The organism is Plebeiibacterium sediminum (assembly GCF_026013605.1).
GTDB classification, from domain to species: domain Bacteria; phylum Bacteroidota; class Bacteroidia; order Bacteroidales; family Marinilabiliaceae; genus Saccharicrinis; species Saccharicrinis sediminus.
Genome location: NZ_JAPDPJ010000034.1, coordinates 1 through 57,671 on the forward strand (window position 1 = coordinate 1; position 57,671 = coordinate 57,671).

Annotated in this window: 38 protein-coding genes (1 of these 38 running past the window's edge); 25 read left to right on the forward strand and 13 right to left on the reverse strand. The window is 32.7% G+C overall.

Features of this window, described 5'->3' with window-relative positions; genetic code table 11:
• Positions 1-869: 869 nt before the first annotated feature.
• From OM075_RS14325 to OM075_RS14365, 9 genes are all read right to left on the reverse strand, one after another.
• Positions 870-2,453, reverse strand: a complete 1,584-nt coding sequence (locus tag OM075_RS14325; protein WP_301191214.1) for a DUF262 domain-containing protein — start codon at positions 2,451-2,453, stop codon at positions 870-872.
• Between the two features lies 1 nt (position 2,454).
• A complete protein-coding gene (locus OM075_RS14330; protein ID WP_301191215.1) occupies positions 2,455-3,435 on the reverse strand; it encodes a hypothetical protein in 981 nt (326 codons plus the stop codon).
• A gap of 2 nt (positions 3,436-3,437) precedes the next feature.
• Positions 3,438-4,613 (reverse strand): AAA family ATPase, encoded by a 1,176-nt coding sequence (locus OM075_RS14335; protein WP_301191216.1) that lies wholly within the window; start codon positions 4,611-4,613, stop codon positions 3,438-3,440.
• A gap of 313 nt (positions 4,614-4,926) precedes the next feature.
• Entirely contained in the window at positions 4,927-5,280 is a 354-nt protein-coding gene (locus OM075_RS14340; RefSeq protein ID WP_301191217.1) for a hypothetical protein, read from the reverse strand.
• Positions 5,281-5,606: 326 nt separating this feature from the next.
• On the reverse strand, positions 5,607-6,833 hold the full coding sequence (locus OM075_RS14345) for a 5'-methylthioadenosine/S-adenosylhomocysteine nucleosidase family protein (protein ID WP_301191218.1): 1,227 nt from the start codon (positions 6,831-6,833) through the stop codon (positions 5,607-5,609).
• Positions 6,834-6,835: 2 nt separating this feature from the next.
• On the reverse strand, positions 6,836-7,264 hold the full coding sequence (locus OM075_RS14350; protein ID WP_301191219.1) for a hypothetical protein: 429 nt from the start codon (positions 7,262-7,264) through the stop codon (positions 6,836-6,838).
• Positions 7,261-10,404 (reverse strand): hypothetical protein, encoded by a 3,144-nt coding sequence (locus tag OM075_RS14355; RefSeq protein WP_301191220.1) that lies wholly within the window; start codon positions 10,402-10,404, stop codon positions 7,261-7,263. The genes OM075_RS14350 and OM075_RS14355 overlap by 4 nt, the downstream gene beginning before the upstream one ends.
• A gap of 662 nt (positions 10,405-11,066) precedes the next feature.
• Entirely contained in the window at positions 11,067-11,999 is a 933-nt protein-coding gene (locus OM075_RS14360) for a hypothetical protein (protein ID WP_301191221.1), read from the reverse strand.
• Between the two features lie 409 nt (positions 12,000-12,408).
• The gene (locus tag OM075_RS14365) at positions 12,409-12,990 is read right to left on the reverse strand and encodes a recombinase family protein (RefSeq protein ID WP_301191222.1); all 582 of its coding nucleotides are present in this window, start codon (positions 12,988-12,990) and stop codon (positions 12,409-12,411) included.
• Positions 12,991-13,260: 270 nt separating this feature from the next.
• Between OM075_RS14365 and OM075_RS14370 the strand changes: the two genes are divergently transcribed.
• From OM075_RS14370 to OM075_RS14440, 15 genes are all read left to right on the forward strand, one after another.
• The gene (locus OM075_RS14370) at positions 13,261-15,996 is read left to right on the forward strand and encodes a ligand-binding sensor domain-containing protein (RefSeq protein WP_301191223.1); all 2,736 of its coding nucleotides are present in this window, start codon (positions 13,261-13,263) and stop codon (positions 15,994-15,996) included.
• A 703-nt stretch (positions 15,997-16,699) separates the two neighbouring features.
• Positions 16,700-19,924, forward strand: coding sequence for a SusC/RagA family TonB-linked outer membrane protein (locus OM075_RS14375; RefSeq protein ID WP_301191224.1), 3,225 nt, complete (start codon positions 16,700-16,702; stop codon positions 19,922-19,924).
• Between the two features lie 21 nt (positions 19,925-19,945).
• Positions 19,946-21,715, forward strand: coding sequence for a RagB/SusD family nutrient uptake outer membrane protein (locus OM075_RS14380; RefSeq protein ID WP_301191225.1), 1,770 nt, complete (start codon positions 19,946-19,948; stop codon positions 21,713-21,715).
• A 19-nt stretch (positions 21,716-21,734) separates the two neighbouring features.
• The gene (locus tag OM075_RS14385) at positions 21,735-23,330 is read left to right on the forward strand and encodes an IPT/TIG domain-containing protein (protein ID WP_301191226.1); all 1,596 of its coding nucleotides are present in this window, start codon (positions 21,735-21,737) and stop codon (positions 23,328-23,330) included.
• Positions 23,331-23,454: 124 nt separating this feature from the next.
• Positions 23,455-24,753 carry an alginate lyase family protein gene (locus OM075_RS14390; RefSeq protein WP_301191227.1) on the forward strand — a complete coding sequence of 433 codons (1,299 nt, stop codon included), beginning with the start codon at positions 23,455-23,457 and terminating at the stop codon, positions 24,751-24,753.
• A 235-nt stretch (positions 24,754-24,988) separates the two neighbouring features.
• Entirely contained in the window at positions 24,989-26,212 is a 1,224-nt protein-coding gene (locus OM075_RS14395; RefSeq protein WP_301191228.1) for a glycoside hydrolase family 88 protein, read from the forward strand.
• Positions 26,213-26,264: 52 nt separating this feature from the next.
• The gene (locus OM075_RS14400) at positions 26,265-27,692 is read left to right on the forward strand and encodes a glycoside hydrolase family protein (protein ID WP_301191229.1); all 1,428 of its coding nucleotides are present in this window, start codon (positions 26,265-26,267) and stop codon (positions 27,690-27,692) included.
• 138 nt (positions 27,693-27,830) lie between these two features.
• Positions 27,831-28,565 carry a DUF6383 domain-containing protein gene (locus OM075_RS14405; RefSeq protein WP_301191230.1) on the forward strand — a complete coding sequence of 245 codons (735 nt, stop codon included), beginning with the start codon at positions 27,831-27,833 and terminating at the stop codon, positions 28,563-28,565.
• Positions 28,566-28,634: 69 nt separating this feature from the next.
• Positions 28,635-29,831 (forward strand): BT3233 family polysaccharide utilization protein, encoded by a 1,197-nt coding sequence (locus tag OM075_RS14410; protein ID WP_301191231.1) that lies wholly within the window; start codon positions 28,635-28,637, stop codon positions 29,829-29,831.
• A gap of 11 nt (positions 29,832-29,842) precedes the next feature.
• On the forward strand, positions 29,843-31,513 hold the full coding sequence (locus OM075_RS14415) for a glycoside hydrolase family 43 protein (protein ID WP_301191232.1): 1,671 nt from the start codon (positions 29,843-29,845) through the stop codon (positions 31,511-31,513).
• 291 nt (positions 31,514-31,804) lie between these two features.
• The gene (locus tag OM075_RS14420) at positions 31,805-33,484 is read left to right on the forward strand and encodes a hypothetical protein (protein ID WP_301191233.1); all 1,680 of its coding nucleotides are present in this window, start codon (positions 31,805-31,807) and stop codon (positions 33,482-33,484) included.
• A gap of 23 nt (positions 33,485-33,507) precedes the next feature.
• Entirely contained in the window at positions 33,508-35,793 is a 2,286-nt protein-coding gene (locus tag OM075_RS14425; RefSeq protein WP_301191234.1) for a heparinase II/III family protein, read from the forward strand.
• A 3-nt stretch (positions 35,794-35,796) separates the two neighbouring features.
• Positions 35,797-37,746: a glycoside hydrolase family 97 protein gene (locus OM075_RS14430; protein WP_301191235.1), complete on the forward strand. Its 1,950-nt coding sequence runs from the start codon at positions 35,797-35,799 to the stop codon at positions 37,744-37,746.
• 145 nt (positions 37,747-37,891) lie between these two features.
• Positions 37,892-39,067 carry an MFS transporter gene (locus OM075_RS14435; protein WP_301191236.1) on the forward strand — a complete coding sequence of 392 codons (1,176 nt, stop codon included), beginning with the start codon at positions 37,892-37,894 and terminating at the stop codon, positions 39,065-39,067.
• Between the two features lie 28 nt (positions 39,068-39,095).
• Positions 39,096-40,073: a type I phosphomannose isomerase catalytic subunit gene (locus tag OM075_RS14440; RefSeq protein WP_301191237.1), complete on the forward strand. Its 978-nt coding sequence runs from the start codon at positions 39,096-39,098 to the stop codon at positions 40,071-40,073.
• A gap of 783 nt (positions 40,074-40,856) precedes the next feature.
• On the opposite strand, the gene OM075_RS14445 is transcribed toward OM075_RS14440, so the two are convergent.
• Positions 40,857-41,327 (reverse strand): RES family NAD+ phosphorylase, encoded by a 471-nt coding sequence (locus OM075_RS14445; protein WP_301191238.1) that lies wholly within the window; start codon positions 41,325-41,327, stop codon positions 40,857-40,859.
• Positions 41,327-41,836 (reverse strand): Xre family toxin-antitoxin system antitoxin, encoded by a 510-nt coding sequence (locus OM075_RS14450; RefSeq protein WP_301191239.1) that lies wholly within the window; start codon positions 41,834-41,836, stop codon positions 41,327-41,329. The genes OM075_RS14445 and OM075_RS14450 overlap by 1 nt, the downstream gene beginning before the upstream one ends.
• A gap of 434 nt (positions 41,837-42,270) precedes the next feature.
• Here OM075_RS14450 and OM075_RS14455 point away from each other — a divergent pair, with 434 nt between their 5' ends.
• Positions 42,271-43,164 carry a hypothetical protein gene (locus OM075_RS14455; protein ID WP_301191240.1) on the forward strand — a complete coding sequence of 298 codons (894 nt, stop codon included), beginning with the start codon at positions 42,271-42,273 and terminating at the stop codon, positions 43,162-43,164.
• A gap of 64 nt (positions 43,165-43,228) precedes the next feature.
• A complete protein-coding gene (locus tag OM075_RS26100) occupies positions 43,229-43,411 on the forward strand; it encodes an integrase core domain-containing protein (RefSeq protein WP_363321620.1) in 183 nt (60 codons plus the stop codon).
• A gap of 726 nt (positions 43,412-44,137) precedes the next feature.
• On the opposite strand, the gene OM075_RS14460 is transcribed toward OM075_RS26100, so the two are convergent.
• Positions 44,138-45,133 (reverse strand): YhdH/YhfP family quinone oxidoreductase, encoded by a 996-nt coding sequence (locus OM075_RS14460; RefSeq protein ID WP_301191241.1) that lies wholly within the window; start codon positions 45,131-45,133, stop codon positions 44,138-44,140.
• A 132-nt stretch (positions 45,134-45,265) separates the two neighbouring features.
• Between OM075_RS14460 and OM075_RS14465 the strand changes: the two genes are divergently transcribed.
• Complete coding sequence (locus tag OM075_RS14465; protein ID WP_301191242.1) at positions 45,266-45,592, forward strand: winged helix-turn-helix transcriptional regulator; 327 nt, start codon at positions 45,266-45,268, stop codon at positions 45,590-45,592.
• A gap of 104 nt (positions 45,593-45,696) precedes the next feature.
• Here the strand turns inward: OM075_RS14465 and OM075_RS14470 are convergent, their stop codons facing one another.
• Complete coding sequence (locus OM075_RS14470; protein WP_301191243.1) at positions 45,697-46,026, reverse strand: hypothetical protein; 330 nt, start codon at positions 46,024-46,026, stop codon at positions 45,697-45,699.
• Between OM075_RS14470 and OM075_RS14475 the strand changes: the two genes are divergently transcribed.
• The 7 genes from OM075_RS14475 to OM075_RS14505 form a co-directional block, all read left to right on the forward strand.
• Positions 46,021-46,650: a glycosyl hydrolase 108 family protein gene (locus OM075_RS14475; protein ID WP_301191244.1), complete on the forward strand. Its 630-nt coding sequence runs from the start codon at positions 46,021-46,023 to the stop codon at positions 46,648-46,650. The genes OM075_RS14470 and OM075_RS14475 overlap by 6 nt on opposite strands.
• Before the next feature lie 814 nt (positions 46,651-47,464).
• Entirely contained in the window at positions 47,465-50,500 is a 3,036-nt protein-coding gene (locus OM075_RS14480) for a SusC/RagA family TonB-linked outer membrane protein (RefSeq protein ID WP_301191245.1), read from the forward strand.
• A gap of 11 nt (positions 50,501-50,511) precedes the next feature.
• A complete protein-coding gene (locus OM075_RS14485) occupies positions 50,512-52,167 on the forward strand; it encodes a RagB/SusD family nutrient uptake outer membrane protein (protein ID WP_301191246.1) in 1,656 nt (551 codons plus the stop codon).
• Between the two features lie 21 nt (positions 52,168-52,188).
• Positions 52,189-53,649: a DUF4960 domain-containing protein gene (locus OM075_RS14490; protein WP_301191247.1), complete on the forward strand. Its 1,461-nt coding sequence runs from the start codon at positions 52,189-52,191 to the stop codon at positions 53,647-53,649.
• A 109-nt stretch (positions 53,650-53,758) separates the two neighbouring features.
• The gene (locus OM075_RS14495; protein ID WP_301191248.1) at positions 53,759-54,943 is read left to right on the forward strand and encodes a glycosyl hydrolase family 28-related protein; all 1,185 of its coding nucleotides are present in this window, start codon (positions 53,759-53,761) and stop codon (positions 54,941-54,943) included.
• Positions 54,944-54,954: 11 nt separating this feature from the next.
• Positions 54,955-56,529, forward strand: a complete 1,575-nt coding sequence (locus OM075_RS14500; protein ID WP_301191249.1) for a glycoside hydrolase family 32 protein — start codon at positions 54,955-54,957, stop codon at positions 56,527-56,529.
• Positions 56,530-56,597: 68 nt separating this feature from the next.
• Positions 56,598-57,671 carry the 5' portion of a sugar porter family MFS transporter gene (locus tag OM075_RS14505; RefSeq protein ID WP_301191250.1) on the forward strand. It continues 273 nt past the right edge of the window, so only the first 1,074 of its 1,347 coding nucleotides appear in the window; the start codon lies at positions 56,598-56,600; its stop codon lies beyond the right edge, outside the window.

Consider the following 57,671-nt stretch of genomic DNA (forward strand, 5'->3'; position numbering starts at 1 on the left):
CTGATCAAGCGGAGAATTTGAAAAGTACTATTTCTTTTTTCAAAATTGATTAATAGTTATAACAGGGTAAATGCCAGTTTGTGTTTAATATCTATGTACCTATTCGGCCTGATACATACAATCTATTTTTAATATGGTACAATAATGGATCTATTAGATTTGATATTTCATAAAAAATTATACTTTTGCATCAGGGTTAGGTTTGGTTAAAGATTAAAAGCCATTGTATTATTATTATTATACAGTGGCTTTTCTATTTTCATTATTTTTCATTTGGTTCTACTTTATTACAAACCTGCGTTTCGTGAGACTAAATTTAAGCAAATATTTTTCAGTAACTTTGTCTAAGTAGAATACTTACAGGTATTGAGTGTTTTTTAAACAAACATTTATTTTTTCTATTCAAAATTTGATAATATTCAAAGCCTAAAATCAATAAATATTAAAATCTTTATTACATTTTTGTTTATTACTTTATTAATGAGCTGTGAAAAAGAAGATGATAGAATTAATATTCAAATAGAAGATATTATAAGCTTTACATTTAATGGAATATTTTAAAGCTTAATTCTGATACTATGATTATTGACTTATATACAATTAATGTAAGACAAATAGTTGGTCATCGTGGATTCATTGTTACTGAGGGGTCAATATGCTCCGTTTTTTCTTTCTTCGAAGCAGACTTTTCCTCAATCATTACTTAAAGGGGTCAGCATCCGCCGGAATGTCATGCGCAAAACATCGCATGAACCGGCTTCGGGAAAGGGGGTCAACATGATCAAGAATATCCATTCATTGTAGCCGATGAACAATTATAATAATTGAAGCAAAAGACAATAATATATATATGTAAAATTTTATTACTGTTATAAACTTATTTTTTGGTAAGATATTCCTAACCCATCAACAAACACTTTTTCTTTTTCTACAATATATTTTAGCCTTTCAATAAGATAATAATCAATATCTTCTTTTCTGTTTAAACCACCTGATTTAAAGTTAATTTTACTTGCAACATTTATTTCGTTTTTAAAAGATATGTCAACACTAGGATATTTATTACTGCCATAAGTGTTTTTAAAATGAATAAAAGGTAAATAACTGGAATGACTTCTTCTTCCTTTAAATAGATACTCTATTTTATATCCTGCAACATCGTTAGAATCCAACTTTTTAAAATCATTACTTGTATTAAGTAAAAATAATTGAAAAGCCTTAGATCTTACACTTCCAGAAGAAACAGATTTTGGTAGATCAGCTGTTGTAAATTTTTGTTTTTTATTGTGATAATACACAGGAGAAACAGTTTCATCATCAATGAATTTATTAAACTGCAAATAAGCTTCCCTGATTTTACTTAACGAATAAATTGTAAAGTAATTAGCATATGTGGTAATCCAAAACCATTGTTTTAATTTTTCTTTTTGTACATCTGATGGTTTTTCAACATGATTAAAAAAATGAACTAAAAATATTAATTGACTACCATATGGCAGTAATTTTTTATCAATCACCAGGAGTTCCTCAAACAAAAATTTTATTGCATGCTTAACACTTTCTACTGTTTTGAGTGTTACTTTTTGAAAATCATGCCTTTTTACAAGCAATTCGAGCGTTTGATCGAAATATACCTTTCCAAATGAATTTTGAATACACTGAACCAATATTTCACGTTTTAATCCATCAAAATTATACTCTTTTAAATCTTCCAACAGGTTGCTGAATATTTCACCAAGATTAAAGCCAGTTTCTTCGTTAGATGAAAGAGCAGATAGCATCCAATCTGGTGATATTTCAATTCCTTTTGAGTTAACACGTGAAAATATTTCAACAGCTTCAGATATTTTTCCTCCTATAATTTCTATGGATGGTATCTGATAATCAATGATGGTTGAGGATAACTTTTTAGCCCTTGTAATATATGTATCAATATTTTCATCATTTTTTAAATCAATCCGTAATTGATCAATAAAATCAAGAAACTCATAGGTGTCTACTAATTTATAAACAGGTATACATGTAACTTCCAACTGGTTTGATCTTTTAATTAAAAAAGCTTCGTCTACCAAATCATAAACCATATTAAACTTCCTTATTCTAAGAAATTCATTACATTCGAGATGTGTCTTACTAGGATTAGTCAGACAACCAAAAAGAGTAGATAATCTCTGATATCCATCTAGTATATAGTAAAATTCAGCACTATCGTAACTTTCAATTGTATAGGGTCCTATTTGATAATTATTTGAATAAACCTCTTTGGGGCGCCACAATAAAACAGATCCAATGGGATACTCATGGCTAATACTATCAAATAAATCTATTTTTTGTTTATCTTCCCAAACAAAATCCCGCTGGAATGTCGGGATTTTAAATTTTCCGTCTTCAATGAGCTGCAATAGGTTAATTAGTCGGTTTACCTGTGGTTTAACTTGAATCTGATTCTTCATATTATAGCAGTTCAGTAATATTTTTAATTATATTTTCAAGTTCATTTGGATCAGATTGGTGGGCTGTTCTTTTTAGTAATTGTTCTCTTGTGACTATTTCAAATTTTTTAGGGAACTCGCTTTTAAATATCCCTTTGTTGTCAACACCATTTTTAAGATGTTTATAATCCTCCTCACTCACATTTTCCATCAAACGGGCAACTTTTGGATGTAATTTATTTTGTTGCTCTCCTTTAAAACCTTTTTGTAAATCAAAAAAGTCTTTTTGTATTTCACTCAATTTCAGGTAGGCATCATAATAATTTCTGTTATTATCCATCTCAGCAATCACTTCATCTGGCATATAATTCTCTATTTCTCTTTTCTCTAATATATGCCATGATACATTGTTTTTTGTTAAATAAGTTTCTAATCGCTTTCTAGTATCAGAGCTATCCTCTGAAAATCTTTTATCGCTATCAACAAGTACATAACATCTTAAATAGTATTCTTGTCTTTTAGGTAAATTCTTAAATGATTTTTTTTGTCGCTCAATAAAGTTGATAATATTAGTACAACCACCTGCATTTCCATAACTAATCCACCCATTATCATAATGTCTTCTAAATTTTTTACCTTGCTTTCGAAACGCTTCACTTATTGCATCCAGAAAATATCCATCATTTTCACTATTCTCTAAAACTATCGTAAAAGGTTGATTAAAAAATCTTTTTGCTTCAAGTACATTAAAGCATTCTGGTGTTGAATCATTAGCAACACAATAATCAACCTTAGTACATCCTGTAATAAATCTATTGAAATATTCTTCAATCAATTGTTTGTCAATATCTAAAAGACTTTTAAAAACATTACTATCAATCACTTCCGTAAGATCACAGAAATATTCATATCTTCTTCTATCTGAAAACAACGCTAGCAATTGATTTACTTCCTGTAATTTTTCACTTTTTTCAAAAAGATCAGGTTTAATTTCAATTAGCATAGTTACTTGTTTTTTAGTTGTGCATTACGTATGGCCAAAGTTTCATCTAATGTTTCACTAAAAACTTTTTCTGGCCAATAAGCCACACTACCATCTGCATTAATATCAATTTTTATTAGGTTGCTAGTATTGGTATTACTGTTATATTCAACAGAATACAATGCTATATCATCTTTGCAGAATCGCTTTTCTGCAACCATTCTTCTTAAGCGCAATACAAAGTTTTGCGAGTGTGTTTCTATTAAAAATTTATTTCCTTTTTTTGTTGAGTTAGCAAATAATTCAGCCAAATTACCATGAGCTCCAGGATGTAAATGTAATTCTGGTTGTTCTAGTATCGTAAGCATTTCGTTATTGTTTTCGTTAAATGCACTTACAACAGAAGGTAAAACTTGACTCATTCCCTCGCCAACATCTCTTATATTTATGCTGAAATCAGGATCTTTTCTTGTTAATTCAATTTTATAATCTGGTTTTGATTGGGCATTAATTGCAACCCCCCAACCGTCAAAGTTATTTTGATACCATTTACTTACTTTTTTTAGTAATGTACCATCATTATGTAAATGATCACTAATTAAAATTTGATAGGTATGCTCTCCTTTTATACCAATTTTATTAGATTTTAAGCTTCCTCTAAATGTGTGATTACGATCAGGAATTTCTCTGAAAGGCCCAATATAATTTGTTTTCAAGTTGAATAATTGCCCCTTAAACTCATGCTCAATACCTGTTGTTATATTGAATCCATTAAAATCAACATCAACAATTTTATTGTTTTTTAAATCAATATAGTTTTGACTAGCATATTTATATGAAAGTTCAACCTTGTCATTAAAAGACCATTTTCTAATTTTTGGTACATCAGCTTCTTTTAATCCGGCAACCACCTCTAAATGTAATTGTTTATTTCCTTCTTTAAGTGATAATTCAAGACTTCCTATTTCTCTCCCATAAATTAGATCTCTAAACTCAGCACCTAACTCTATTTCATCATTTATTATAGAAACAGGTTCTGTAATTTTACCACTTAAAGAACCTTCAATCATGGTAGGTAATTTTGCTACAGCACTTTTACCAGAACTGTTTTTCCCAATTAGTACTGTAATTGGTTTTAAAACGAGCGTTTGTTGCTCTTTAAATGATTTATAGTTTTTAAAAATGATTTTTTCTATCATTATATCAAGCTTTAACTGGATCAAATCAAAGTATCAATCCCCTTTTGTTAGATGTCCAAAAATAACACTTTAAATCTACTTGGTAAAAGATTATTTTATATAGTTCAATTGCAAGGAAATAGTAAGTCTACAACTATTTATATATTGCTTTTATGAATCAAATTTAGTCAATTCATTTATATGTTTACTCATCATTTCGATTAACTGATTTGTCAAAGACATTTCTCCATTATTTGTATCTAAAATTAAGATTTTTCCTATTTCAAGGAACTCTACATTAAAATTTATGTATATAGATTGTTGTACTTAACAATTATTCCCTCGTTGGTTTACAAAAGCAATTCAATAATTCTTCTCTATTTTTATGCCGTATAAAGAATATAAATGTTGAATCAATTATTTTAATTGCCTGATTACCTTTATCAAATTCGAAAAGAGGAGGTGAAATATCTTTCCTTATTTGATAGTCTACCATATGATTGAAGAACCTATTAAAGTCAGTCTGCCTGATTAAAGAATCACCTTTTTTCAATGATACGATTTTGTCCTCAATAATTCTTTTACTGATGCCAATTTCTAAATCTTCAATTTGGAAACTTAAAATTGCATGAATAAAATAATATGGTAAATTCAATTTAGAATCATCTCCCGAAATATAATCTTCCATACATTTGATATGCCTACTAGAATAATCTCCTCATTTTTTGAGATTATTAATAATTCAAGCAAGTATACTCAATTGTCATTTCTTTACTTTAGAGTTTAGTATATCTAAAAAGAATGGAGCATTTATAAACAAGCCGGGCTTTTATTCATTATCAGTTAATTATTTGTTTTTTAAATCATCAAACCGCTCAATCGAAGCACATCTGTTCCCGTAAAATTAGTTTTTAGGGTAGAAAAGTGGTGGCAGATAGACAAGCTCTTTTGTAATTTTGGTTGTGGGACGGCTTGTGCGAATTGCCAATGTCCTTGGTTGTGAAGGCTGGCAAATCATAGTTCATTCATTATGAAATCATACATAAATTGTGCACTTGTAAATGCGGCATACTTTTGAAAATTATCTGCTTTCTCTTTATCACCAAAATCACAAACCGATTTAATTGCCATTGCCTTAGGTTTCGGATTAAATCCATTATTTGCGCTATAGAACAATCCAAAAATTTCCATTTCCAAACCAATTAGTTTCCTTTGATGGTCTTTAAGATTTATTAATTCCTCTTCATTCTGTATTACGTAAGGGACAGAAACAACAGGTCCTACTTTAACTTTTAGATCAGTTGAAGGCTTATTTCCTTGCCACTTATCTTTAAGTTCGAATAAATATCTTTTCTTGGTTTCGTAGGTTCTTACTTTCTCTTTTAAGTCAGAGTCCAAAGATAAAGGTGTCGGATTAGGGCTAAAACTTTTAGTTCCATTGTCGGTAGTTATCACCTTACCGCTAGTTCCATCATAAGTTTGGTCTGCAATTAAAATATCTCCAAAATCTACCTCTCCCTTTACGCCAGCTGCAATACCAGGCATAAATATATACCTTGGACGGAAATTATGAATTATTTTCATACATAAAGTAGATGAAGCAACCATCCCCATCTGTGGAGCAGAGGTTGCAACGACTTTGAAGTTTTTTTCACCGTTTTTAAAAACACCTTTATGATATTGAGTAGCATCATTGCCAAATTTGTATTCTTCCCAATTACCTTCTAAGGCAAGAACCTGTGTTAACTCAGGATCTTGAAGAGCTGTTATTATAGCAATATCATAATCATAGTCTAAATTATCACGTTGTAAAAACTCAGACCTCACTTTAATTAAATGAAATAATAGGTTCTTTAACTTTTCTTGCCAATCAACTTCTTCTGCTTTGTAGTCAATTAATTGCCAAACAAATGTTTCAAAGTTAACCTTAAACTTGTCCATATGCTCAGAAAATTCAGTTAAGCCAACAATATGTGTTATTGGTTTGATTTGAGGGCTTGTATGAATGTCATTTAGGAAACTTATTCCATTTTCAGGACTTGGTTCATCTTCGCTATCTAAAGGCAAAACCAAATCTAATATCATAAAGTCGTATGCTTTCTTATAAATTAGTTTTTTAGCTGATTTTATATCTTCTACATAATCTATATTTGAACTTGGAATATCAATACTTGATTCAATAAGTTTCTTTATTTTCTCTTTTTTGCTCGGATTATCTTCGACAACTATTATTTTAATCATAATTAAATATTATCTATTCTAGATTTCAATTCATTTTTCCAACCATCAGGTTCTTTAACATTGTAATATACAACACCTAAGTAGTTAGGGAAATTATCTTTCAGTTCTGAACTGAACTCTTCATCAACATAGTTTAGGTACATGGTAATAATTAGAACACTTGTTGTTATATCTCTACGATACATTTCATTCAACAAAAATTTACCTGCATATTTTTCAAAGTCACCACCAGACTCACCAGGTTCAATATCATAATTAGGCAAACTCATGTCAAGTAAAATGAGTGAATATGAGTTATTCTTAATTAATTCTCTTAAACCAGAGTTATAAGATTTCCTTATTGTTAAATTTACATCAGAATATTTTTGCATAAGAAAATCGCAGACTTGCTTTAATTTTTGTGGATTATCTTCTATAAACAAGATTTTCATGCCAATAAAGTTTTCTTATTTAAACTAATATCTATACAAAATTCGTTCTTATCATTAAGGCTTAAAGACATATCATTTTCTTTATGAATTAAATCCGATTTAACAATTCTCATAGCCTTATGAAATCCAGAACCTTTTTCTTTCATTGATTTATTTAGGTCAAGGGTAAATGAACAAATTTTTGTTCTCAATTTTTCAATATCTATAGTAGGTGCTAATGGATTTCTAAATTGCATATTGAGCATATCTCTATTTTCAGCAATTAGAACATGAAATTTTACATTGTCATCATCAAAACCTGCATGTTTTGTTGCGTTATCCATAAATATTCTAACTAAATCAACTAAAGGAGGGTAATATACACCTTTAAATAAACAATTACAGTTGATTTCCTTAATAGGAAGAATTGATTTGTTATATTCAAGACTTACATCAACAATTTTTTCTATTTGAAAATCCGAGATGTTACTTTCTGTAATAGAAAACCAGTTTGCAACCTTTATGAGCTTATTTTCGATATTTACCCGAGCTTCATTTATATTATTTGTTAGCTGTTCGGGAATTTTACCAAACACATCTATTAAGCCTTGCTCTAATGTTAAAAGCAATTCAAAAAACTTCTCCTTTATTTCACCATTAATCTTGGCTTTAATGTCAGATAAGTTTTTTTCTGTCCTCGTCCACAAATCTGTAAAAATAGCATTGGAAAATTCTTCAACACTTTCAATATCACTTTGAGCTAGATAAGATATTTGCAGTATAAAATCGTCGTAATTATAGTCCAGCCATCCAAGAGGATTCTTATCCTCAATTTTTATCTGCAAACTTCTAGAAAGTATTTCCTCATTAATTAAAGCATCTATATTTGTTGAGAAGTCAGATAATATTTCCTGAAACTTAGCCCCACCTGCTTCATTTAATTGTAGTGTAAACAAATCCCAGCTAGAATTGATTTTATAGCTATCAATACCTTTTTCTTTTTCAGTGATTAAGTTTAGGTTTTCAAATTCAGGTCTAATCTCACCTAATAAGACCCCGTGTCTTATTCTTGCACTTAAATACTGCTGTAAACCATAGTTGCTGAATAAAAACTTATCCCTTAGGAAATAGAAAATATCTTTATAAATATCAAATTGTGGGTCTTTTGAAAACTCATTTCCATCTTCTTCATCAGACATCTTATAACTAAACATTTTATCCGAATAAAGTGAAAGTATTGAGATGTCTTTTTCTGATTTTAACTCCCCAATCATTTTAAACCTTCGAAAGATTGATGTAATGTTTTTCAACTCGGTTTCAATTATACCTGTCTGATTAACATATATTTTACTTTCATCAATCTCTTGTATACCCTTTTGAATTATTAGACGTTTGGTCAATCTTTCTATCTCATCATTATATTCACTTTCTGAAATACTATCAAGTAATACAAGGTTTTTGCATACATTTATTCTCTCATTATATTTATGCTTCGAACTTGTTATAAATGGAGAATGTTTAAAAATATCTAAAGTGCATATGTCGGCTAAAAAATAGATTATTTTTTCATCAATATTGTTTTTAATTAATTCTATTAGTTCTGTCGGAGTAAAACAGTCTTGAGCTATTAAGTAACATTCATAGGCTGTATGAACATCGTAGTCTTCAGAATTAGTTAATTTATAGAATAAAGGCAGGTTGATAGTATGATTAACATTCTTATACTTTGCAGTTTTTATTTTCTTTTTTATTCTATCAACTATAATATTTGATACTAAAAGTGGATTATCAAAATAATTATCTACATACAAATCGATACATTTATCAAACTTGCTTAATTCCTCATAACATCTAAAAAGGTTTTGTAGAACTTTTTCTTTCTGAAAGTTTTTTAGAGATGCTTCATTTATCATCTCTTCCCATAATTTAATTGAATCTTCGTATTGTTCGTTTTTCTGATACAAAAACGCATTTAGTATCTTTTTCCTACTTTGTGGCAAATTAGATGCTTCAATTGTCTGTAGAGTCCCGCTTTGTTGTTGAAAAAGATAAGCTAGACTTGATGAATTAATAAACTCAAATGAGAGTTTATTATTAAGACATGACTCACTTAAGTATCTTATAAATGAAGGATTTAGAAATTTGGTATTAAGTATACCTTGTTGCTTAAAAATATCTTTACCCTCAACTTCTTCCTTATAGAAATTCATTAAGTAAAACGAAAGCGAGAAAACTGAACTGATATTAAAAGCAATCTTTCTAATCTCATTTAAACATTCTGGCATTGAATCACTTCTTAATAAAATGCCATATAAAGCCTTAAGTATTCTATTCTGAAAAGAGTTACTATCCTGTCCAATTGGAGAAAGCGGTTTTTCCTGAAGTACCAATGATTTCAGGTAAATTTCGTATAATTCAATTGAAAGAGGATTCTTAATAAGCATATCCTTCAATAATTCTTCAACCTTTTCATATTCACCGTTTGTATAATAATCTAAAGCCCTTAAAGAGATTAAATCTTGTTCTCGAACGCTAAATTCAAAATCAAAATTTGTATCAATCAATAATCTTAGCTTATCAATATTGAAATCATTAACTTTTTTCGATAAATAATAAATTCTGCTATCAAGAAATGCCTTTTTATCCTTATTATTTTCTAATACCGCAGTCTGTAGGATTCTAATTAAAGAAATATATTTATCTATTATTGAGTGATATCCTTCAATTGCTAAAAAGTCAGGAAGCAGAGTTTGTTGTTCAACTTCAAGAAAATTCAGTTTAAAATTGTAATAATGTAAGTCGACTTGATTATCTGATTCAATATAACGGAACAACAACCTAGCAAGTGATATATTATACTGATTTACTGAAAGTTCTTTTTCAGCTTTTAAGCTAAAAAAGTGGGAAAACCTTTTAATAAACCATTTTTTATTTTGCTCATTAATGTCATTTAGAAATTTTGTGTTTTCCTTTAGTCCTTTTTCAATTTCTATTAGGATAAAACGCTGTTCAATTCCCCATAGAGAAAAACATACCTCCTTTTCAATTTGGTCTAGAATAGTATTGGCTTTAGCATAGTCTCCGATAATTAAAGATTTTTCATATTCCTCTTTTTTATCGATGAAAATCTGAATCTTATCACTGTATTTTCTTATAGCCAATAGTGACCAATTTACTTCTTTCTCAAAAGCATCACCTGATTCGCCGTATAGCACATTAGAGTCTCCTAATTCAGATATAGAACTGGGTAATGAACATCCATAAATATGGTCTGTAAAAATCTTGTTTTTATCACCAAGGTTGTCAACAATATAACATATGTCTGAATAGTCATAATTATATTTCAGTTTTAAAAATGACAAGTGGGGGTTTTTGTCTCTTTCAATTAAGTCAATCCTGAATTGTCTCAAAAGTATATCATTAAAATCAATCATTTCGCTATATGTAAGTGTGTTGGCAAATATTGCACTCTTTTGCAAATTTCGGATTGTGTGTTAGCTTGTGCGATTTGCAAATGTATGCAATGTGCGTTGGCTTCCCTAATTGTTCCAAAGGGCAGAAGCGGGTTGGCAAAAAACTAATTTTTTCTTGTACCAATCTTCAATCAGTGAGCCAATATATTCATTCCGCTTTTTCAATTTTATTATTAAGTTATTTCTATGCAACTCGGTTTTTTAGCCTTGCATACAGCGATACACATAAATTTACGGGGCTAATTGCGAGCTACATTCCTGGCAAGCTAAATATAGGTTAATACGGCATGCAAAACTCCAAATTACTACTTAATTATGTGCTATTGTACACCGTAATTATTCGTTTTAAATTAATCTTCATAATAGCATTTTTCAGGAGTACATTTCTTCAATTCATCTCTTCCAAAGAACGAATATGCAATTCCACATTCAGGACATTTATGTACCATAATCTTTGTCTCACAGTTTAAGCAAAGGCCATTAATTACATGATTATTTATTGCTATGTTGTGAGGATCAAAAATTACAGACTTCTTTTCGTTGCACACAATACAACTAGTATATTCAACTGCATACTCAAAATTCAAATTACAGCAGTAACATAAATCATTTTCTGGAGAATAAGTTTTTTGATAGCATTCTGGACAATAGTAATTTAATCCAGTGAAGTCCTTCGCTAACTTTTCCATTTCGTCAACGTAAGGACGAAAGGATATTAACTTTTTGTATTCTTCTTTATTTAAATGTGTTTGATAAAATTCTGTTGGTGTTTCAAATTCAAAACTAATTTCAGATAGTAATGGAACAATAATATGAACAATAACATAAATTATTTCATACTTCAAATCATACAAATCAGCTTCACCTAAAAATAAATTCAAGTGCACTAATTTATTTCTAAATTGTTGAAATTGTTCAAGGTGGTCAAAGTGAGTTTCAGAAAACCAAGTTAAGCTTTCATTATTCGTTAATATCTGTTTTAAATCATTATACTTTTTAGTGTGTAGAGTATTGTTTTCAAATTTTTCAAAAATATACTCGTCTGTTTTATTCTGATATCTGCTCAATAATATACTTCTAACTCCTTGTTCCTTAATTAGAAAAGCCTTTAAAGCTAATTCTATACTCATTTGCATGAATAAAGTAGTAACTATTCCTGTTTCCCCGTTTAATGGAGAGTCTTTTCTATCGTTATGTGTTAATACTTCTCTTATACCTCTATGTAAAAATAGAACAGCATTATTGAAGATTGTATCATAAATTTTTCGTTCTTGTTCTGTCATAATTGTTACTTTCATCTTTTATGATGTACAACTTATTTATAAAAGGATATAAAAATTATCATTATGTAAATTGCAAATATCCAGTTAAATACAAATATTAATCGTTTATTAACGTTCTTTTTATCCTAAACGTTTATAAACGATTAATTAAATTTTTAAATATAATACCTAATAACGATTATAATAATCCGTCTATAAACTTTTAATACACCTTTATGTATTTTTCTCTTTCTGCAATCTCCTATAAGCATAATAATAAAAGAAAGCAGCTTTTACAGATTTATTCATTTTACATTTGCTGCTCAGAAGAAGAGATAAAGAAGATTTGTCAATCATTAAATCTTGCATTAAATCTTTTCTGGATATACCTAATTCATATTTATTTGAATATATGTTTGCAATAAGCAAACTACATATTTTTTTCCTTCTCCTTCTTAACCCAATCAATATATCTATAAAAAGTTGCCTTACTAACATTAACAATTTTAAGTATTTCAGAAACAGACCGAGAGTGATCCACCCATAATTGATAGCAAGCAAAAGCTGTTTTCTTTGCGTCTGGAGACAGACCTTTCTTTCTTCCACCAATACGTCCTCTTTCGCGCGCGGCCTGTAAACCTGCCAAAGTTCTTTCCCGGATAATCTCACGTTCGAACTCGGCAAAGCTGGCAAAAATATTAAAGGTCAAACGTCCTTGGGCTGTTGTGGTATCAATACTATCATTAAGACTAATAAACTCAATTCCTTTTTCGCGGAAACCTGAAACCAGGTCGATTAAATGTTTTAAGGATCTTCCGAGTCGATCCAGTTTCCAAACTACTACAACATCTCCTTCACGGAGGTGAGCTAACATACTTTCAAGTTCCTGACGTTCCTTAACTGCACTTTTAGTCTCTTTAAATATTTTTTCGCAACCGGCTTTTCCCAGAGCTTCGGTTTGCATTTCTAAATTTTGGTCCCTAGTTGATACCCTTGCATACCCTATTTTCATATTCGTTCAAATTAACGATAAAACGTGAAACACTTTAAAGATACTAATTAATGAGACGTAAAGGTGTTTCGATGATAATAATTTTTGATAGACTCATATAACCGGGATTATAGTACAAAAAGCTATTGTGTAAGTATGTTCATTTTATAAGTAGTGTTGTATAATACTATTAGGAAGCTATATGTCGATTTTTACATTTTTTATTACTTTCGTGAGGTTATTATATTTTAGGAAGTGAAGAATCTATTAATCGCAATTATATTATTATTAATGCCAGTTATTCTAGAGGCAGAGAAAATGGTATTTAATCATTTATCTGTTGAAGATGGATTAACAAATAACTTTGTTAAAACTATTTTTAAAGATAAATATGGATATATCTGGTTTGGTACACTTGAAGGAATTAATAGATATGATGGTGTAGAAGTCCGTTCATTCAATAAATATTTTCCTAATAATACTAATAGTGTTACATCCATTTTTGAAGATAAAGATCATAGATTGTGGATTGGTACAGAATCTGGTTTGTACTTCTGGAATAGAATAGCCAATGTATTTACAGAGTTTAGTAGTGAATTATTTCTTAATGCAAGAATCAACAAGTTAGTAGGTAATGGTGAAAATCAAATACTCTGTTCAACAGAGAAAGGATTTTTTATTATTGATGTTAAAACTCTAAAAGTTGATCAAATTCTATTTCATAGAGACATTAATGCATTATTAAATCAGGTTAATGATTTTATAATTGAAAATGAACAATTATATCTAGCAACAAAGGGAGGTTTAATCCAATACGATTTAAATATTAGATGTTCTGTTATTTATAATGTTAGTCGAATTAATGGAGAAGATGTTTCAAATTTTTCTTGCTTAACTAAAGTAAATGATACCGTTTATTTAGGAACACAGACACATGGAATTATTGGATTCAGTTTAAAAAGTAAGAAATATTTTGAATATGGTAATTTTCAAGATAAAATAGTTCTTTCTCTTTCAAATGATTCAACAAAATTATTTATCGGTACAGATTCTGATGGACTAATTATATGCGATTTTGTTAGTAATGACTTTCAAAGCGTTGAACACATAGATAATGATGCTACATCGCTTTCTTCAGATGCAATATATTCTATATTGGTAGATAATACTTCAACTTTGTGGGTTGGAACATATGCCGGTGGGGTTAATTACGCATCGTTGGTTGATAAAACATTTAAAACTTATGGTATTGATGATAATAAATATAATCCCAGTACCAGTGTTCGATCCTTATTATTTAAAGGAAATAATAAATATATAGGAACAAGAGATGGATTATATATTATTAATAATGATCAAAGGGTTCAGTACTTTTCCAATGAAAATTCTATTCTCAGAAGTAAAATAGTTTTATCTTTTAATAGAGAGGGGGATGATGTAATACTGGGAACTTATAATGGAGGAGTTTATAAAATTGTTGGAAATAGTAAAATTATAGATTGGCACAAAGATCTTTTTTCAAATGAAAGTGTTTATGATTTTGAACGTGATAAGAACGGGAATTTATGGATTGCCACATTAAGTGGACTTTACAAACAGGAAGAAGGGATTATTAACTCTATTAAGGAAGTGCATGGAAGTGATTCTGAAAATTGGATCTATTGTATAAAGATTGATAGTTTAAATAGAATTTGGGTAGGAAGCATGTTAGGTGCCAGAGTATTTCAAATTAATAAAAATAATAGCCTGGAATTTCTAGCAGATTTACCTAAAATAAAAGGATATAAAGTTACTGATTTCTATATTGATAAGACAAATGCCATGTGGATTTCAACAGAAAAGCAAGGTATCTTTCAAGTGGATATGGATTTTAATATAATTAATCATCTTTCAGAAGATTCAGGCTTAAGTAATAACTCAGTCTGTTCAATAATACAAACAACAGATGAGGAATTTTGGATTGGTACTTTGAAGGGATTAACCAGATATAACACAGATGATAATTCTATTACAAATTATTATAAATCTAATGGTTTACCTGGTTTAGTATTTAATCCTAATGCCATTGTAAATGATAAAAATGGTCAGGTTTGGATGGGAAATGAAAAAGGATTGGTGTATTTTAATCCTAAAAGTGTTGTTAATGGATCAGGAAGAAGTAATATTGTAATAACAGATGTTTATATAGGAGGAAAAGCATTAGCTGAGCAAGTTGATAACTTTAATAATCATATTGAAGGTTTAACTTCTATTGAGTTAAGAGGAAAAGATAATAATCTCGGATTTAGATTTGTAAACTTATCGATACCAAATATAAATGCCAATAAATATTCTGTAAGAATAAGAAAACAAAACTCTATTGATGAAGAATGGATGGCTTTGAATAATCAGAATAGGATTTATTTTAATTCAATAAAGCCCGGGAATTATCAATTTGAAATAGCTTTAGTAGATGGATCAGGTCTGGTTATTAAAGATAGCATAAAAACACTTTCTGTTAGAATAACTTCAGAATGGTACCAAAGTATATTTGTTTTAGTTGGTATAATTGTATTTATAGTTTTTCTAATTGCTGTTTTTGTGTTTTCAATTAAGTCAGTAAGAAAAAAATTAAAAGAAGCGAAAAGTCAGATTTCAGATGATGATAAAGAACGATATGAAAGTTCTCGATTAGATATAGAAAAAAGTAAAGCTTTATTGTCTGAAATTCAGGATTTTGTTGTGAAATCAGAGGTTTATCTGAATTCTGATCTTAAAATTGGGGAACTGGCTGAACAAATGAACTATTCCATACACGATATATCTCAGGCGGTTAATCAAAATTTGAATCAGGGTTTTACAGATTTCATTAACTATTATCGGGTAGAGAAAGTAAAGAATAGATTGCAAGATCCGAAATATTCAAAATTCACATTACTTGCAGTTGCTGAAAAATGTGGATTTAATTCCAAATCATCCTTCTATAGAGCATTTAAAAAGGTAACAGGAAAAACTCCTTCAGAATATTGGAATGAAATTCAAAAGTAGAAGTTAATATATTATTCAGTTAACTTTTATTTACGTTCTTAAATTAAAACATGAATAATTTTTCATTATCCAACTTAAATATTCGTTTCATTAAATAACCTTTTTATTATAGGAAATCTTTTATTCTTTTAAAGTATACAAAATATCTATTTCAGATACTCACTTTTTTAGTACTATTCATTGTGAGAGCTTGCTAATAAATTTGATATGTTACTATATAAAGCAGTTTTCTCTTTTTCATTATAATTCTCAAAGAAAATTACCCATTAATATATTATAGGTCATGTTCATTTCATTAATCTGCAACTTTTATTGATGAAAATTAACATTTACATGAGAGGTTTCATTAGATAAATTTAATAATGGATTGAATAGAAAAGTAAGGCGACTAAAATTTCTATATGTAAGTGTTTATGGGGGATCAAAATATAATATGACACGTTTTGTTGTGGTTTAATAGGTTTATATATAGGTGTTTGAGGTATTTTTGAGCTGTAGGGTTATTTATTCGATCTTTTAAGATTTCAATTTAAAATGATACTCATAAAACTTGGTTTCAATGCTTGAATGGAAACGATTGAGTGGTCTGAAAAATTCACAAAAATTAAGAAATGTCAGAGATTTGTGAAAGATGATTGAGAGTTGTTTAGACATGAACACTAGATCGAAAAATAATTTTATGGTTAATTTAAATTTAATATTTATGAGAAATTCTATTGGAAAATGTACTGGTAGTTTTATAAAAATATCCAGTGGCATTAAAGAATGGATGAAAAAAATGCTCGTAGGTACCTTCCTATTTCTATCAATAGGAATAATGGTAAATGCAGAGACTGATTTTAATGTAAGTGTTACTGATCAGGAAAACACAGTGTCAATTAGTGGTAATGTAAAAGATGAAAATGGTGAACCTATACCGGGTGTTTCGATTATTCAAAAAGGATCATCTAATGGTACTATTACAGATATCGATGGTAACTATACTATTAAGGTAAATTTGGGTTCTACAATTGTTTTCTCATTTATCGGAATGACAAGTCAGGAAATAGTTGTATCTAGTCCTTCTCCTATTAACGTATTTCTTAAGTCAGAATCAATTGGATTGGATGATGTCGTAGTAGTGGGATATGGTACCCAGAAAAAAGCAACGCTAACAGGATCGGTAGAAACAGTTAAGGCTGAAGTGTTTGAAGATAGAGCTGTTACTAGTCCTGCTCTTGCTTTACAAGGTCAGACTCCTGGACTTGTGGTGACTCGTAGTTCATCACGCCCAGGTAAAGAGAGTATTGATTTTCAAATTCGTGGTGCCACTTCAGTAAATGGAGGTAGTCCATTAATTGTTATAGATGGTTCACCTGCTATTAATGATGATGCGTTTAATAGTATGAATGCAGAAGATATTGAGTCCATAACAATTTTGAAAGATGGTTCTGCTGCAATTTATGGTTCTCGTGCTGCCAATGGTGTTATTTTGGTAACTACAAAAAAAGGAAAAGGAGAAACAAAGGTTGAAATTAATAGCCAGGTAATGTTTAATACACTAGGTATTAGACCTCCAACACCAACTATGGAAGAATATGCTACAGTATGGCTGGAAGCGGCAGAACAAGACGGAGCTCAAGCAAATTATTGGGGATGGCAGACAAAAGAAAACCTTTTAAGAATGCAAACAGGTGAAGAGGGAATTTATTCAACTCAGTATTGGGGAGATATTTTCCTTGGAGACTATCCTCGATTTGATGAGATGTATGGTTCTTCACTTTCTCAACAACAAAATGTTAGTTTATCGGGTTCTTCCGAAAAATCCAGTTATAGAATTTCAGGAGGTTATCTTGAAAATCGAGGTCTACTTCAGACTGCTTATGATGGAAAAGCTCAGTATAACTTAAGAATGAACTATGATTATGAGGTTACAAAATGGTTAAAGTTAGAGACCGGCGTATCCTATTTTAATACTGAAGTACAAAACCCATCTTCAGGTTTTGATGCCAGTTCTATTTCTAATGACCCTCCGTTTTTTCCATCTAAGAATCCATATGGACAATGGTATGCCAACTTTGGAATTGCAGGAAACAGAAATGCTGTTGCAGCTACTGTTGACGGGGGTAAAGAAACCACTAAACGTGATCAGCTAAAATTAAATTTTGCTGCAACAGTTAATATTACAAAAGATCTTAGTTTAAAAGGAACAGCATCGTTTGATAAAGACTTTTATTATAATCAGAATTATAAACTTACAGTTCCTCAATATACATGGTTTGGTGAGTTAGCACCCGAATCGGTAAACTCAACTTCTTCTATTAGTGAAAAAACAAGTACTGTATTCTATAAAACCTACGGAGGTTTTGCCAATTACAATAAGAAATTAGGGAATCATGAAATTTCAGCAATGATTGGTATAACAGCTGAGTTGAACGAAAATAAAACACTGTATGGTTATAGAAAAGGATTTGAAGATCTGGGTGTTTATGATATTAATATGGGATCAACAGAGGAGCTTGTTGAAGCTACCGGAGGACAAGGACATTGGGGACTATATGGTTATGTAGGTCGTTTGAACTATAACTATATGAATAAGTACCTGGTTGAAGTTAATGGTCGTCGTGATGGTTCTTCCAAATTTGCACCGGGTTATAAGTGGTCAAACTTTATGGGCGGATCATTAGGCTGGGTGATCACAGAAGAAAACTTTTTAAAAGACAATAACTTTTTAAGCTACTTGAAATTAAGAGCCAGTTATGGTGAAATGGGTAATCAGGTTGGTATATCAAATTACGATTATGTATCAACAATGGGTTATGGAACTGCCATTTTTGGAACAACAGCAGCTCAGCAAAATTCAGCATGGGTATCCGGAATTACAAGTAATACAAGAACATGGGAAAGAGTATCTAACTTAACTGTTGGAACTGATTTTCAGTTGATGCAAGGTAAGGTTTATGGATCGTTTGACTATTTCATTAAAAAGAATGACGGTATGCTTATCAGCGTTAATTATCCAGATGTTCTTGGTGGAAGTGCTCCTAAATCAAACAGCGGTAGTCTTGAAACCAAAGGATGGGAGGCTGCTTTAGGTTACAGAAATAAAATTGGTGGATTAGAATATAATGTGAGTGTAAATATTGGAGATACCCGAAATGAGCTTATAAAAATGGAGGGTGTAAGTACTTATTCAGCCGGAAAAAACAGTACAGTACAGGGCTACGCTTTAAATAGTTGGTTCCTGTATAAAACAGATGGTTTCTTTGCCGATGAGGATGAAGTAACAGCCTATTATGAGCAAGCTGGAAATGGTGGTGAAATTCCAAATTCAAGCGATGCCAACGTAAGACTTCGTCCCGGGGATACAAGAAAAGTTGATTTGGATGAAAGCAAATCAATTACAGGAACCGGAAATATTGATGATAAAAACGGTGATGTAAAGTACATGGGTGATGCTGCTGCCCACTATAACTTCGGTGTAAATATTGGATTGAAGTATAAGAATTTCGATTTGACAGGTTTTTTCCAGGGAGTACTCGATCAAAAAATCTTACGTAGTGGTTATTTACAATATCCTTTCTATACCGTTTGGTCAAATCAACCTTCTGCATATATAGGAAAAACCTGGACAGAAGATAATACTTCTGCTAAATATCCAAGGATGACCTACAATACAACCAGATCAAAATGGAATTGGGCAAACAATGATTTCATGTTGCAGAATAATCGTTATGTGCGATTGAAATCGTTAGTGGTTGGTTACACATTTAAAGACATTAAAGTTGATAAGTATAAAATTGAGAGACTAAGAATTTATTTCTCAGGAAACGATTTGTTCGAATTCACAAGTTTAAAAGATGGATATGATCCGGAATATGGTGAAAGTACTCAAAACTCATATCCATTTAACCGAACATATGCAATAGGCGTTAACTTATCATTTTAACCCCCCAAAAAACGAAGAATAATGAAAAAGATATTATTTGCAATTATACCTGGTATTTTACTGTTGTTCTCAGCATGTGAAGATACATTTCTAGACCTTGATCCGCTGGATGCATCAACTGAAGCTGCTTATTTTTCTACACCGGAACATTTTAAAGCTGCTACTAATGATTTTTACAATAAAATGATTGGTTTAAGGTCGACTAATGGTAGTAGTGTTTATGATTTTATGGATTTCGGAACTGATTTAACCGGTTATGTTCAGGATTATGGAAGAGGTGTGGTTATTCCCGGAAGTGGAGATTCATATTGGACTCGTGCCTATATCTACTTGAGAGCCATAAATATTGTATTGGATAAAGCAAAAGCATATAATGGTGATCAGGAAGATATCGCAGAATATGTTGCAGTATCAAAGTTTTTCAGAGCGTATCATCATTTTGTTTTACTTCAACGTTTCGGTGGTGTGCCAATTGTAACCAAGGTTATCGATTTAGATTCTCCTGAATTACTAGGAGCGAGACATAGCAGGTACGAAGTTTTTGAACAAATAATAAAAGATTTGGATGATGCTATTGCAGGTCTGCCTTTAGAAAAAAATATTTCTGATTCGGATAAAGGAAAAATCAGTAAATGGGCGGCAATGTCATATAAAGCAAAAGCATTGTTGTATGAGGCTACCTGGGAAAAGAATGTTGGAACAACAACTGATGGTGATGGTGTTTCAGAAGGTGCTGGATCGGCTAAACCTACTGATTATCCTTCAGTAAACAGTATGCTTACCATGTCAAACGAATTGGCTAAGGATGTGATGGATAATGGAGGTTATAGTCTTTGGAACTATAACAGCAGTCTTGAAAATTGGAGCATGTATTATCTTTTTAATCTTGAAGATGAGGGATCTAATCCTGCAGGTTTAACAAAAGCTTCAAACAGTGAGTTTATTCTGTATACCAAGTACGATTACGATTTGTACCAAGGAAACGTGAATATTAGTCATACCGTAGGTAGTCGTTTATCACCGTCCCGGAAATACATGGATATGTTCCTTTGTTCTGATGGATTACCTGTTGAAAAATCTTCTGTTTTTGAAGGTTATTATGGAAGATCGAATGAATTTAAGAATCGTGATTATCGTTTAACATCTTATTTTGGAGATATCCCTGAAGATGGTACTGCAAGTTTAATAGGTCCCGGATCAAATTCAGGAAGTAGTTATGGTAACCGTAAATTTGCTTCATATAATTATGGAGTATATCGTGCTGCCAATACCGAGTCTTTTGATTTTCCACAGATTCGTTTAGCTGAGGTTTATTTGATTTATGCTGAAACTTTGTATGAATTAAAGGGAGCACTTACTGATGCAGAGTTAAATGCATCTATTAATAAAATTAAAGCCCGTGCCGGATTACCTGCACTAACAAACGCTTTTGCCGTTGCAAACGGTTTAGATATGTATGAGGAGATTAAAAGAGAACGTACCGTTGAGTTGTATGCAGAAAACAGTCGCTATAATGATCTTAAACGTTGGGGAATTGCAGAAGAAGAATTGAATCAGGACATTTGCGGAGATGTTATCGAAGGAACAGAATACGAGAATAATACAGCTCTGTATAATCCCGCAGGTTATCCTTATGGTGAGATAACAAAAGAAACAGGAGTTGGGCCTCGTAGGGTTTTACTGTTAGATCCTGCAGCAAACAGAAATTTTGCCCGTACTCATTATTTGATGCCGATTCCGTTGGAACAAATTAATTTGAATAGCAATTTACTTCAAAACCCAGGTTACTAATAAAATAAATATAGGAATCATGAAGAATTTTATAAAATATATATTCATTACTATAACTCTTATATCAGGAGGATGGGTATTTCATTCCTGTACTGATTTTGAGAAAGAATACGAAGCGGATTTGTATGTTTACCCTGATATTACAATTACTGATTTTAGCCCTAAATCAGGTCGACCTACTGCTCCAATTACCATTACCGGAACCAATTTCGGAGAATATTCCGACGCTGCAAAAATTTATTTTAATGGTGTTCTGGTAACCGATTTTGTAAGTTATTCGGATAATGAAATGGTCGTTTCTGTACCTGAAGATGCAGGAGATGGTTTAATCACAGTGCAGGTTTGGACACACACAAAAGTGTTTACAGAAACTTTTGATTATATAATGGGGGCAAAAGTAACCTCGATTGATAAAACACGTGCCAGTGCAGGTGATATTGTAACAATTACGGGGGAGAATTTTGGTACCAATGCAGATGATATTGATATATATATTGGCGATACCAAGGTGGATATCGCATCAGTTACTGATACTGAAATTCAATTTACGGTTCCGGATACTTCTTCCGGTACAATAACAATTAATATTCAAGGACAAACTATTGTAAGTGAGTATTTATTAGTTGGAGACGAACAAATAACAGGAACATTAATTGGACATTCAGGTTCATGGGGTAATAATTCTGCAACATTTATTACAGCAGCTGTAGATGGTGATATTAATACATTTGTTGATGGTGCGCAAAAAACAGGTTATGTAGGTTACGATGTAGGTACCGGTAATGCTGTACAACTATCCTCTGTTCGTTATGTACCTCGCGAATCTCATCCACAACGTATGGTTGGAGGTGAAATCAGAGGCGCTAATGACCCTACATTATCTGATGCAGTTACTCTATATACAGTTACTGAACAACCTGCAGTTGGTGTGTATACAGAAGTGAGTATTTCAACAGAGGAAACTTACCAGTATATCTATTATTATTCTGCAGACGGATATTGTAATATTGCTGAGATTGAATTTTATGGAAATATTGTAGATGCTCAAATTCCTCAGGGAAAATATGTTTTCGAATTCATGGGTAATCGTGAGGTAACACTTGATGTATATGATGACTGGATCGGAAGACCAGATCAAAGCAGCTGGGCCGGAGCAACCACAACCATATTGGAAGATGGTTATTGTAAAGTAACTTTTGCTTCACCTTCGGATGGTGTGAATAAAAACAGGGCTGATTTTACTTATTCTTTTGGAGGTGATTGGGGATCTGCCGGAAGTGGTATTGATAAAGAGCCTTGGGTATATTCAAGTGAATATCCTATATATGCCATAAAGATATATTGGATTCAAAACGATGGTTCTTTAGGTGGACCAAGACCTGCAACAGGAAGTATCAATTACGATCGTTTGGGTCAGTTTAATGATGATTATGCAGCATCCAATGTATTGTGGGTTGATGCTTCAACATGGGCTGCAGATAACACTATTAAGGAAGAAGGATCATGGTGGCAAATAAAAATTGCAGATGTCTTATCAAACGAAAAAGGATATTGGGTTGATTGGCACAGAACATTTAAAAGTTTAGATGAATTAGAAGCTTATATTGCTCAATAAGTATTTAAGAGTAATACCGGATTATTAAAATCCGGTATTATTTTCCATACCATTTTATGGAAAATATATGCTTGTAAATAATCATTATAGATAGATTGTATGAAGAAGATAAATATATATATATATGGGAGTTGTAATATCACTGTTTGTAATATTAATTTCAATGCAGGCATGTGGTGCAGATGATCCCTCAGAAACAAAACCAGAAGAGGAAGAGGTTCCGGATGAAGAAACAGAACCAGAGCTTACCATTGATCCGAATAAAACATTTGTTCATTTGGGGATGTTGCATACTCAGGTTGATTTTGACCGTATAAAATTAAAAGTTACAGCTCAGGAAAGTCCATGGATTGATGGATGGAATAAATTAATAGCAAATTCACATGCTAGTTTGAGTTATAATCCTAGTCCAACCGTAAAATTGATTAGAGGTGGAAGTTCAACTGAAGAACCTGAAGCTGACAACTATAGTAGAGCAATGAATGATGCTGCAGCAGCTTATCAATGTGCTATTCGTTGGAAGATATCCGGAGAAGAAGCATATGCTGATAAAGCTATTGAAATTCTTAATGCCTGGGCTTCAACCTGCGAAGTGATTAGTGGAAATTCAAATGTTGCACTTGCTTCTGGTATTTATGGATATGAGTTTGCCAATGCCGCTGAAATAATGAGGGATTATGAGTGTTGGTCAACCACCGATTTTGAGGCATTTAAGCAATGGATGCGCGATGTTTTTTATTCTGTGAGTTATAATTTTCTTGAAACACATTGGGGAACCTGCGATTCGCACTATTGGGCAAACTGGGACCTTGCCAATTTGGCAAATGTAATGGCTGTAGGAATTTTATGCGATGATGCAACTTTGTATAACTATTCTTTGGATTATTTAATGAATGGCGTTGGAAATGGAAATCTTACCAAATGTATTAATTACATCCATACAAAATCATTTAATGATGATATTGACCTAGGTCAGATTCAGGAAAGTGGCAGGGATCAGGGACACACTTTGTTAAATATTGGTCTACTGGGAGTAATCTGTCAGATGGCTTATAATCAGGGAGACGACCTTTTTGCTTACGATGATAATCGCGTATTAAAAGGAGCTGAATATGTAGCCAAATACAATTTTGCTAATTTAAGTGTTCCATTTACTGAGTATACAAGGTATTATAAAGATGCATGGAGTGTATGTGGAGGAGTTGAAACCCATACAGAGGTTAATGAGTCGGGTAAAGGTGGATTTCGTCCAATTTGGGAACTGATGTATCACCATTATGTGATTAAAAAAGGAATTACAGCTAGATATGTTTCAATGGCTGCCCGCATGCACAGAGTTGAAGGTGGGGGTGGTGATTATGGATCCAATAGTGGAGGATTCGATGTGTTGGGATTGGGAACTTTAATGTATTCTTTAGAATAAATCGTATCCTTTTATAGATAGAGAATTATAATAATTATTTACATGAGGTAATAATCTCAATTTTAGAGATTAAATAGGATAGTTATGCGAGAATAGCTAGTGTAAATATATGTATTGAATCTTCTATTATACAGTCAATATATTTTCTAATGGATAATCAAATCGATTTTAAAAATATTGAATAAACCACAGCTAACGAAGGAATATGATTTTGAAGAAATAAAAGATATTCAAAATGAAAATTAAAAAACTAAAATTATATAGTGTGCTGTTTCCCTGTTTGGTGTTGCTAATCATGGAATCATGTACGCCTTCTGTAACAAAGGAAAATGAATTTAATGCAGATAAGTTATTGGATTATTGTAACACCAAAATTACTCATACAGTAAATAGTTTATCAGATACAGACAGTTTACCACGTAATATTTTAAAAGGACAAACCAAATGGAATAAAGTAGGTATTTATGATTGGTGCAGTGGCTTTTGGCCTGGTATTCTTTGGTATGCCTATGAAGCTTCAGGAGACTCTTCTTTTTTATCAGGGGCACGGAAATTTACAGAACCATTGAAAGGAGTGTTAGATGTTCCTGTAGATAATCATGATTTGGGTTTTATGTTGTTCTGTAGTTTTGGTAATGGTTATAGACTTACTAAGGATTCTGCTTACCATGACTTCTTGCTTGAGGCTGCAGATTCATTGGCAACTCTTTATAATCCTAAAGTTGGTACCATTTTATCTTGGCCTGCAATGCGTGAAAAAATGAACTGGCCTCATAATACCATTATTGATAATATGATTAATCTGGAGTTGCTCTTTTGGGCATCTAAAAACGGAGGTGATCATTCTTTATACGATATGGCGGTTGAGCATGCAGAAACATGCATGACTACTTTGATTCGTCCTGATTTTACAACCTATCATGTAGCCGTTTTTGATACTACAGATGGTCATTTTATTAAAGGTGTTACCCATCAGGGATATGCCGATGATTCGCAATGGGCAAGAGGTCAAGGTTGGGGAATATATGGCTATACAATGGTTTATAGAGAAACTAAGGATCAAAAATTCCTGGATACAGCTATAAAGTTGGCTGATAAATTTATTGAAATGATGCCTGAAGATAAAGTTCCATATTGGGACTTTAATGATCCGGCTATCCCTAATGCGCCTAAAGATGCATCGGCTGCAGCTGTTATAGCTTCCAGTTTATTGGAATTACAAGGATATGTTACAGATGAGCAACTTAGAGCAAAGTATTATAATACGGCAATAGATTTATTATCAGCTTTATCATCCGATAAATACCTGAGTAAACATATAAATGAATCATTCTTATTACATTCAACAGGTCATTGGCCCGCAAAGTCTGAAATTGATGCTTCAATTATATATGCCGACTATTATTACATGGAAGCATTACTACGATTGAAAAATATTAAGGCAATGGCAAATGAATAATATTTTTCTAAGTTGGAAACTGTAATAACCTGAATTTGAAAAAATGATTAAAATGCAAAATATAAAAACCAGTTTACTAATTATTATACTTACAATCCTATCTTCCTCAGCCTTTTCGGAGAAGAATTTAAAAATATATCCGGCTCCGGAAGGCGCAATCATAAATCATGATTTTAATATCAAGGTGCGTGAGGTTAATGGCAAATGGCAGGAGATTCCGTGCTATTTAATTAAGGTGGATGAGGTACGGGGAAGTAAACATCAGGTAGAAAATGCATCCATGAGTTATTTTGATTTTTCAGGAGATGTAGAGGTGATGGTTACTTTTAATAATCAACCTGTTGATTCAGCCAGGATACGTCCGTTATCATATCATATCCAGCACCAAATAAAAGGGCAGTCGGTATATTTTAAATTAAATCAACCTGCTAATTTATCAGTTGAAGTTAACGGAGATATCTTTCACAATCTACATCTTTTTGCAAATCCAATGTTGGAAGAAGTGCCATCCAAAAAAGATCCGGATGTTATATGGTTTGGCCCGGGTATTCATGAATTTGATGAAGGAAAGTTCATCGTACCTTCAAATAAAACTGTTTATGTGGATGGCAGTGCAATTCTTCGGGGCCAGTTATTGATTCATGATGCTCATGATGTAAAAATAATAGGCAGGGGTATGGTGGAATATTCCGTAAAAATGGGTGTGCACATTTCAAATTCAAAAAATGTTTTAGTGGAAGGAATTTTCTGCACCCAATGCGCTACTGGTGGATCAGAACATGTTACTATTCGTAATGTAAAAAGTATTAGTTATTATGGATGGGGAGATGGTATGAATGTTTTTGCCAGCAATGATGTGCTTTACGACAGAGTGTTTTGCCGCAATTCAGATGATTGTACTACGGTGTATGCAACACGCAAGGGATTTACCGGTGGCTGCAATAATATTACCATGCAAAATTCAACGCTTTGGGCAGACGTTGCACATCCTATCATGATAGGAATACATGGAAATAGCGAAAATCCGGATACCATACAAAACCTGAAATACATTAATATTGATATTCTTGATCATAAGGAGATGCAAATTGATTATCAGGGTTGTTTGACCATTAATGCAGGGGATAATAATCTGATTAAAGATGTTCTTTTTGAAGATATCCGCATTGAAAATTTTCGTGAAGGCCAACTGGTTAACCTTCGTATTTTTTATAATACAAAGTATTGCACAGCTCCCGGTATGGGCATTGAGAATATTACTTTTCGTAATGTTGAATACAATGGCGACAATGCAAACCTATCTATTATAGCCGGATATAATGAAGAAAGGAAAGTAAAGAACATCATATTTGAAAACCTTCGAATTAATGGAGTTTGTATTCATGATAAAATGGAAGGAAAACCAGCCTGGTATAAAACCTCCGATATGGCTCACTTTTTTGTAGGAGAGCATGTGGAGGGAATTGAATTTCGTAAGTAGAATCTAATTGTAATTTATGTAAATGAGTTCGATGACTTCATTCCATCGAACTCAGCATCATAGGATTTATAATCTGAATTATTAGTTAACCAATTAATAATACTGGATAAGTAATGTTTAATAATTAAAGAAAAGTTTATGAAAAAAAGATTTTTACCCTATTTAAGTATGTGGATACTAGCAGTGATGTTTGTTAGTTTTTCAGCCACAGGTAATGCACAAATTAAGGTAACAGGAACAGCTATTGGTACTGCAGGTTCGTACGGAGATAATCCGGCAACTACTTTTACTGCAGCTTTAGATGGCGATATAACTACCTATTTTGATGCGAAAGTAAGTAGTTCGTTCGTGGGGTACGATTTAGGCGAAGGTAAGAGCGTTTTATTAACCTCAATTCGTTATGTACCCCGCTCAACTCATCCTCAGCGTATGGTTGGCGGACAAATATGGGGTTCAAACACGAGTGCCTCATTTAGTAACTCCAATGAATATGATGTTTTATATACTATTACAGATCAGCCTGCTGTAGGTGTATATACTGAGGCAGTGATTTCTGCTACTGAAAGTTACAGGTATATCTGTTACCATGATAATAGTTCATGCAACGTTGCTGAGGTTGAGTTTTATGGTTCGGTTTCAACTGCCATTGGTGATATAGAAACCTCTGATGTTATTACAACAGGAGGTACCGGAATGGTTAAAGTTCAAAATGCCGAGCAAGGTTCAACAGTTATTATATATGACCTAACCGGAAAGATCATTGCTAAAAATTTAGTGGTTTCTTCTACAGAAACATTTGCAGTACCTTCCGGATTATGTATTGTTAAAGTTGTTGGATCTCAAATGAGTACCAATAAAGTTTTAGTGAAATAATTTTGATGCAAGGGAGGAAGGTTGATATATGGCCTTTCTCCTATTTACTAATAGAATAATAGAATTGAAATGAAAATAATAAGTAGGAATTTTGTAGTTATATTTTCTTTGTTATTTCTGTTTTTTGTGGGCTGTAAACACGAAAAAGTGTTAAGGACGATTACAGTTTGTAATGTGCTGGAATTTGATAGAAATGAAGTTGTTTCAATTCCTTGTTCGAATTTAAACCTAAACCTGAATGACTTAAATAAGGATAACTTATTGTTAAGAGAAAATAGTAAAAAAGATTATAACGTTCTGCAATGGGTGGATAACAATTTGGATGGGGAATATGATGAATTGTTGTTTATGGCTGATGTAGACGCTAAGTCAACAAAAGAATACGAATTGTTATGGAAAAAGAATGGTGAAGAACTTCAACCTAAACCTAAGGTAACGACTTATTCACGATTTGTACCAGAAAGAATTGATGACTACGCCTGGGAAAATGACAAAGTTGCATTTCGTGCATATGGACCCAAAGCACAACAACTGGTTGAAGAAGGAAGAGAAGGTGGAACATTATCCAGTGGTATCGATCTATGGTTAAAACGTGTAGATTATTCCATTATAGATCACTGGTATAACGAAAATGCAAAACAACCCGGATATTATCATATAGATCATGGTGAGGGTTATGATCCTTATCATGTAGGTGCCAGCAGAGGAACTGGAGGTATAGGTGTATGGGGGGAGGATTCATTATATACATCTAAAAATTTTATTGCATACAGAACAATCACAACAGGACCATTAAGAACCATTTTTGAGTTGGATTATGCACCCTGGAGTAAATATAATATTAAAGAAACAAAGCGTATTTCATTGGATTTGGGATCTAACTTTTCCAGAGTTGAAGAGATCCTTTTTTCCGAAACCATAGTGCCTGATTATGCCATTGGAATTACCCTTCATGATAATAAAGGAGAAACAAAACTGGATATAAAGAATGGAGTTTACCGTCATTGGGAACCCATTGATGATAGTTATGTAGGTGAAGGTGTAATCATTAAGAGTAATCAGGTTACAAATGCCGAAGTATATAAAACAGATATTCCTGATCAGAGCCATTTGTTAATTTCAACCAAGCCCTGTTTAAACCTGATTTATTATATTGGTTTTGCCTGGCAAAAGAGTGATCAGGTGCATAACATTGAAGATTGGGATAGTATTCTTTTAAAACAATCAAAATTTTATGCCAATCCCTTATTCGTAATCTGTAATTAAAAAGTTTATCAATGAAGAATTTTATTGTAATAGTTTGGTTTGTATTAGGAGCATCTCTTTGGGGATGTTCCAATTCTGACAAAACAGAAAAAATTGCTACTACTAAAGATTCAGTTCAATATATTTCAGAAGTATGGGTAGCTGATAATGGAGATGGGACTTACAAAAATCCTATTCTTTATGCAGATTATTCAGATCCGGATGTGATTAGAGTAGGTGAGGATTTCTTTTTAACAGCCTCCAGCTTTAATTGTAGTCCGGGATTACCCATTCTTCATTCTAAAGACCTCGTGAATTGGGAAATAGTTAATTATGCTTTACCTCATTTCGATTATCAGGAAATATTTGATATACCACAACATGGCAAAGGTGTTTGGGCTCCATCCATAAGATACCATAATGGTGAGTTTTATATTTATTGGGGAGATCCGGATTGGGGTATTTATATGGTGAAAACCAAAGATCCGTTGGGAGAATGGAGTAAACCTCTATTGGTAAAAGAAGCAAAAGGTATGATTGATCCTACACCACTTTGGGATGAGGATGGTAAAGTGTATCTGGTAAACGGATGGGCAGGAAGTCGTGCGAATATTAACAGTGTTCTTACCATTTGGGAAATGAACAAGGAAGGTGCTGAGATTATTTCAGAGGGAAAACATGTTTTTGACGGACACGATCATCACCATACGGTTGAAGGTCCTAAGTTATATAAGAGAGATGGCTTTTATTATATTTTTTGTCCTGCCGGAGGAGTGGAAGAAGGCTGGCAGTTGATTCTTCGCTCAAAAGATATATACGGACCTTATGAAGAAAAAGTGGTATTACATCAGGGGAATACAAATATAAACGGTCCACATCAGGGAGGTTGGGTAGAAACTGAAACCGGAGAGTCATGGTTTGTGCATTTTCAGGATAAAAAGGCTTATGGAAGGGTATTGCATTTAAATCCTGTGACCTGGATTGATGGTTGGCCAATGATGGGTGAAGATATTAACAATGATGGTATTGGTGAACCTGTCTCTTCACATAAAAAGCCTAACGTGGGTAAAACTTATCCAATTCATACCCCTACTGAAAGTGATGAATTTAATAAAGGGAAATTAGGTATGCAATGGCAGTGGGCAGCGAATCATTCTATTAAATGGATGGTGCAATTACCTGGTCAGGATTACCTGAGATTATTAAATTATCCAAAACCCGAAGCTTCAACTCCATTGTGGATGGTTCCTAATTTATTGATGCAAAAGTTTCCGGCACCTGAATTTGTGGCCACTACCAAGGTAAAACTGACTACAGAGTGGGATGTTTGGCAAGGTAAAAAAGCAGGATTAACTGTAATGGGAGATGATTATGCTTATTTGGCCATGAGTAAAGATGAAGAAGAATATCAACTAGAATTATTCAAAGGGCATATGATTGATAAATATAGTGCCAATGAAGAAATGGAGACGTCAGTGCGAATTAACAGTAACGAAGCATATTTAAGAGTAGATGTAAAAGAAGAAGGTCTTTGTCAGTTTTATTACAGTGAGGATGGAGAAGAGTATCATACTGTTGGAACAGTTCATAAAGCAACTCCTGAACTATGGATCGGTGCAAAGGTCGGAATTTTTGCAATTATGGAACCCGGTACCAGAATCGGTGGTTATGCAGATTTTGATTGGTTTAGAATTAGTAAATAATGCAAATAAAGTGTAGAAAAAGAGAATAACACAGAGACAAAGACACAGTAAGTATTTTATATATTTTACACATATTAAACTGCACAATTTAGAATAAGAGAAATGATCAAACACCATTACTAAGGAATTACAAAGTGCTCATAGAAGTAAATTCTTACAGATTTTATGAATTATATAATAAATAGTAAAAAACTCAGTGCCTCAGTGTCTTTGTTCATTTTTAATTATTGATTGACATAAATATCATGGGATAAATTAACTCATCGTTTAAATTGGAATAGAGATCATTATATGATTTATATTAAGAAAAGTATATTGTTAAAAGAGATGCTCTTAAATAAGAAGAACATTACATTAGGTAAAAGGATTATACTGGTTTTTATTGTGACGTTTCTTCATTGCACCATAGCCAGTTCAAAGGTATATCAATGGTCGGTTGAAGTAGATGGTTTGATATCTTCAGAAACCAATGATCATCCTACAGCTTTTTTATGGATACCGGAAAATTGTAGTTGTGTTAAAGCTGTAATGTTTGGACAGCATAATTTAAGCGAGGAAGATTTATTTGACAGAGATGCATTTCGCAAAGGATTATCCGATTTAAATATTGCTATTGTCTGGGTTTCTCCAGCCTTTGATATGACTTTTGATTTTAATAATGGATCAGGAAAGATTGTTGAAAATATAATGAATGATCTTGCTGAAGTATCAGGTTATGGAGAATTAGCATACGCTCCAATAATTCCTATCGGACATTCAGCATGTGCAAGCTTTCCCTGGAATTTTGCAGCGTGGAATCCCCAAAGAACATTAGCCGTTATTTCGTTACATGGGGATGCTCCTTTAACTAACTTAACCGGAAATGGTCGTCCTCACCCTAAATGGGATCGTCGTAATATTGATGGCATACCGGGTTTAATGATTGAGGGCGAATATGAATGGATGGAGGAAAGAGTTCAGCCGGCATTGGATTTTAAAGCCAGGTATCCAAATTCTACCATCTCTTTTTTATGCGATGCTGGTCATGGTCATTTTGATGTCTCTGATGTACTGGTTGATTACTTACTCCTGTTTATTCAAAAGGCTGTACAATACAGAATACCTGAAAGATATTTATATGTTAACCGGTTGGATTTAATATCAATTAATCCACAAGATGGTTGGTTGAAAGAAAGGTGGAAAAAAGGTGTTCATCCCAAATCAAAAGCTGCATCGTATGATAATTATAAAGGAGATAAAGCAAATGCATTTTGGTATTTCGATAAAGAAATGGCTATGGCTACTGAAGTTTATTACGCAAGAGAGCGTGGAAAAAAAGATCGGTACATTGGATTGAAGCAGAAGGGTAATCTGATTAATTATAACGAAAAATCCCATTCCAGAATGAATGGTTATTTTAATCCGGAAAATGATGGTTTAACTTTTTATATCAATGCAGTTGTAACCGATTCATTGCGACAGACCGAACTGGAAAATACCTCACAAGAAAAACCTCTTATCTCAAAGACTTGTGGTTCGGTACAACAAATTAATGATACAACATTTACGGTTCGGTTTTTCAGAATGGGAATGAATAATCAAAAACGTACTGGTGATATCTGGTTGTTGGCAAAAATGGAAGGAAATAATGAATATAAAAGTTCGATTCAGCAATTCTATTTAAAGATCCCATTAAAGAATAGTGAAGGAGATGATCAAACTATAGTTTTTTCCGATATTAGAGATCAAAATGTAAATAATAAAAGAGTTAACCTAAATGCAAAAGCCACATCAGGGTTACCTGTTTATTACTATATAAAGGAGGGACCAGCAATTATTGAAGGTGATGATATTGTTTTTACATCAATTCCTCCCAAAGCAAAATTCCCTGTTAAAGTTACGGTTGTAGCATGGCAATATGGAAGAAATACCGAACCTAAAGTGAAAACCGCCAATTTTGAGGAAAGAACATTTTATTTAACAAGAGACTAAGTTTTGAATATAAGCCGATAAAAATGAAAAAGATATTAATTGTTTTATTCACGATAATGACGTCAACGTTGTGGGGACAGGCGCACAGCTATCTGTTATATACCGATGTTAGTGTTGCTAAACTTAAAAAGCAGATTAGCAATGATGATGAGGTAAATGCAGCATGGAAACATCAATTGGAAAAGGCCGATAATTTGGTTAATAAAGAACGTTGCGGAGCTTCGGATTGTCAGGAGCTGGGATTGGCTTTTCGTGTTACCGGAGAAGAAAAATATGCAGAGGCTGTGAAACGAATTTTATTGGATTACTCTTCTCGCAGTACCTGGGAAGGTAAAGATTTGTTAAGCCGGGAACCTGCATGGACTGGTGGATTAAATACGTCGCATACCGGTTTTTATATTAGTATAGGGTATGATTGTATTTATAATTATCTGACAAAGAAAGAGAGAAGTCAGATTGCAGAAGGCTTGGTAAAGGTTTGCATCAATCCGCTTAAAAATAATTGGCTCGATCCACAAACCAGTTTCCATACATTTGATACCATGGGGCATAACTGGTGGAGTGCCTGCGTTTATATGGCCGGATTTACTTCATTGGCTATTCAAAATGAAATACCGGAAGCCAAACAATGGGCCATTGATATCTCTAAAACCATTACGGAGTGGGTAGATTATTCAGGAAGCGTACTTCAGAATAAGCCTCGTAATTTTGATCGCAATGGAGGGTTTTATGAGGGCATCAATTATGCAGCTTATGGAGTAAGTCAATATTTGTTGTTTCGTTTGGCTATGAATAATGCTTTACCCAATGTGCAACAGCCGGATATATCAGAGCTGGAAAAAATGGCCGATTTCTTTATCTGCACCACATACTATGTAAAAGATGATATACCCCGAGTGGTAAACTTTGGTGATGGTAGCACCGAACGAACTGGAAATGCCTGTGTTTTGCTTTTATGGAATTTAGGCTACCATAAAGATGCTTATGCCTGGTATTTAAACAAAACCATGAAAGGCGATAATAAAGAAGCCATTCAAACTGATACTCCCAATGGATTAATATTAAACCCGGATTTGCCTCAGTTAGCTGAAAACTTTACTCCTGATATGGCTCTTTCTCAAATTTATGAAGATATGGGCTGGGCTACCATGCGAAATTCATGGGATGATAATGCTACAATGGTAGCTGTGAAATCAGGATTAACATGGAACCATACTCATGCTGATGCAGGTTCTTTTATTGTGTTTCATAATGGTAAATATTTAATTATCGATTCCGGGAATTCATCTTACGGTAATCCTTTGTACACTGAGTATTATTGTCAGAGTGAAGCGCACAATGTAGTGTTGTTTAATGGTGAAGGACAAGATAGAGAAGATCCTTATTTTGGAGTGGTCAATTATGGTTCTTTGCATAATTTGGTAGATGCAGGGGATTTTAGATATCTGTTGGCCAATGCAACAGGTCCTTATTCACATATCTTAAAAAGAAACTACAGAAACTTTATCTGGATTGGAGATGTGTTGTTAGTCATTGATGATTTATTGGCTCGTGAACCGGGGCAATTTGAATGGCTGTTACATTATAATGGTGAGTCGAAACGAAGAGGATTGGATCTGTCTATCAAAGATGGAGATGCTGAAGTATTGGTTCGTCCTTTATATCCGGAAACTTTCCCTGATGGAGGATTACGTCATGATTTTCCTGAAAAAATGCGCTTGGAAGAAAAGTCAGGTTATGAAGATCATCATCCAGAAAACAGAAAGCCTTACTGGTCTGTGAGTCATTTTGAAAAAACAGCCAGGACAAAGTTTATATCTGCCATTATCTTTAAAAATAATGACAAGCTTCCTGTTATTGAGCGTTTTCAAGGGAATAACTATTTAGGAGTCAGAATTACTCAAAATGGAAAGACCACAGAAGTATATCTAAACTTGCTGGCTGATGGAAGTATCAAGCATAGAAACAGTGTAATTGAGATGAATGGATGGCAAACAGATGCGTATCTCACAGCTTTAACTTTTGATGAAAGTGATGATAAATCTAAAGTAGAAAACCTGAAAGACTGTTTTATTGGACATGGAAGTTATCTAAGAAAAGATGATCAGGTTTTATTGCACTCCTTGTCTAAGTACACAGCATATTTAAAAGATTTTAATACAAATGCAGATGTGATTTTTCAAGGTCAACCGGAAGTTTATTTAAACATCTATGATCCTACGAAGAAAAAGCAAATAAAGGTAAACGGAAACAGGGTTACTGGATTGTATAATAAAGAATTAAAGACATTAAATTTTAAAGTAGAATAAGCGATGTTTACGAAGTTATTTTTGGTTTTAACAGGACTAGCTATTGTTGGTCAGCTTGTAGCTCAGGATATTATTCCTGAAACAAATATAAAAGTTCATTCACCGAATGGAAATTTAATCTTTGAATTTTATCAAAAAGAAATAGGTCAGGATAAAAAACAAATGTATTATAAGGTTGAGTATAAAAATCAACCTGTTGTACTGGAATCAGAATTAGGTATTTTAATTGAAAATAGTCTGTTTGAATCGGCATTAGGTATTGAAAATGACCCAAGTGATAAATGGTGTGAGAATCTTGAGTTTAAATCATCAAGTCAGAGTGTTGTTGATACTAGCTGGTCTCCTTTATATGGCGAACGTAAATTGGTTAAAGATAATTATAATCAGGAGGTTATACGTTTTGCTAAATTTGAAGAATCAGAAGAAATTCATGAAGGACACTCGGGTACAAGCTATGATAAGCGCCGAAGCTACTTAATGGATTTGGAGGTTCATGTTTATAATGAAGGAATAGCTTTCAGATACTATTTCCCGGAAACTTCAAATGGATTGTTCCTACATATTGAAGGTGAGCAAACCAGTTTTACCATGCCGGATGGAACCATGGCATTTTACGAGCGATGGGCACAAGGACCATATGAACTTTTACCTTTAACAAACTGGCCTGATGAATGTGAGCGTCCTTTGACACTGAATTTAAAGAATGGATTAAGAGTGGCATTGTTGGAAGCCAGAATGGTTGATTACAGCAGAGGAAAATTTAAATTAAGTAAAGATAAAGCTAATACTATTGAGTTAACCATGTATGATAAGGTGGATGCGATCAGTCCGTATGCTACACCGTGGAGAGTAATTATGGTTGCTGATACACCAGTGGAGTTATTGGAAAACAATGATCTTGTCCTAAACTTAAATGCTCCAAACCAGCTTCAAAATACATCATGGATAAAACCAGGTAAAGTAATCAGATCCAACCTGACTACAAAAGATGCAAAAGAATGCATTGATTTTGCAGCAGAAAGAAACCTTCAATATGTACATCTAGATGCTGGTTGGTATGGTCCTGAGATGAAAGTGGCAAGTGATGCAACAAGTGTTTCACTTGATCGTGATTTGGATATGCATGAAGTTGTTAACTATGCAGGAACAAAGGGAATTGGTATTTTTGTATATATCAATCAAAGAGCATTAGCTGATGATTTGGATAAAGTATTTGCAAAGTGCAGAGATTGGGGATTTAAAGGAGTGAAATTTGGATTTGTTCAGATAGGTTCAAACCGTTGGACAGCTTGGTTACACGATGCCATAAAAAAGGCAGCAGAGTATCATCTGATGATTGATATTCATGATGAATATCGTCCTACTGGTTTTAGTCGTACTTATCCTAATCTAATGACTCAGGAAGGTATTAGAGGAAATGAAGAAATGCCGGATGCAACGCATAATACAACATTACCATTTACCCGATATCTGGCCGGTGCAGGAGATTATACCATCTGTTACTATAACAATCGCATCAAAACCACACACGCACATCAATTGGCTTTATCCGTTGTTTATTACAGTCCTGTTCAGTTTTTATATTGGTACGATAAACCATCACATTATAGAGGAGAGAAAGAAATTGCATTTTTTGATGCAGTGCCTACTGTTTGGGATGACACTAAAGTTTTAAATGGAGAAATAGGTCAATATATATCAGTTGCCAGAAAGACTGGAAATGAATGGTTTGTAGGTGCTATTACAAATAATGATGCACGGGAAATAAACATTCCATTATCATTTTTAGATAAGGGGAGGAAATACAAGGCAACAGTGTATTATGATAATCCTTTATTAAAAACGAGAACAAATGTTGAAGAAAAAGAGATTCCAGTTGATAATATAATGGATTTAAGATTTCAGTTACTACCATCAGGAGGTATTGCAATTAAAATAGAACCAATTCAATAAAAAATAAAACGGGGTTTTTAATGTAGTATGTAGTAAATGTAAAATGATTTAAGAGCACAGGGAAAATTGTTTTCATTACTACATACTTACCTTATATGTTTGTTTAACTCCATTTCAATATAAACAATTATCAGTTTAAAGTAATATGCAAAATAAAAATGCAAGTATTGTAAAGGTACTACCGGTGTTATTCGGATTCTTTGTAATGGGATTTTGTGATGTAGTAGGGATTACTGCATCTCATGTTAAGGAAGATTTATTAGGAACTTATAGTCCTGATTTTAGAGATACACTATCGAACTTGATTCCAGTAGCCTTATTTTCTATGTTTTTAATATTTTCTGTTCCAACGGGGATGTTAATGAATAGAATAGGTAGGAAAAAGACTGTAGTTTTAAGTAATGTAATAACTATTGTTGCGATGTTTATCCCCTTAATTGAGTATTCATTTATTATGTCGTTAGTGGCATTTGCGTTATTAGGAATTGCTAATACTATGTTACAGGTTTCCATTAATCCTTTACTTACTAATGTGGTACAAGGGGATAAACTAACAAGCAGTTTAATTGCAGGACAATTTGTGAAAGCAATTTCTTCATTTAGTGCACCTTTTATTGCGGCATTTGCTGCATCTCAGTTAGATAATTGGCAATATATTTTCCCAATTTATGCGGTTATAACTTTAGTTTCAACGTTTTGGTTAATGGTTACGATAATTGATGAAGAACCTGTAAAAGGTAATTCAGGAACCTTTTCAAGCGTATTTGGAATATTAAAAGATAAAACCATTTTCTTATTATTTCTGGGAATTGTATTTGTTGTTGGTGTTGATGTGGGCATGAATACTGCAGCTCCTAAGATACTAATGGAACGATGTGGTTTAGATTCGATACAAGCTGGTTATGGACCAAGTGTATATTTTGCGTTACGTACATTGGGTGCCTTTTTAGGGGCTATTATTTTAGCACGTTATTCCTCAAAAAAGTTTTTTCGCCTAAATATAATAATTGCAGTTATTGCCTTAATTCTGCTCATTTTTATATATGACAAGCTTCTTATTTTCATATTGTACGGAGTAGTTGGTTTTACTATAGCTAATATTTTTTCTATAATTTACAGTATGGCAATTCAGACACTTCCAGAGAAGGGAAATGAGATTTCCGGATTAATGATTACCGGTGTGTTTGGTGGAGCAGTTCTTCCATTTTTAATGGGAATACTATCTGATACATTGGGATCTCAAGTAGGAGGAATAATTATAATTCTTGCAGGCACATTGTATTTGGCATTTGCCTCATTTGCTATTAAAGTTAAAAATTAGAATATATTAAATAGTTATTTATACTAATATGAGTTTATATCCATTAAAGTTTATTCCCCAATTTGCAGAAGTTTTATGGGGAGGCATTAAATTAAATAAGGTTCTAAATAAGGATATTGATACATGTAAAAGCATAGGTGAGAGTTGGGAAATTTCAGGAGTAAAGGGGAAGGTATCATTAATATCGAATGGGAAATTTAAAGGTATATCATTAGACACACTTATAGGAGTGTATAAACATGAAATTGCAGGAGATAAAGTTTATGAAAGGTATGGTAATGAATTTCCTTTATTGATTAAGTTTATCGATGCAAATGATGCTCTTTCTATTCAGGTACATCCAGATGATGCATTGGCAAAAGAACGACATAATTCCTTTGGTAAAACAGAGATGTGGTATGTGCTGGAAGCGGAAAAAGGAGCTGAATTAATATCCGGTTTCAATAAGGAAGTTACAAGGGATGAATATATTCAGAAATTGGAATCTAAGGATATTGAAAGTATTCTGACGAAGCACTCGGTTAAATCCGGTGATGCATTTTTTATTCCTGCAGGAAGAGTTCACGCTATTGGTAAAGGAATTTTATTAGCAGAGATTCAGCAAACTTCAAATGTCACTTATCGTTTATACGATTTTGACAGGAAAGATGCTAATGGTAATCTTCGTGAACTGCATACGGAACAAGCTGTTGATGCTATAAATTATACTTATTACAAGGATTTAAAGGTTGATTATAATGTTAAACCTAATGAGGCTTCAGAAGTAGCTTCTTGCCAGTATTTTACTACAAATATTTTAGAGTTAAGTGAATCATATATTAAAACTATCAATGTAAAAGATTCATTTGTAATCTATATGTGTTTAGAAGGAGAGATTGAAATTGTTTATTATATACTAGAAAAAGAATCATTAAAAAAGGGCGAGTGTATATTGATTCCTGCATCATTAAACATGGTTGAATTAATACCAAATGAAAACTCTATTTTACTAGAGGTTTATATCTAATTAATAGATATGGAGTTTAATTAGTATCCTTCAATAACTGCAATTTAAATTCGAAAAACAATGATTTTCAGTACCTTTAATTATGCTAAAAACTTAAAACTCTTTATTTTAAATTTTATATGAGGTATTGATTTAAGGAATGGTGATTTTACATTAACAGAAATATTATTAGAAAATAAACATTTAAACATGTTTCCGGATCATGTACGGATATAGTGATAGCAACTTTTTAATAGAATTTTTTGGATATAAACTTGGAATAGAAGTATATAATCAGTTGTAGATGATACTGATAGTTGGATTAGGTTTGATGGAGGGTATTGTATTCATTGTTTTTTTACGTAGAAAGAAGTGCAGAATGTTTAACCTGTGCTTCTTTAGTGTTAATCTAATGAGTTTTGTATTTATTGTAGAGAATGATAAATTAACAACAAATTTAGATTGTTTATTTATGTCTTATAGTTATATATCTTATATTAAGGAGAAAGCTTTTGTAATTTAAAAGAATTACAGTTTGTTAAAAGAATAAAAGGACTTTATAAAAGTGCAACAACTTGTTGCACAAATTCCATGGGGCATAATATCTTAATTTACAGCAAGTCTAATTCAATTGAAGAAGCTTACTTTTATCATTTAAAAACAGTAGAATTGCAAATTCTAAGATCTCTTACAGTTAAGCCTTAAAAAGTATCATTTTTTGAATTTGATATTTTTAAATATGAATGATTTTCTAAGAAAATATAATTTGAAATAATTACACAAAGGAATTAGTCATTAATGATATTATTCGTGGGTGCTTGATTTTAAACGCTCATCAATAGGTAATTTGATAAAATCAATAACTTCAACTTTTCCAAACTCCTTATAAAGGGGATTTAGAATAAAGTTAGACTCTAAACCTACGATTGTTGAAGGAACTTTCAGAGCAAAAAAATCTCTGCTTTTTGCTAATTGAGTGAAAACTATTGTCGTTTTTGATGAGTAAGGGTACTGATTCCATCTTTCAGGCAATTCTTTAATTTCCTCAATAGTAAAATTATCTGGAAATTCAATCTTAGCAATTAGAATCTCTTTTGGTAATGCAGCTATATCATCAGAGTGAACATAGTATTCGAGTAATGCTAATGATATATTCTCAGAACAATATACTGCTCTAGTGCCGATCTCATTCCATCTTCCTCCAACTTTTTCAGCTCCAATACCAGTTAATGTAAAATCTTTATATTTAGTGTTCGCCACTCTATATACAATCATTAGCTATATACGTTATATTGAATTCTAATGATTTCATTTTCTACTAATTCGAATCCAAAACTACTATCGAGTAATTCAAAAGGTTTTTTCTTACCTAAAGTTCTAGATGGCGTCATAAGCCAATTTTTGAAATCGTCATGAGTGTCAAATACTTTATAACCAAGTCCAAATAGTCGAGCTAATTCGTAAATCCTCTCAGATGTTTCTCTACCGTACACTGACTTTTTCTGCATACTACTTATAGATGTAGGCAATATATTTTCAAATTCTTTTTCTGTAGCTCCTATTTTTTGTATTAACTGTTTCCAATCAGCTTTCTTAACTCCATCTCGAATACGATCAATAAGTTCTAATTTATATCCAGGAGCATCTTTGGCATGAAGAACAACCCATGCAGGAGAAAATTTTGATATAGTATATTCTTGTTGCATCCTATTTGAAATATTAGCCTTACGTGAATGATTAGAAACTATTTTCTTAGAATCATTAGAAATTGTTTTTGCACCCATAATTGTATTTATATAACTATGCAAATGTAAAATTACAATTATTATTTTATTTCAGCAATAAATTTTATTTGATAACATTAATACGGTTTTAGTTGAAGGTTCTAAAAGGTATAAAGTTGAGTTTCAAGTAGGCGGATTTATTATATAATACCTGTGATTTAGTTATTGAATAAGTATTCACTAAAACGTTTAGTAAAGAAAATATGAGACGTTAAAGTGTTTAACTAAATTAAGTTTCATAATACCGGTGTTTTGAGAGAAGATCAGTTTAAAGACATATTCTAGATTATAAAACCCGGGTTTGGTGATACTTATAAACCGGGGTTAGTAAAACTAATGAAAGAAAGCATCATTTAACGATTTGTTATAATCCTTATCTAATCTGCCTCGAATATATTTAGATTTGAACGATATAATTAGCTTAAGTATTCTTCATGAAAAAATATAGATCTTACCATACCATGTTAAAACAACTAGCGCAAAGAAATACCCTTCCTCAAAGCTATTGCTCAAATATTGACCGATCGATACTGTGGCGTTGGAGAAGAGAATCAGACAATAAATATACCGGAAGCGAACTGGTGGATATAGAAGTATTGGAAGAATTTATTTCAAGAAAGGAAGCGCAAACCATTATGAGGAATTACATGAAACTGGTTGTATCCATTGCTTCTTTTCTTTCAGTTTCCAAGGAATTTGGAAGGTTGCTTCGGATCAACAAGGAATCTCTGGTTCAGGTATTAAGCCAATATCAAAAGGTGACAGACATTAAGATGGTATTACGATTGCTCAAATTACCCGTTTCAGTCTTTTATTTCTGGAAAAATCAGGTTTCGTATAAATGTGATACTTCGCCTTTAGACTTATGCAAAAGGATCTATCCCCACCAGTTGACAGTAAAAGAAACCAATGTTATCAAGGAACTGGTATCGTCGGATAAATTTCAGTATTGGCCTATTTGTTCGTTAGCCTGGTATGCATCAAGAAAAGACTTATTGCATGTTTCTTTATCGACCTGGTACAAGTATGTATGCAAATTAGGATTGAGGAGATTGAGAATCAAAAAGAAGAAGCCTTATCCCAAAGGAATAACAGCAGTTTCACCCAATCAGGTATGGCATGCTGATATAACAGTAGTGAAAAGTTTAGATGGTATGAAGAACTATGGTTACCTGTTGATGAACAACTACTCAAAGTATATAATTAACTGGCTAGTAGAACCTGTTGTATCAGGAGAGGTAAGGATGCAAACGATAAAGGAAGGTTACCAAGAATATATAAAAGGACGAAAAAATTTGCAATTGATCATGGATGGAGGCCCAGAATAAGTTGATAAAGTACTGGTACCTTTTTAAATGTCAATATCAGGATATCTATGCATTATGTTAGGCTATTGAATGGATAATCCAGGATTACAACCATCAAAGGCCACACAACTCTTTAAATGGGTTAACTCCCCATGAAGCATATACAGGAAAGCAGATTGATATAACAGTACAAAAAGAAAAGATAAAACAAGCTAAACAGTTAAGGGTAATTGAAAACCGGAAAAATCTATGTTGTATGTGCCAATGAAAAAACAAAACAAAACAGTAATTATGCTGTAGCAAAATTGTTGTTTCACTTGAAATAAAAACTAGTAAATGTAATCATATATACCTAATCTACCTGAATTGAAAAATGGAGTTAACCGAAAACAATTTTTTACTGAGTAACGATTAACTCCATTTACATTTATTATACATTCATTTATCTATTAGGTAGATACAGTTGGTGTGTTGCAATATTGCAACGTATTTTTCCAACTTTACCGTGTGATTTGCTGGGCAAAAAGATCATGCACAGATAACAGGCATTGATTAGCGGCTGGCAATTGAACCGTTGGCAATAAATAGCGCTCTTCCTTTGACATGACCCAAATTCACATTATAAGGACTATCTTTGTCAACTCATTTCAACAATAGAAAACAATGAAGATTCAGGAATTTGCACAATCTGGCAAAGCCGCCTCGATTGATTTAGCCGCTTGCGGAACAGCCTTGAAAAATTGAGGGCTCAAAGCCATTGCTGGGGTTGTCTATCAATTTCAGCACCTGGGCTGGTAACAGTAAAATTATCTTTTTACGGAATGTTTCCGAATAAATTCCGTATTTTTGTTTCAAGTTCTTTAAAGATATTGTATTAATCAGCTATTGCGGCTTTTTAATACTAAATTTTCGTAAATGCCCCACACTTGTCAATGTGATTACAAATAGGACTTGCAATATCATATTCTATTCTTCAATGCCTGTAATGATTGAATTATAACTTCACAATAACGCGTCCTTTACTTTTTTTATCCAACATCAATTCAATATAAGTTTTCAAACTTTCAAGCGTAGCTTCTTTTATTAAATCTGAGTCAAACTCTAGTGACCAATCATCTGCTAACAAATCCCATACAATTTGGCGAATTTTCATTGGGCAATTTTGAGAATCAATACCTAGAAGGCTAACTCCTCTTAAAATGAATGGATATACTGTCATGTTCAAATCACCTGAACCAATGTTTCCACAAGTTGTAACACTACCTAACGGGTTACATCCTTTTAATAAGGTTGTAAGTGTATTTCCACCTACAACATCAATAGCTCCTGCCCATTGAGTTTTTAACATTGGCCTATTGGAATTATCATCCGAAACATTTCTGTCAATTTGAGAATGCGCTCCTATTCTCCTAATTTCAGATACATCAGCTAACTCGTAATTTGCAGCAGTCACTTTAAATCCCAATTTGTTTAATAATTGACAAGCAATACTACCTACACCACCCAATGCACCTGAAACTACAACTGGTCCCATTTCAGGTTTTTGTCCATTTTTTAGTAATCGGTAAACAGAAAGAGCAGCAGTAAATCCAGCAGTACCATATTTCATAGCTTGTGTCGCAGTCATCTTTTCGGGCATTGAAACAATCCATGATTCAGGTACTTTTATAAATTCGGCAAAACCACCCGGATGATTCATTCCTAACTCATAGCTGGTAACAATTACCGATTCTCCTGCTTTAAAAAGTTCACTTTCGCTTGATTCAACTATTCCTGCTGCATCTATACCAGGTGTATGAGGATAGTTTTTTGTCACACCTTTGTTGCCTATGGTTGACAATGCATCTTTATAATTAAGTGAGCTGTAATCTACTTTAATCAATACTTCGCCCTTGTTAAGTGGTTCAAACGGCATATCTTTTATACTTGTAGTATAATTCCCATTTACTTCTTCCACTCTTAATGCTTTAAATGTTGAACGATTCTTCATAGTGATATTCTTTTATTATTTTTGCACAAAGTACAGGTATTACATTCAGATAAACAAGAACATACATTATATACAGGAGCGAACATTTTGTTCCGAATTGTGTGTTTTTAATGAGAGCGAAACGTAAAAAAAATGAAAAAAAGTTATTGTCCGATTGATACATTTATAAATGTTGTTAAAGGAAAACGAAAAGGGACTATCATTTTACACCTTTTTCAAGGAGATAAAAGGTATAGCGAATTGGTTAAACTCTTACCTGATATTAGTGAACGAATGCTGACTAAACAACTAAAAGAATTAGAAACAGATGGATTAATCAATCGAACTGTTTTTCCTGAAGTTCCTCCACGCGTTGAATACAGCTTAACTGAACTTGGCAAAAAAATTCATCCTGTCCTTAAAGGAATGTATAAAGGAGGAATCCTTTTCGAAAAATTGATTGATGAATTACATAACTGATTGTTTACAAATTTTATGCTGTGTGTTTAGGCTTCCAATATATTTGTTCGGAGCTGATTCTGCTTAATTTTCTCCCGGTCCGTGATTAAATTTTGTGCCTTCGCCTATAGTGTAGAATTGACCTCCAGCGACGTAATGCACCGAACGCAATTCATCAGGTTTGTCTTCAAAAATCCAATGTCCGTTTTTAATACCCAGTCAACACTCCAAGCTGCAACAATTTCATCCATAAATGAGTCAAAATTCTCTCCTTCGTGATGCGGATTTAGAATTACTTTACAAACTAACCAACCTGCATCACCTTCTACCATTGGAATATCAAATTCTTCCTGATAAAACAAGGGAAGATTATAAAGTTTGTCGAGCATCGTTTTTTTGCGGTGTTCTCCCACATATAAAACAGTTTCCATTTGCTGAGCCGTGGGAATATGCATAACGAAATAAACACTCTTTTCTACAAGCTGGAAATAGTAATTAGTTGTTGTTATACGGTTTTGAATACATTCGATGAGTGGTTTGATGGTGTATGCATGCACGAAGGCTATTATGCCAACATAGAGAGCGAACGAGGTGGAGAAACCTACATGGGAGTAGCAAGAAATTTACATCCGGATTGGGAAGATTGGAAATCTATTGAGGCTTATAAATTGAAATTTGGTGAGCCAAAACGAAATACAAAAATTGATATTCCTGAATTAATAGAAATAGTCAAACAATTTTACAAGCATACTTTCTGCGATAAATACAATATAGGCTATATTGTTTGTGGCTCGTTACAAGAAATTATTTTAGATTGGTGTGTCAATAGTGGTTATTGGGGAAGTTGTGGCACCCAAAAGGTATTAAAACGTTTCTTTGATTTTGACTTAAAATTGGATGGAATTATCGGCAAACAAACGATTAATGCCATTAATTCATATCCGTCAGAATCACTTTTTAATGCCATAAAATCTGCTAGGATTCATTACTATCATATCATTGCTCAGAAAGGTCAAAATCAGAGATTTTTAAAGGGGAGGTTGAAAAGAATCGATGCAATTCAATTCCTCTCAGTTTAATTCCTTAGAAGTTATCAAAGATTAAAAAAAGAAAATATATTCTTATAGATGGATTTTTTTATAATAATTTCTTTCACATCATCATTGATGATTTGTCTAATCTTTGATTTAAATAATGACGTTTGGATATCTATTTTTTAGCATATATTACTTTCAAATAATAAGATGGTATTCAAATGTATTTCCTCTTATTAATAAATCATCCTCACAAAATTTTCATCTAGAGGAACATAATTAAGGAGATCTTTAGGAAGAATTGGTATAGCTGTTGGGGGTAGAGAAAAAATAAATATAACTACATCTTTTACGTTAATTTGATACGTGGATGGGATCGCTCCAATTTGTTCAGTACTACTTTAAATTATCCTGCCTATTGGTATTATGCAGTTTTACTTTATGCATATTTTCAGTTATTTTTATTGCAATAGATCCTGTGATTATTAAAAGTGAATTACAACAGAGCGCTTAGACTTAATAGATGAATTATACAACTCCGTGTAGTAATAAATTTTCTGGAGTATATCCAATCATGTATTTAATTATTTGCAAAAAAATAAGTTATAACCATGTTGATATTAAAAAATATTTAAAGAAATATAAATAATCACTAACTTAAAATGTTACATGCATGTAACATAAATCATAGTTAACACCAAACACGTTATATGATGTAACTATATTGATATAACCTGTAACCTTCTTACTAGTGCAAGACTGTTTACTACTATAAATTCGTATTAACGATTGTTAAAAAAGAAATCGTTACATGAAATTTAATGATGAATCTAATTTAAGTATTCTAAATCGAAGTGTTATGAAGAAAAACAGTTTAAAAAGCAGAATTCTCAGGAATATAATTCTGTCTTTGTTTATGCTTTTTTTTATTCCAATAACTGCACAAGTTAAGGAAGATGTAAGCATATCAGGTACAATATTGGATCAAACGGGAAATCCTCTCCCAGGAGTTTCAGTAGTTATTGAAGGAACAAATTCAGGAACTATTAGTGATGTCAATGGTCTTTTTAGTATAAAAGCTCCTACTGGGACAACATTAACTCTTTCTTTTATTGGAATGGAATCTGTTACCTATAGAGTAACATCTCCTGTTAACGACCTTTCTATTACTATGGTTGATCAACTGACAAGTTTGGATGTTATTGTAGTAACAGGTTATTCGAGTGAAAAGAAAAAGGATTTAACTGGAGCTGTTTCTGTTGTAGATGTTGATATGATTCAAAAAGCAGGTACACCTAATGTTCTTCAGTCATTACAAGGAACAACACCTGGAGTTAATATTATTACAGATGGTGCACCAGGTGGAGGTAATACTCAAATACGAATTAGAGGAATGAGTACTGTAAATAGTAATCAACCCTTATATGTTATTGATGGAGTACCAACTACGGAAAATATGTCTTCAATTAATCCAAATGATATTGAGTCATTGCAGGTATTGAAAGATGCATCTTCGGCATCTATTTATGGAGCCAGGGCCGCAAATGGAGTGATTGTAATAACCACAAAAAAAGGAAAACAAGGTAAATTAAATATTGAGTTTGTTGCTTCATCAAGCTTACAAACAATTGCTAAAACATTTGATGTTCTTAGTGCAGATCAATGGGGGCAAGCATATTTTGCAGCACAAAAAAATGATGGAACAACAGTTGGACATCCATTTTATGGATATGAATCAGAATCTAATCCTGTTCAATTTCTAGATGCAGATAATTTGGTTCCTTACTCAAATACCGATTGGCAGAATGAAATTTATTCATCTTCCTGGAATCAAAAGTATGCCTTAACAATTTCTAATGGAACAGAGAAAGGGTCGATGTTATTTTCTACTAGTTATGTGAATCAAGATGGATTAATTGATCAATCTTTTTACAAAAGATTTTCTGCTCGCTTAAACTCGACATTTAATATTTTTGACAAAGTCACAATTGGTGAAAACCTTATGTTGGCGCAATGGACTGATAGAGGTGTAACTACTCAAGACGATAGAGGTGTAACATATAATGCAATGCGTCAACATCCAGCAATCCCGGTAAAAGATTTGAATGGTGATTATACCAATCCACTAACAATAGCAAGTTCTGATATAGCTAATCCTGTGCATGAGTTATATAATAATCGAGACGATAAAAATCAAAGTTGGAGAATATTTGGAAATGCATTTATTGAAATTAAGCCAATTAAAGATTTGAGTATTAAATCTAATATTGGTATTGAGCATGTTCAATTTTTCACAAATGATTTCACTCGTAAATTACAGACATCTGATATTAATAGCGTATATAGAGGGTATGGCCAAGGTGATACATGGACATGGACTAATACTGCCATGTATGGTAAACAATTAAATGATCATAATTTTAATATTTTATTAGGAACAGAAGCTATAGCCTACAAATATGAGGGCTTATCAGGTAGTGGGCAAGGCTATTCTTTTGATGATGAAAACTTTATGGTGCTTGATGCAGCCTCTGGAGTAAGAAGTAGCGGAGGTGGTATTACGGAGTGGGGATTATATTCTTTATTTGGTAAAGCAAATTATAATTTTAAAGATAAGTATTTAGTTTCAGCTACACTTCGACGTGATGCAACATCCCGTTTATCTTCAGATAATAATTCAGGTGTATTTCCTGCTTTCACAGGTGCATGGAGAATTACAGAAGAAGATTTCTTCCCTCAAACCAATTGGTTATCCTATTTGAAATTAAGAGCTGGTTGGGGTGTTAATGGTAATACTGATATTGATAATTATGTGATATATAGTACTTATGTGAATGATGCTGCCAGTGGAATCAGTATAAATACAACTGGGAGTCCTGATTTAAAATGGGAGACAACAACTCAAACTAATTTAGGATTAGATATGGGGTTATTTAATAATAGTTTGAATATCACCTTCGATTACTATACAAAGAATACTGAAGATATGTTAACTATTCCCCCTGTATTGGCAAGTGCGGGTCAAAATGCTGCACGTTGGACTAATACTGGAAATATGGAGAATAAAGGTTTTGAATTGAATATAGGTTATAATTCAAAAATGTATGGTGATTTTTCATGGGCAGCCAATGTTAACGTCAGTAAATACAAAAACAAATTAGTTAAACTGAACAATCTTGTAAATTATACAGGAGGTGATATTAGAAATATGGAAGGTCAGCCTATTGGTGTTTTTTATGGATACGTTACTGATGGTATTTTTCAAAATGAGGAAGAGGTAAGGAATCATGCTGATCAGCAAGGAAAAGGAATTGGTCGTATCAAATATATGGATCTGGATAATAATGGTTTTATAAATGATGATGACAGAACTGTAATTGGTGACCCAAATCCAGATTTAACATGTGGTTTAAACCTGGATTTAAATTATAAGAAATTTACTTTGTCAGCCTTTTTCTCCAGTGAACTTGGTTTTGATATTTTTAATACAACTAAAAGGCAATTGGATTTTATGACTTATGGACCTGTTGCAACAAATAGAGGAATCTCTGTTCTGGATGCATGGAGCCCTACTAATACAGGAGCAACGGTACCTGCTCTTACATTATTAAATACAAATAATGAAACAAGAGCATCAACCTATTTTATTGAAGATGGTTCATATGTAAAATTAAAGTTTCTTCGATTGAATTATAAGTTCGATTCATCAATTCTTGAAAAATTAAATCTGGGTGCATTGTCACTATATGTACAAGCAGAGAACTTATTTACAATTACAGATTATTCAGGTTTAGATCCTGAAATAGCTCCATTTGGTGGATCTTTAAGAGGTGTTGATAATGCACCATATCCGATTAGTCGAAATTTCATTATGGGAGTAAATATTAAATTTTAAGTGGAAAAATCATGAAAGTAATATATAGTAAAACATTAGTTAAGTTGTTGTTTGTTGCTTCAATGGCAATGACAACAGCATGTTCGGATGAATTTCTTGAAAAAAAGCCCTATGGTCAATTCACAGAAGATCAGTTAACTGTTGATAATGTTGAGGATGCAATGAAAGCGACATATTCGGCATTAAGAGAACATTTTTTTGGAAATAATGAGTCCTTTTCAGCTCCTGTTACAAATTGGATTTTTGATGTGAGATCAGATGATGCTTATAAAGGAGGTGATGGATTAGGTACAGAAGCTTATATCCTTCAGTTAGAATTGTCAAATATAACTAGTGATAATGCATCAGGATTGAACAAATGGCGGAATAAATATTATGCTATAAATAAGGTGCACCAAGCTATGAATATTGTTACCTCAATTGCTCCTGATGATATGAATGTAAGATTAGGAGAGTTGCGATTAATGCGTGGACATTTTTATTTTGATTTAATCCGGATTTTTGAGCGGATTCCTTATATCGATGAAGCAAGTATTCCTTCCGAAACTGGAGCCTTTGAATTAACACGAGAAGAAATATTTAAAAAGATAGAGGCTGATTTTAAGTTTGCTTGGGAAAATCTTCCGGAATCGAATACAGGAGAACGTTTTAACAAATATGCAGCAGCAGCTTATCTATGTAAATTGCACATGGAGCTAAAAAACTATTCAGATGTTGTAGTCTGGGCAGATCATGTGATGGAAGGCCAATATTATTTGTATGATAACTTTTTGGATATGTCAAAGATGGATTATGACCAAGAAGCCGAAGCTGTTTTTAGTATTCCTTTCTCTGGAGAAGCAGTGTCAGGGGAATATCCTAATATCAATTGGGGTAATCTATTAAATATGACATGGAGTGAAGGTAATTTATATGGAAATGGAGATGATTTTTTTATTGCTTCTCAAAATTTAGCAAATGCTTTTCGCACTGATTCAAAAGGTTTACCGTTGTTTGATACTTATAATAATGAAAATGTAGGAGGTTCAGATTATAAAGGAAATGTAGATCCGCGCTTAGATTTTACTATGGGGCGTATTGGTATACCATACAGAGGATATACCTATAACGAGAAATGGATTAGAGATGCAACATTTGGTGGTTTTTCAGGAAAGAAATTTGCCATTGATCCAGATGATCCTAATATGGTTCAGGGTTTTCCATGGGGAGGATCAGGATTAGATTATAAGTTAATTAGATATTCCGAAGTGCTTCTTTGGAAAGCTGAGGCATTAATAGAGGGCGCGGATAAAAATTTAGATGAAGCACGAAGATTAATTAATGAAGTTCGTGCAAAAGCGAAAAGAAGTATCGATGAGAGTTATTCGCCTATAGACATTGATGTCACTACTACCAATTACAAAATAGAAGAATATCCATCTACAGGATGGACCGAGTCATATGCGCGTCAAGCTTTACGAATGGAACGACGTTTAGAGTTAGCAATGGAAGGACATCGTTGGTTTGATTTAGTTAGATGGGGAGTGACCGAGAATGTGTTAAATACATACTTTAGTCAAGAAGATGAACGTGATTATTTATCTGGAGCAAGTTTCTCTGCAGATGAAACCTATTTACCAATTCCATTAGAGGAAGTTGATAAAGCTGGTGATTTATACAAACAATAATCAAATTGAAAAAACAGAAATATGAAGAATCTAATATATATATTTTCCATCATCATTACATTGAACTTAGTTTCATGTGAAGACGTCGACCCTGTAATTACAGGTAGTCAAAAAGAAACAATTAATGATTTAACAATTGGTGAACAAGGTGAAAATTTATTGATAACATGGGAACTTCCTCAATCAAGTGAAGAATTATCTGTTAAAATTTATGTCGATGATAATGACCCAATTACAGTAAGTGGTAATCCAACTACATATGTTTTAAGTAATGTGATACCCAACGTGGAAATGGCGATTACTGTAAAAGTATTATATCTGGACGGCTCAATTTCACAAGGTATTACCCAGTTTTTTACTAAAGAAGGTACAAATGCAATTGAAAATTTTGAAGGAGTATGGAATCAAAAGGATTTGGAAATTAATTTATCGTGGGAGCTTCCCGAAAATAACGCAGGTAACGAAATTCTTATAAAGTGGACATACAGTGATGGCAAAAATGGAGAAAGATCAGTGTACAGTAGTGAAACCAGTTATACTATTGAAAATGTTGAAATGAACACAATTTATTCTATTTCGGCTCAGACTACTAATGGAGAATTGCTTTCCAATATTATATCCATTAACGTACCAACACCTAAGGAATGGATTGGAACTAAGATTGGATTTGTAATTGTGGAAGCTGATATTGATGAGCTTACTGATGATGACGAAATTGCTGCAGCATATTGGTTCGTTAATAAATATCCCGAAGGAAATGTTATCAGTGTGGCTGATATCGCTACAGGCGCAGTAAATCTGGAAGATTATAAAGTATTATGGCTACATAGAGATAGATTATATGAAAATGCTCAAGTTCCTGCAGAATTGTTATCCAGCGATGTTCTTGATTTAATGACTAATTATTTGAAAGATGGAGGTAACTTATTGTTATCTATCCATGCAACGAGATATTTGCCACACTTGGGTAGGATTTCAATGGATCGTATGCCTGGTATTTTAGGTGCAGGAGAGGGGGGATCTGGAGATGACGTATGGTTAGTTAATGCACATATTGGATATGCATTTTCTGGAAGTGATTATAATAGAGCAGATCATCCTATTTATAATAATGTTGTAGTTGATGATACTTATTATTCTGACCACTCGGCAATTCCTTTCATAGGACCAGGACAAAGAGAGGATCATAACTCAATGTGGGATTTAAACTCTTTTGGTTATAGTATTCCTGGGGATGGTGCAAATGTTGTAAAAGCTTTTGAAGCAGAAAATGATGCAACGGTACTCGGAACATGGGGACAGGTTTCTGATTATTGCTGTGCCGGGATTGTTGATTTTGCTCCTTCAAAAGATTATTTTGGAAGGTGTGTAGCGGTAGGATTAGCAGCTTATGAATGGAATCAAAATTCAGGCGTCAACATTTATCAGGAGAATATAGAAAATTTCACAGAAAGTTGTATTACCTATTTGCAAAACAATTAATAATTGAAATATCGGGTGAGATTAATTTCTCATCCGATTATGATTTGTATCCTCAAAAAATATGCAACTACTTTTATTTGTTTTAATGTAATTATAAAAAAAATCACCAATGAAATCTTTTATGAATCTTTTATTGATTAGTGTTTTTATTGCCGGCATATCTTCTTGTGGTGATGAAATAACAGAAGTTACAGAGGAAATAACCAATGAAATAAATACAGCAGACTATTTGTTAACTGATTTCGGAGCAATAGGTGATGGGCAAACAGATTGCTCAGTAGCTTTTGCTGCAGCAATTCAGGCTTTACCTGATTATGGGGGTGTAATAGTAGTACCTGAAGGTAATTTTTTATTAGATAATCCTGTTGTAATTAATAGAAACTTTGTTACAATACGTGGAGTAAATGAGGGTCTAAGAAGTAATATAGAATATGAAAACGTCACAAATCCAGGAGGAGGCAGTAAACTTACTTTAGGTAATTCAAATATTGGTATCAAAATTATAAAAGGTGATATTGGGCGTATTTCTGGGATTAAAATAAGTAATGTATTAATTTCAGGAGGGACTCCTAGTCAAACGAAGGGAACAGGTATTTCTATAATAAATGATAATGATGGAATAAGAATAGAAAACGTTGTTTGTATCAATTTGAATATAGGTATCTCTGCAAACGCTGCAGATGCAATGATTATAGATAAATGTTGGATTTCTGAATGTAAAAATAGTATTTACATGAATAATGGAATTCAAAATATAATATCAAATTGTCAATTAGGGGCGCAACCTGGAGGAATAACTGTAAATCTTACTAATCAGGAAAATTTAGTTTTTGAAGGGAATCATGTGTATCCTGATGGCGATATTAATTTACAATTAAAAGGCTGCACAAAAAATAATATTTCGTCAAATAATTTTCAAAGTTATTATGTTGGGATGCTTGAAATTCAGGGTGATAATAATTTAATCAGTAATAATATTTTTTGGTTACGCAATGCTGCTAGTGAATCAACTCAGCTTAGAAATCAAACATCAGATTATGGAGTAATACGTGTTAAAGGAAATAAAAATTTATTTTCTAGTTCATCTTTTACTTGCGATTGGGTTACAACTAATAATCCAGTAACAATAAGATGTATTGAAGGTATTGGGAATCGTTTTAGTAATCTATTATTTTCTGATGAAACAAGTAATCGAGTTTTCTATGTAAATGAAACTACAGAAATATTCAATTGTGTATCAGCTGAAAATGTTGTTGTTGATGGCGATGATGGTAATGTTTATATTAATTATTAAAAATTATAATAATGAACCTAAGACATATGATTACATTGTTTGTAACAATTTTATTAGTTACAGCTTGTTTTCAAAAAATAGATAATAAAAAGTTAGAGGGAAATTGTATTTGTAAAGAAAACTATAGACCTAAATATCATTTCACTCCAGATTCTATGTGGATGAACGATCCCAATGGGATGGTTTATTATGAGGGTGAATATCATCTGTTTTATCAATATTATCCCGACTCTACTGTATGGGGGCCTATGCATTGGGGGCATGCCGTCAGTACGGATCTGATGCATTGGGAACATCTCCCAATTGGGCTTTATCCAGATTCATTAGGATGGATTTTTTCAGGAAGTGCAGTTATTGACTGGAAAAACACTTCAGGATTTGGATCAAAAGAAAATCCCCCTATGATCGCTATTTATACCTATCATTCTCAATCAATAGAAAAAGAAGGGAGAAATGACTTTCAGTATCAAGGCTTAGCTTATAGTTTGGATAAAGGGCGAAACTGGACTAAGTATAAAGGTAATCCCGTTCTTCCGAATCCTGGAATTAGGGACTTTAGGGATCCAAAAGTAATGTGGTATGAAGAGAGACAAAAATGGATCATGTCTTTAGCCGTTAAAGATCATGTTTCTTTTTACTCTTCCCCAGATTTGAAATCATGGAAACATGAGTCTGATTTTGGACTTAATACAGGAGGACATGGAGGAGTTTGGGAATGTCCAGATTTATTTAAGCTTAAAGCTGAAAATGGAACTGAAAAATGGGTGTTGCTGGTAAGTGTTAATCCAGGAGGACCTAATGGTGGTTCAGCTACGCAATATTTTATTGGTGAATTTGATGGTCATGAGTTTAGAAATGAAAATTCTACTATGGATCCTATTTGGTTAGACTATGGTAAAGATAATTATGCAGGAGTTACATGGAGTGATGTCCCTCAAAAAGATGGACGAAGATTGTTTATTGGATGGATGAGTAATTGGCAATATGCCACTGTTGTTCCTACTAAAAAATGGAGAAGTGCAACTACTTTACCAAGAGAACTTAGTCTTGTTGAAAAGGGTGGGCATTATGAAATGTTTGGAAAACCAGTGAAAGAATTCGATTCAATTTTAGTTGATAAACCTACTGAAAAAATTGAAAATCTAGAGTTGAATGATAATGTTGAGGAAGTTTTTAAAGGGGCTGTCAAAGGAACGGTTTGGTACGCCTCATATATGGTCGATATCACAGAAACTAAAACCTTTAGCATACAACTTAATAATTCCCTTAATGAAAATGTTGGAATAAAGCTGGATATTGAAGCAAATAGGATTGAATTTGATAGGAATAATGCAGGAAAGATTGATTTTAGTCCTGAATTTGCAGTGCCTATTTCTGGAAGATATTCCTTCAAGCAAAAAAATATTAAAGTTGAACTCTTTTGGGATGCATCTAGTCTTGAACTTTTTATTAATGAGGGTCAATTTCAAATGACGAATCTGGTTTTTCCAAAAGATAACTGGAACTCAATGAAGCTAAATTCAGTTGGTAAAGCCAAAGTTATCGAAGCTTCTTATGTGTCTGTTAATCAGGTTGTAAATAAGTAATTTAAAATCTAATAACAAAGAGTCTCAAAATTAATCTTTTGAGACTCTTTGTTAGTAATTCAATAAGCATGAAAACAAAGAAGGGTTTATATTGGGCAATATTTATAGCAGCTTTAGGAAGTGTGTTATTTGGAGTCAACATGGCAGCTATATCTGGTGCTGTATCATTTATTAAAGAGGTATTTGTATTAAACGATACAGAATTAGGATTAGTAGTAAGTTCTATGATTGCAGGTTGTTTAATTGGTGCTTTTACAATAGGTACAATTAGTGATAAAATAGGAAGAAGAAAAGCACTGATTATTGCTGCTGTTCTTTTTACCATCTCAGCGTTAGGTAGTGGTGCAGCTCAAAGTAGTATTCATTTAATGATCGCTCGCTTAATTGGGGGTATTGCAGTGGGGGCAGTATCTGTTGTTGTTCCTACTTATATTAGCGAGTTAACTCCTCCTGTTATTCGAGGAACAATGGGAACTATGAACCAATTAGGAATTGTGGTTGGGATTTTGATAGCCTATGTAATTGATTTTTGCGTTGTGGAAATGCATGATGGATGGCGTTATATGTTGTATAGCCCAATTATTTTTGCAATTCCTTTTTTATTACTGACAATTTTTAGTTTTCCGGAATCACCTCGTTGGTCAGTAATGAAAGGAGATTTAATTTCTGCTAGAAAAGTTTTAAATAGAATTGTTGATATTACAGAAGCCGAAAGTGAATTGAAAGAAATACAAAATAGTTTAAAAGTGTCAACTACTAATACAACACGAGTTACTTTAAGTGATCTGTTTAAGGGAAATATGGGAAAAGTATTAGTTATTGGTATTCTTTTAGCAGCATTTCAGCAAATTACGGGTATTAATGCAATTATTGCCTATGCGCCAACGATTTTTGAAAAAACTGGAGTTGGTGGAGATACAGCTTTATTGCAATCCATACTGGTTGGTATTATTAATTTTATTTTTACGCTTGTTGCAGTTTGGTTAATTGATAAAGTAGGAAGAAAGCAACTTTTATTATGGGGAGCTGCAGGCATGATATTGTTCTTATCTTATATAACATTTTCATTTTATATAGGTGACGTTAATGGCTTAGGTGTATTTATCTCTATCCTTGGTTTTATAGCTTTCTTTGCAGCTTCA

Bases quoted from the DNA above. Each gene is read 5' to 3' on its own strand.
- OM075_RS14340 (WP_301191217.1), bottom strand. From the start codon at position 5,280: ATGGAAGATTATATTTCGGGAGATGATTCTAAATTGAATTTACCATAT.
- OM075_RS14475 (WP_301191244.1), top strand. From the start codon at position 46,021: ATGCATAACGAAATAAACACTCTTTTCTACAAGCTGGAAATAGTAATT.
- OM075_RS14455 (WP_301191240.1), top strand. From the start codon at position 42,271: ATGAAAAAATATAGATCTTACCATACCATGTTAAAACAACTAGCGCAA.
- OM075_RS14395 (WP_301191228.1), top strand. From the start codon at position 24,989: ATGAAAATTAAAAAACTAAAATTATATAGTGTGCTGTTTCCCTGTTTG.
- OM075_RS14390 (WP_301191227.1), top strand. From the start codon at position 23,455: ATGGGAGTTGTAATATCACTGTTTGTAATATTAATTTCAATGCAGGCA.
- OM075_RS14415 (WP_301191232.1), top strand. From the start codon at position 29,843: ATGAAGAATTTTATTGTAATAGTTTGGTTTGTATTAGGAGCATCTCTT.
- OM075_RS14445 (WP_301191238.1), bottom strand. From the start codon at position 41,327: ATGATTGTATATAGAGTGGCGAACACTAAATATAAAGATTTTACATTA.
- OM075_RS14370 (WP_301191223.1), top strand. From the start codon at position 13,261: ATGCCAGTTATTCTAGAGGCAGAGAAAATGGTATTTAATCATTTATCT.
- OM075_RS14405 (WP_301191230.1), top strand. From the start codon at position 27,831: ATGAAAAAAAGATTTTTACCCTATTTAAGTATGTGGATACTAGCAGTG.
- OM075_RS14385 (WP_301191226.1), top strand. From the start codon at position 21,735: ATGAAGAATTTTATAAAATATATATTCATTACTATAACTCTTATATCA.
- OM075_RS14380 (WP_301191225.1), top strand. From the start codon at position 19,946: ATGAAAAAGATATTATTTGCAATTATACCTGGTATTTTACTGTTGTTC.
- OM075_RS14490 (WP_301191247.1), top strand. From the start codon at position 52,189: ATGAAGAATCTAATATATATATTTTCCATCATCATTACATTGAACTTA.
- OM075_RS14335 (WP_301191216.1), bottom strand. From the start codon at position 4,613: ATGATAGAAAAAATCATTTTTAAAAACTATAAATCATTTAAAGAGCAA.
- OM075_RS14420 (WP_301191233.1), top strand. From the start codon at position 31,805: ATGATTTATATTAAGAAAAGTATATTGTTAAAAGAGATGCTCTTAAAT.
- OM075_RS14410 (WP_301191231.1), top strand. From the start codon at position 28,635: ATGAAAATAATAAGTAGGAATTTTGTAGTTATATTTTCTTTGTTATTT.
- OM075_RS14400 (WP_301191229.1), top strand. From the start codon at position 26,265: ATGCAAAATATAAAAACCAGTTTACTAATTATTATACTTACAATCCTA.
- OM075_RS14440 (WP_301191237.1), top strand. From the start codon at position 39,096: ATGAGTTTATATCCATTAAAGTTTATTCCCCAATTTGCAGAAGTTTTA.
- OM075_RS14435 (WP_301191236.1), top strand. From the start codon at position 37,892: ATGCAAAATAAAAATGCAAGTATTGTAAAGGTACTACCGGTGTTATTC.
- OM075_RS14430 (WP_301191235.1), top strand. From the start codon at position 35,797: ATGTTTACGAAGTTATTTTTGGTTTTAACAGGACTAGCTATTGTTGGT.
- OM075_RS14360 (WP_301191221.1), bottom strand. From the start codon at position 11,999: ATGACAGAACAAGAACGAAAAATTTATGATACAATCTTCAATAATGCT.
- OM075_RS14425 (WP_301191234.1), top strand. From the start codon at position 33,508: ATGAAAAAGATATTAATTGTTTTATTCACGATAATGACGTCAACGTTG.
- OM075_RS14330 (WP_301191215.1), bottom strand. From the start codon at position 3,435: ATGCTAATTGAAATTAAACCTGATCTTTTTGAAAAAAGTGAAAAATTA.
- OM075_RS14500 (WP_301191249.1), top strand. From the start codon at position 54,955: ATGAACCTAAGACATATGATTACATTGTTTGTAACAATTTTATTAGTT.
- OM075_RS14480 (WP_301191245.1), top strand. From the start codon at position 47,465: ATGAAGAAAAACAGTTTAAAAAGCAGAATTCTCAGGAATATAATTCTG.
- OM075_RS14495 (WP_301191248.1), top strand. From the start codon at position 53,759: ATGAAATCTTTTATGAATCTTTTATTGATTAGTGTTTTTATTGCCGGC.
- OM075_RS14350 (WP_301191219.1), bottom strand. From the start codon at position 7,264: ATGAAAATCTTGTTTATAGAAGATAATCCACAAAAATTAAAGCAAGTC.
- OM075_RS14375 (WP_301191224.1), top strand. From the start codon at position 16,700: ATGAGAAATTCTATTGGAAAATGTACTGGTAGTTTTATAAAAATATCC.
- OM075_RS14470 (WP_301191243.1), bottom strand. From the start codon at position 46,026: ATGCATATTCCCACGGCTCAGCAAATGGAAACTGTTTTATATGTGGGA.
- OM075_RS14450 (WP_301191239.1), bottom strand. From the start codon at position 41,836: ATGGGTGCAAAAACAATTTCTAATGATTCTAAGAAAATAGTTTCTAAT.
- OM075_RS14345 (WP_301191218.1), bottom strand. From the start codon at position 6,833: ATGATTAAAATAATAGTTGTCGAAGATAATCCGAGCAAAAAAGAGAAA.
- OM075_RS14460 (WP_301191241.1), bottom strand. From the start codon at position 45,133: ATGAAGAATCGTTCAACATTTAAAGCATTAAGAGTGGAAGAAGTAAAT.
- OM075_RS14485 (WP_301191246.1), top strand. From the start codon at position 50,512: ATGAAAGTAATATATAGTAAAACATTAGTTAAGTTGTTGTTTGTTGCT.
- OM075_RS14465 (WP_301191242.1), top strand. From the start codon at position 45,266: ATGAAAAAAAGTTATTGTCCGATTGATACATTTATAAATGTTGTTAAA.
- OM075_RS14365 (WP_301191222.1), bottom strand. From the start codon at position 12,990: ATGAAAATAGGGTATGCAAGGGTATCAACTAGGGACCAAAATTTAGAA.
- OM075_RS14325 (WP_301191214.1), bottom strand. From the start codon at position 2,453: ATGAAGAATCAGATTCAAGTTAAACCACAGGTAAACCGACTAATTAAC.